Genomic DNA, 57,671 nt, shown 5'->3' on the forward strand with positions numbered 1-57,671 from the left:
TCCGTTTCCTAACCTTTCATTTTTCATCCATAACAAGCCCATTATACAAAGGGTAAGGATGATCTCGTATGCGAAAATAGGGTGATATAAAAATTTAGATTCATATATTTTTACACCCCAAGGCAATGTCGTTTGTACACCTATTTTGTGGTTGAATAGAAAATAAAAAATAATACTCATACATAGTCCAATAGGTAATGCATCAAGTAAAATACGAAGCAAAAATTGTCCCTTTTTACTTTTCCAAACAATGTATATACTCGCAATTACACATCCTGCTATAATATGCTGCATACTTCCTACAGCTAATAGTGCCTGCAATGGCGACCTAAAAGCCCATACTGGATTTAAAATTGCCGGTGCAAATTTCCATACAAATACGATGATAAGAAATGCATTTGTTACTGCATCCATCATTTTTTCATATGGTACACTTTCGTTCTTCATCTTTCGTTTCATCAACATAAATCCAAATAGACTTCCAATTATAATAGATACAGGTTGTAACCTCACGATCCACTCCATCAATACAAAATCCCCTCTTTAACTCTCAATTAATTTCTTAAATTTCTCTTCTAATTGATCTGGAGGTAATACGCCTCGTACTTGCTCTACTATAATTCCATCTTTATTAACAAAAAATGTCGTTGGTAAAGAAAATACTTTATAATCTAACCCAGCTACTCCATCCATATCTAGTAAAACCGGAAATTCAAACCCATAGCGATCCGCAAATGCACCTGCTTCTTGTACTGGGTCACTTACAGTTGCATTCACCGCAAAAATTTCAACGTCCTTTTTATATTTATCATACATACGAACTAAGTCAGGTGCCTCCATTTCACATGGACCACACCATGATGCCCAAAAATTAATAAGATATGGTTTTCCTTTTGCATCATTTAACGAATGCAGCTTCCCATCTAATCCTTTTAACGTTATGTTTGGTGCTTTAAATCCTACTTGTGGTAATACTTCTGTTTCTTGTAAATCCGCTTGCTTTGCTTTTCTTTCTTTTTCTTCTTTTTTTGTATTATAAAAATTAACTCCGGCCCAAATTAATGCCCCGGCCAGTATAATCGCAATTAGCTTCTTCACTTTTCTTCCTCCTCATTTTTAAAAACCTGTAAATCCACCGAATAGACGAATAAAGAATGCGGTAATTTTCGTCATTTGATTTGTATACAATAAAACCCCTGTTACAATCATCATTCCGCCGCCAATTTTCATCATGACATTGGCGTATGTAACAATCCATTTTACCTTCCCAATAAAGAATGCCATCACGAAAAACGGAACCGCAAACCCAAGGGTATACGCTGTAATATAAAGAAGTGCTCCTTCAGGATTCGTTGCCCCAAGCATGAGTACAGCTGAAAATATCGGTCCAACACACGGCGTCCAACCCGCTGCATATGTCATACCGACTAAAATCGAGCGAATATATCCAGTCGATTTACTTCTGTATTGTACCTTTTTCTCTGCCATAAGCCACTTAGGTTGAAACAAACCTGTCATAAACAGTCCCATCAAAACAATAAAAATCCCACCAATTTGTTGAATCAATTTTTGGTTAGATGAAAATGTTATTCCAATCCAACTTACCGATAAACCTAACGCATAAAATATAACCGAAAATCCGATCATAAAAAATACGGTATGTATAATCGCTGATTTTTGCATCATTCCACGATTTTCTTTTAAATCTTGAATAGACACACCTGTAATATAAGATAAATAAGATGGATATAGCGGTAAAGAACATGGTGATATAAATGACAATACCCCTGCCCCAGCTACAAGCCAAATTGTTAAATCTGCTGCATTCATTTTATTCCCCCTATAACACTACAATAAGTAGTGTTAATTCTTAAAAAAAGAGGCTATATGCACTCTCCGACAATAAGTACAATCGACATACAGAATAACCCTAATGTTACATATACCGAATTCGTATGTAACGGAATATTGAGCTTAACAACTTTTTCATTTAACACTTGCTCGATTCGTAAATTTATTGCTGTTTTTGCAAATGAAGCTGTCACACATCGATTTTCCATTGTCTTTATTTTAATTAATTTTAATAACGCACTACCTAATTCGAATGAAGATTTCATCTTTTGCATTGCATATTTATCTGCTACTAGCTCCTGATACACATGATAGCGCTGCAATAACCCTTTTAATATCGGGATGTACACCATTCCTTCTGCTAATAACGTAAAACAAAATAATTTTAATGGATCTCGATTAGTTTGATGATATTCTTCATGGAAAATAATCGCATCCATTTCTTCATCTGAAAATGTTTGAAGCATGCCTTCTGACATGACAACTTTCGGACGAAATAACCCAATTGTAAATGCCGCAACTTCCGCGGTCGGCAATATATATATTTGTTTTCCTTTTCGAATGAAAGGGATAAGTACTTTTTGTAATTTTTTACTATAGAAAAATTGTCGCCAAATTCTTTTGCACACTATGAGTACCGTAACTAATAGTAATCCAGCAATTATAATACGAATGAGCGATAATTCCTTCATATGTTGTTCTAATTGAAACAAGCAAAAATTTGAAAGAAAGAACGCCTTATTTTGAAACAGAAATGGATATGTAACGTAATACACTAACATACTGAAAAAGAGGGTACTAACAATGACTGCTAACAATACGATTTTACGCATTTGCCATTTCATTTTATTGATCCTCTTTTTTTAACTGATTCAATTTGTCTTCTAATTTTTTTATTAAAATCGGATCAGCCTGTTCTAACTCATCTAGCATATGATTTACAACTAAATCTCCAAACTCCCCCATCAATTCCTGTGTCATTTTCTTCGTTTGATTGGATAAGAATTCTTCTTTAGTTTGTACAGCACGATATATGCCACTTCTTTTCACAGTCTGTTTTTCTAAGTGAAATTTCTCTACTAACCTGTTCATAACTGTCATGACCGTATTAAAATTCACAGGTGATTCTTCACTTAATTTCTGCTGTACTTCTTTAATCGTAATACCCTCGCTAGACCAAACAATCTCCATAATTTTCGCCTCAAGCGGTCCAAAGAAATGATTTAACCCTTGCTCATTTAACTTATAGTTTTGAGTAAACATAGTTTGGCTCCTTTCACACTACGAATTGTAGTATAAATTAAATGAAAGGTCAAACACGAATGATATACACTAAAATTCACTACCTATAAATCAATACGCCATTCCATTCATTATAATCCTAGCTTCTCTCCAAATGTTTCAAAGAGATACTGTTCTAATATTTGTACACTAAACTTCTCATTACGCCCAAGTGCAAATAATTCCCGATCTTTCGCTACGATAGTATCTAATGGAATAACGACATTATCCACTATTTTTGTAATTTCAATGATGTTACTTTTTACATTTACCTCTGTTTTAAATTCAATGTTTTCTAATACGATATGCGAGCGTCTTCCTGATGCCAAAAAAGTAAAGTTAGGATTTTTATAAATGCCAATTTCACTCTCTAATGGGTATAAATACTGAAAAATGATATCTCTATGTCCATCTTTTATTATTTTTTCATCCTTCTCATCATCCAAGTATTCTTTCACCTTCGTTGTAAATTCAAATCGAAAATCCACTTTTTTCACGCTCCCTCTTTGTATTTTTATATTAAATAAATATACTGAAATAATTTTACCATATTGTAATACAAGTTCCTATAAAAAGTAAAAACTCATTTGTAAAACCTCTATTATTTCCGATTCCTTTTTAAAGGATAAGCACTAATTCAATATGAATTAATGCTTTGTTATATCTATTTAAACATATTGTTTCCATATTTTGAAACAATAGTATGAAGTATTATATATCGATAAAGTGAAACTTTTACCAGCCCTCACCACCTTTACTATTTCGATATACTTAAACTACATTTTCTACTTATTCATTACATAGAGAAGGAATGTAAGTCTCTTCTATCGAATTTTTATATAACAAAAATGATTAGGTGGTGCTTTACTATGAAATTAGCTGTCATTGGTGGCGGTGATTTACAAGATTCAAATCACTCGCCTATTAATGAGCGACTTATAGAATTAACAAATAAACAGTATCCAAAAGTATTATTCATTCCTACAGCTAGTCATGATGATGAAAGCTATATCAAGCTATTTTTAGACACGTTCGAAAAACAATTACACTGTGAAGTACAAATTTTACGTACTATAGCTGATACACCTTCTAAATATGAAATAGACGAAATGATTCAGTCTGCTGATTTAATTTATCTCGGTGGCGGGAACTATATTCACATGCTTACACAATGGAAAGAACTTAAACTCGATGAAAAATTACTATTGGCTCTGCAACAAGGAACACTCATTGCGGGTTATAGCGCTGGTGCTATGTGTTGGTTCACATCTAGTATCCGATCAGATTATGAAGGCTCTGGTTATATAGAGTGTAACGGTTGGGGGATTGTGAACAAAAGATTTTGTCCACATTATAATCAATTAAATAGAATGAACGCCTTCCACTCCTTTTTACAAAACCATCAAGGTAATATAGAAGGAATTGCACTAGAGGATAATTGCGCTCTATATATTACAGAAGAATCTTTTGAAATTATCGGTGAACCTGAAAAAGCGTGGGAGTTTTATATGAGTGATAACAAGCTCATAAGACAACATTTTGATATCACTTTAAAAAGCTATTTGTAAACCTACACTTACAAAAAATGTCCCTAAGTATAATAACTTAGGGACATTTGCATGATTTAACTCACTAATCGTGTAATTCGTTTCTTCTGCCATGAAAGCTTATAATATGCATACTGTAATATTAAGCTGACAATAAATGCTGCTGGGTACCCAATCCATATCCCTTCTATGCCAAGACTTGTATGGTAAGAAAGGTAATACGCTACAGGTACTTCAACAAGCCAAATTGATACAACGCCGATAACAGTTGGCCATAATACTGTACCACTTGCTCGCATTGTTGCACTAATAATTTGCGCATGCCCGAAAATTAAATAACTCCATAATGTAATCATAACTAGGCTATGAGCAATTTCAATTGTAGTTTGACTCGTTAAAAATAGTGATAGAATATCTCTTGAGAACAAGTAAATAAGAGATATTAGCACACCACCGATGACGTAGTTCATAATAATTCCGGCCTTCACAACTTTCTGCAATCTATCAAATTGATTCGCACCAATTGATTGTGCTGCAAAAATGGAAACTGTAATACCAAGGCTAACTGCTGGCATTTGTACATAACTTGCAACCTGATTCACGACGCCATATGCCGCTGTTGCATCCGAACCGTAACGATTTACAAACGCGATGACCGCAATTTCAGATAATGAAACTAATATCATATTAATACTCGCTGGAATTCCGAGTCGTAGCAATAGCTTCAATAACTCCCTATCCATGCGAAGATATTTCCTTACCGTACTATCTAATTGTAGTGGGTGATTTTTCTTCTTTAAATACACCAACATGACAATAAACGTAATAACTGTAGATATAACAGAAGCATAGGCTGCTCCATACACATCTAATTTCGGAGCTCCTAACCATCCGAAAATAAGAATCGGTAATAAGATCATATTTAGCGCTGTACTTACAATTAAAAAGTAAAATGGCGTTTTAGAATCTCCTGTACCTCTCATAAACGTTGTGTATGCAAAATATAAAAATAAGACTGGCATCGATATAAATAAAATACGCGCATAATGAACACTTATATCAATAATATTTTCTGGCGTTCCCATAAGGCGCATAATATCCATCGCAAAAATACTACCTACTATCGCCAACACAACTCCAATAATAAAGGTAAATGTCAGTGTCGTACCAACGATCGCTTTTAAACGATCTTCGTTTTTAGCACCAAACGCCTGACCAATTAAAATCGAACTACCTGAACCAATACCAATCACAAATGAAACGAGTAAGAAGAATAGCGGGAAGAATGCTGATATGGCTGCTAAATCATTCACTCCAAGCCATCTTCCTACTACTACCATACCGAATAATTGTCCAATCGATTGTAATACATTACTTAATAGTAACGGTACTAAAAACATGGACATCGACTTCCAAATCGGTTTACTCTCACTTTCTAACTTATGTGACTCCGCACCTTCTTTATTGTTATCTGTAGGTGGTTTCAAATTTCATTTCTCCTTTTATTAAAAATCTGTTTTTCAACTTATATCTCTTTGTATAGTTGTTATAATAATGTGCTTCTTTTCATTTTCTTTTCCGTATGATTATAACTTCACCCAATATTGGCTTCCATCAGCTGCTCTATCTAAAAACCCATATTCAATTAAATATCTTCTTAAAGTTACAAAATCCGGATATACACTTTCTATGACAGTATTTACTTCTTTTTCAGTGTACTTTTTATTACTATCAAACTTCGTCACTAAGTGGCGTAATATAATTAATTTACGCTTTTGCTTTTTCGGAAATTTAGAAAGCGGTCCATCCAATCCTTCTGTAAAGTGTGCTTTTAATACTTCATCATTTTCTTCTTCCGTAATATTGTAGCGATCATCTACCATCGTTGCTGTTCTATGAATGGGTACAAATTTCGTTTGTACTTTTGATTTTTCTTCTGATAGTTCCATTAACGCTAAAAACACTTTCGCTTGCTTCATTTTCTCTCGAAGTGTAAATCGATGATTTCGAATGGTCGAAGTACTTCCGCCATCCATCTCGTTTACAATCTCTTTATCATTCAGCCCCATATGGAAAAACTGAACCATTTTCTTTTGCAAATCAGTTAAACCAGTATACTTCTTATCAAGGTTTAATAAATAATCAAACATAGACGTGTGTTCATTTTGCACATGTAATTGTACAAACTTCTCTGCTTCATACAAAACTTGATTATCTTGATAAATAACCCCCTTAATAAACGCTTCTCCACAAGCTAAACAAATATACTCCTCTGCTTCCGCTTCAAACACATACCCTTTCTTCAATTCCTCAACCGACGCATCCCAAAACTTCTCTGAAATATCATTCATACTAAACACTCCTTTAAAATGTTTATCTAAAAACAGACATTTTCCAATAACGTTTACTATCGCTTCATCATCTTAACATAAAACAAACAAACACTTCAACGTTTCGTTTACCCATTTTATAAACTTTTATAAAAACATCTATTATATATTCTTTAAAAAGGAAATCAAGCAACAAAAAACGAATGTATTTAATGAATGAATTACGATAGGATGTGAAACAAAACATGACTATTTTACAAGACCCATGGTTTACTGTTAAACAAATTGCCCAAAATACATATGCGATTAGTGAATATGGACATTGGGAGAAAGTACATTCCTTCTTACTTGTAGGCGATACTACCGCACTCCTTATCGATACTGGACTAGGTATCGATAATCTGAAGCGTATAACTGACCAACTAACAAACTTACCAATTATTGTTGTCACAACACATGTCCATTGGGATCATATCGGTAGTCACGCACAATTTGAAGAAATCTATGTACATGCTTTAGAGGCGGATTGGCTCATTAATGGCATAAAAGGACTTCCTATTACTCAAATTAGGCACGACATCGCTCGTGATATTACTTTACCTACACCTAAAACATTTCAACCTGAAACATTCAAACCCTTTCAAGGAACACCAACAAAATTACTACAAGATGGAGATATGATTGATATCGGAAAAAGGAAAATTCAAATTATACATACGCCAGGTCACTCACCGGGGCATATTTGCCTATACGATTATGAAACTGCTTTTTTATTCACAGGAGATTTACTTTATGAAGGCACGATTTTTGCATTTTATCCATCAACAAACCCTGTAGATTTAGTCCAGTCTCTAAATAAAATTACAAACCTCTTTCCTATTAAACAAATTTTCGGTTCACATCATACCCTCGGCCTTTCACCTGTTATATTGAAAGAAGTGAAATATGCTATTCAATATTTAAATGATAAAGAGCTGATTAAACATGGGACTGGTATTCACATATTCCAAAACTTCAGCCTTCAATTTTAACTACAAAAAAGGTGTTTCCGTATACGAAAACACCTTTTACTCATTATATATTCTATTTACAACCTCGACTAAAGCTTTACTTACCTGTACGAATATATGCTTTCGGTTTCCATCCTCAACAAATTTATTAGCACAACTACCCATAATCATCATACAACTAATTATGACAAATGCTAACTTTCTATTTTTGCAAGTCACTTTATACCTCTCCACTATTGCAAAATTCCATTTAAATTTATCCCATCAGAAAATTTTACATGAATAATAAAACGTGTGAATATGCAATTCTGCATATTCACACGTTTTATCACGATGTTATGATTTAATTTAGTTAAAGAACACGTATACCGGGGTGACTAACTTGAAATTTAAAGCGAAAAAACATCCATTTCACGTCATTTTTATTTCATTATTTATAATCATTTTTTTCATTTCGTTATTCTTCCAAAATGAAAATTCTATTTTTTTCACTCTCATGATGCTGTTAAATGTCGTAAATCTTTCTTCCTTCTATTTTTCTCACTACCATATAACTGCTTCATCTCTTATTGTAAAACACGGTTTCATATTTCATACTGAAATTCCATTTGAAGACATTCGTCACGTTACATACTCTGGTAAAAAACTTCATTCAAAAAAATGGACTAGACAGCAATTAGAAATCCATTACAATTTATTTGACTCAGTAACTGTTTTTATCCCCCAAGAAGAAGAAAAGTTCATTTCAGTCTTAAAAGAATACTGTCCGCATATGAAAGTATTGAATATGTCTGCTAACAAATAATATGTTTTGGCACTTACAGTAATACAAATAGAAAAGATAAATATTAAAAAAGCCAAGATTCTAAACAAAGAATCTCGGCTTTTTTTATTACTCTTTCGGAGCAATCATTTTTTTCGGATCGACAATTTCATCAAATTGTTCTTCTGTTAGTAGTCCAGATTGCAGTGCTGCTTCTTTTAGCGTTAACCCATCTTTATGAGCATGCTTCGCAATTTTCGCTGCATTTTCATATCCGATATGCGGGTTTAATGCTGTAACAAGCATTAATGAACGATCCACATTCTCTTTAATTACTTCTTCATCTGCTTCAATACCAACTGCACAATTATCATTAAATGAAACAATTGCATCTGCTAATAAGTGAGCGGATTGTAAGAAGTTATATGCAATAACAGGTTTAAATACGTTTAACTCAAAATTACCTTGACTCGCAGCAAATCCGATTGTTGCGTCATTTCCCATCACTTGCGCAACAACCATCGTTAACGCTTCACTTTGCGTTGGATTTACTTTACCTGGCATAATAGAGCTTCCTGGCTCATTTGCCGGAATAATAATTTCTCCTAGACCACTACGTGGACCACTTGCCAGCCAGCGCACATCGTTAGCAATCTTCATTAAATCAGCTGCTAATGCTTTTAATGCACCATGCGTATATACAGCTTCATCATGGCTCGTTAATGCGTGGAATTTATTTGGTGCAGAAATAAATTGCTTACCTGTAAATTGGCTAATTTCCTCTGACACCATCTCACCGAATTTTGGATGAGCATTAATACCTGTTCCAACTGCAGTACCACCAATCGCAAGCTCTTTCATATATGTATTGCTCTCAGCAATCATACGCTCTGTTTTTTCAAGCATACGGTGCCATCCGCTAATTTCTTGTCCTAATGTTAACGGTGTTGCATCTTGTAAGTGTGTACGACCAATTTTTATAATATGTTCAAATGCAGTTACTTTTTCTGCTAGCGTTTCTTTTAATTTCGTAATTGCTGGTAATACGTGATTTTCTACTGCAATTACACATGCTACATGAAGTGCTGTTGGAAATGTATCATTTGAACTTTGAGACATGTTCACATCATCATTCGGATGAATATGTACGTCAGATCCCTTCTCTTTCAAAATTTGATTCCCTCGATTTGCAATTACTTCATTCACGTTCATGTTTGACTGTGTACCACTACCCGTTTGCCATACGACAAGTGGAAAATGTTCATTCCATTTCCCTGCAATCACTTCGTCAGCTGCTGCCACAATTGCTTCTGCTTTTTCTTCTGATAGCTTTCCTAATTTTTGATTACTAAGTGCTGCACTCTTCTTTAATATGGCAAATGCTTTTACAATTTCAAGCGGCATTTGCTCTGTTCCAATCGGGAAGTTTTCTTTACTACGTTGCGTTTGTGCTGCCCATAATTTATCAGCTGGAACTTTTATTTCTCCTATTGTATCTCTTTCAATTCTGTACTCCATTTTTTCATCCCCTTGAAAATAAAATACCTACATTTCTCATTTTAACAGACTTTCACACAAATGATAAGAATTCTCACTCGTATATATAAAAAAATACCTCCTGCCATCGCAGAAGGTATTTTTTTATGATGCTTGCTTTCCTTTTTCAACGTCATCTACATACCAAATGAATTTACCTGTATATCCGTAAATAACTGCTAAAATTAACGATACGAAGCTTAACCACATAAATGGAACGTATGAGAACGTTGCTACACCTAAAATACCAGCCATAAAAATACCATTATCAGACCATGGCACCATACCTGAAGTTAACGTTCCACCTACTTCTGAGTTACGTGCTAATACACGTCGGTCTATTTTTAATTTATCATAGCTATCTTCCATAATTTTCGGTGTTAAAATTAGTGATACGTACATCGCACAACCAAATATATTCGCTAAGAATGCTACGATTAATGTAGACAATGTTACATTACCTGCAGAATTTAATTTCTTCTCAAATTTAGATACGATTACTTTTAAAACTCCTAGTTTTTCAAGTAATCCACCAAATCCTAAACCGAAAATAATAACGGCTACTGAACCAAGCATACCGTTAATTCCACCACGGTTTAATAACTTGTCAACAAATTCAACACCAGATTGAATTGAGAATCCATTATACGCTGTTCCAATCGCCTCTCCAAAGTTCATTCCTTGGAAAAGAGTTGCCCAAATTGCACCAATTAAAGCTCCCATTGCAATTGTTGGCATAGACGGTTTCTTCATCGCTAATAGAGCGATAACAACGACCGCCGGAACAAGCATCCATATTTTAATATCAAATTCCTTTAATAAAGCTTCTTTTAAAAACTCTACTCGATTCAAATCTACATTATCGCCGCCATACATCCAACCAGCTACAGTAAACATAATGCTAGTAATAATATAAGCCGGAACATCTAGTACGAGCATAGCTCGAACGTGAGCAATAACATCTACTTTTGCCATAGACGCTGCAAGAACTGTACTATCAGAAAGTGGTGATAATTTATCGCCGAAATAAGCTCCTGAAAGAACTGCACCGGCAACAAGCGGAAGTGGTAAGCCAAGTCCTTCACCAATCGCCATCATAGCAATACCTGCTGTTCCGACTGTTCCCCATGATGTTCCTGTTGCGATAGAAGTTATCGAACAAATAATTAATGTTGCTAATAGGAATATGCTAGGGTGAATAAACTCTAATCCATAATAGATTAATGTTGGTACTACGCCACCAGCAATCCAAGTTCCAATTAAAGCACCTACCGCAACTAAAATCAGTATTGCTTCTAATCCGTTAGAAATCCCTTTCGTAATTGCATCTTGCAATTCTTGATAACGAAATCCTAATCTTAATCCAAGCGCAATTACTAAAAACCATGAAATAAATAGCGCTAATTGAATTGGGAGATCAAAAATCGTTTGGAAGGAAAAGACAACAGCAAGAAATAGTAATAAAAGAACTATGATTTCTAGCATCGATGGTAATCTTACACTTTTCATTTTTTTCTCTCCTTACAAGTCGATAACATGACGTGTGTCGTCTTACATGTATGTAATATACAATTAGCGAAGACAAAACAAAATTTTCATATTATTTCGATTTATTTTTCCAGTATAATATAACACCTTTTCTATTGTAAAAGTAGATGTTACTTTTCGCAATGGAAAATATAAAAAATGTTACATTTTTATATAGAACAATCCAAAAATAACTTTTTTAATATTTTCCATAACAAATTTTTTTACTATTATCCTCACCTTTTAAGGACTACCATTTTTCCCCACAAAAAAGCACACATCATTAAAATGATGCATGCTCCACTTTTATTTATACATATTTTGTATTTCTTCTTTATTTTTAAGTATTTCCACAAATTGATCGCTACAGCCTTTCGGAAATAACACTCCGAGCCCATAGGAATGCTCAAACTGAAAATGAGGGTACTTCGCCTTGACCTCATCCCAAAATTTATACACACCGAAGTTTCGATTTTTCACCTCAATATCATGAAATAACACAATACCGTTATTCGCAAGTTTCGGTAACCATGTTTTATAATCATGAGAAACTGCTTCATACGTATGATAGCCATCAATATGCAACAAATTTATCGTTCCATCTTGAAATTGATCCACGGCCTCGTCAAAAGTAGACCGAATTAAATTCCCTATTTGAGGATAACTCGTGCTCACGAATTTACTCACTATTTGAAAAACACCTTCTCCATATGGACCTGTGTGCTCATCTCCTGCCCAAGTATCTACAGCAAAACATTTTGTAGATACTCCTCCATCTTTTACCCCTTGGCAAAAACTAAAAAAAGAAGCTCCTAAATGTGTACCTAACTCAACTAATATTTCTGGTTTTTCAAATCTTACTAAATCATAAGCGAAGTTTAAATGTCCCACCCACGCAGAGTTCATTCGAATATATGGACTATATTGATCAAATTCAAATGTTGGTTTATAAGTAACCCAGCTCATCACATTTCTCCTTCTACACATATTTTTAACAAACCAAATTACTCTTATCTTTATTTTTTTATCCTCTTGATTATGATTTAATTTTATAATTTCATCTCGCTTTATTTCACCTACTCACTTGTATCCTACAACATAACTGGAACTACTAAAATTCCCACCTTCTAACACAGAAATTTCAGTTTATTTTTTATTCATTTCGTGATATATTGCATATTGTATCCAAAACAAATTTTTAGAAAAGGAGAATTAAAACTATATGGATCCAAATCGTCTAAAAGGAATCATTATGGTTGTAATTGGTGCTTGTTTATGGGGCTTGTCCGGGACAGCTGCACAACAACTTTTTCAATATGAAAATGTTTCTACTGAATGGTTAGTTACAATTCGTTTGCTTATATCAGGCTTTATCTTGCTCCTTATTTCATCATTTGGAACGAGAAAAAAAGAAATATTCGGTATATGGAAACAAAGATCTGATGCTACTAAAATGATATTGTTTGGCCTATTCGGTATGCTTGCTGTACAGTATACGTACTTCGCTTCTATTAAAGAAGGAAATGCCGCTGTCGCAACATTATTGCAATATTTAGCTCCTATATTTATTACTGTATACTTACTTTTCAAATGGAACGTTCGGCCATCAAAAATTGATTTCATTTCCATTACCCTTTCATTAGTAGGTACTTTTCTCTTACTAACAAACGGGTCTGTTCATAACTTGGCTGTTTCTACTCCGGCTATTATTTGGGGTATTTTATCTGGGGTATCTCTTGCTTTTTATAGTTTATATTCAAAGGGATTACTAGAAAGGTGGTCTTCCTCTGTTATCGTTGGATGGGGCATGATTATTGGGGGTATCGGTGTAACGATTCTACACTTTATTTCTACGAAAGAATTCATCTTATTATCGACTATGAAATATGTAAAACTAAGTACTCTACCACTCATCACATTTGTCGTCATTTTTGGGACACTTATTGCATTTTATTTATACTTAGACAGCATACGATACCTGACTCCGAAAGAAACGACATTATTCGGTTGTACAGAACCACTCGCAGCTATTATTTCTTCTGTACTTATATTACACGTACCCTTCCAATCTTTTCAGTTATTAGGGGCTTTTTGTGTCATTGTAATGGTGCTCATCTTAAGCCAAAAACCGGATGAAGGAAAACAGGAATTAAAGTTTGTTCATGAGAAAAAGGAAAATATACAATGAAAGGATTGAATTCACTATGCCTGTCCCTCAAAATTATAAAAAACAAGGAAGAGTTTCGGCAAAATCACTCGTTTTAAATCAACTACAAGATTGGATTATTGAAGGTGTACTGCAACCTGATGAAAAAATTAATGATGGGGAATTGGCCGAAGCACTAGGAGTAAGCAGAACACCTGTAAGAGAAGCACTTCAAATATTAGAGCTTTCTGGATTAGTGGAAATGGTACCTGGGCAAAAAACAAAAATTGCCCCCATTAAGTTAGACGACATTCCTATTATTTATGAAACGATGGCTAGTCTTCACTCTATTATAGGAAAGCAAGCTCTTCAAAACATTACAGACGGTGATTTGAAACTACTTTCTGAAATAAATGATGATTTTCAGCGCTCTATAGAGAAGAAAAACGCAAAACAAGCTTTAAAACTAGATATACAATTTCACAATACAATTTCTTCTATTGCTAAAAACCAATATATTGAACCATTTCTAGAAAATATGCAACTTCATGTTCTACGCCTTGAATATTTGTTTTTCCAAAATTTTGTTCCAGCAAGTCAATCTATTGAAGAACATCACTCCATCATTCAAGCACTGCAAAAGCAGGACGAAAAACAACTGGAACAAATGATGTCTCAAAACTGGCTCCGTCCAATGAAAGAAATATCAAAAATAATTTCTACGAAATAATAATAGAGCTGGTTACACACAATCGTAACCAGCTCACCTTTTGCTAATCTATATAGTTACGCCTGAATATCTGCATATTCTTCCATATCTTCGTACTCTTTTTCCAATTCCTCTAAAGACAGCTCGTATAATTGTCGGTCGCGAATTTTAAACACACCTGCTCCAATTAACTCATCAATTAAATGCCTCTTACGATTTTCAACAGCAAAACGGAGTTGACTACTCATCTTTAAAAAAACTCCTTTCTACGATCATTGAAAATGATAATCTTTATCAATTACCACTTTTGATTATAAAAGATGACTCTTTATAAGTAAAGTAATTTCATGAAATATTTACCTTGCAAAGTATTTGTGGCCACATTATATATATGTATGCCGTGCGAAAAATGTTATGACACTTTTTCTTATCCTTTTTCTTTCATACTTTGCAAGTTGTCTCACTATGATTAAATTCACCATCTATTTCTACTTGAATGGTGACATGTTCTACATGAAACTTCTCCTTTAATACATCCGTAGCCTCTTTTAATACATTTTGCGTTTCATCACCTTTAATAATCAAATGGCAAGTTAATACTTGAAAATCAGATGTGACAGACCATATGTGCAAATCATGAACTTCTTTTACAACCGTAATATTTAATAATGTACTTTTTACCTCTTCAACATTTATGTGCTGCGGTGCACCTTCCATTAATATATGGACCGTATCACGTGTTACACGCCATCCGCTAATAATGACTAAAATAGACACAAGAATACTAGCAATCGCATCAGCAACAGTCCATCCGAAAAATTTAATACATAGCGCTGCAATAATCGCTCCGACTGATCCTAATAGATCGCCTAATACGTGTAGGAAAGCACTTCTTAAATTCAAGTTGCCCTTCACATCTCCGCCTCTCATTAATATCCAAGCTGATAAAATATTAATAAGCAGACCAAGTACAGCAATAATGAGCATCCCATTACTAGCAATCTCAACTGGTTCTTTAAAACGGCGAATTGCTTCAATAAAAATGTATAATGAAATGACAATAAGAACGACACCGTTACATAATGCCGCTAACATTTCGACTCGCTTATACCCGTATGTTTTCGCAGTTGTTGCTGTTTTTTCTCCGAGCTTGAACGCAAGTAAACTTAACGCTAAAGATACTGCATCACTTAACATATGCCCCGCGTCAGATAGTAGTGCTAAACTATTTGTTACAAATCCCCCAATTACTTCAGCAATCATAAAACTTGTCGTTAATACGAAAGCAATTAGTAGCGCTTTTTTATTGTTAGAATGACCGTGATCATGTGAATGTCCCATACCAATACTCCTTTAAGTGCAATATCTGTATGTTAGTATGAAACAAATTCCCCCTCTTTATCCCCCATGAACTGCCCATAAACGTCCGCTTCCTCTACCTACACACTTCGCTATTTTTCAAACAAGTCCTTTTTCTCAACAAAAAATAAGACTACTTCTTTTTCAGCTTCATATTGTTTACTAATGAAAGAATTTTTAAGGAGGTTACGAAAATGAAACGTTTATTTCTCTGTATGGAGCGAGAACTTGTTGTAGTGAAAGAACAATATGGTCACTTTGAGAAAGCGTATCACTTACAAAATATGCAACCTACCTGTATCACTGTTGATCCATTTCAAAAGAATCGTGTATACTGCGGAACATTTGGACGAGGTTTATGGTTAAGCGACGATGGCGGGGATTCGTGGAAACCGATTGGAGATTCATATCGTTACTTTGATTTCCCTAAAGAAGATGGGATTTTACACTCTTCGATTACTTCCATTACGATAAGCCCTAATGAACAAGTTAACGGATATGGCGTCGTTTATGTAGGAACAGAACCTAGTGCTTTATTCCGTTCAGAAAATGGTGGTGAAACGTGGACTGAACTTAAAAATATGAAATCATTATTATCTTCTTATACGTGGGCTTTTCCGCCTAGACCTTTTACCCATCATGTACGCTGGATTACAGTTGATCCAAACAATCCAAATACAATCCATGTTTCAATTGAAGCTGGTGCTGTTATTCAAAGTAATGATAGAGGGCATACTTGGATTGATAAAAAATTCGGTGCTCCTATCGATGCGCATCAATTACTTATGCACCCTGACGCTCCAAATCGCCTTTATGCATCATGTGGTGACGGATTTATGGGCGGACCTGATCGCGCATACCTTGAAAGTTATAACAGCGGAAACAGCTGGATCTCATGCAGTGAAGGACTTGAACACCATTATTTATACAGCATGGCTATCGATCCGACTGATTGTGATACAATTCTCGTTTCTGCCGCACCGAGTGCTGACCTCGCTCATCATCGTATTCCTTATGAATCTTATATTTATCGTAAAACGAAAGATACTCCTTTCCAGCAAGTGCAACAAGGACTACCATCTGCAATTGGTACAGTCATTTCAATGTTTGCAACAAATCCAGCAGAACCACATACGTTTTACACTTTAAATAACAATGGCGTCTTTCAATCCAATGATAGCGGCGAATCGTGGGAACAACTAAACATTCCGTGGAAAGATGAATATAAAACGCAGCATCCGCATGCGTTACTCGTAACTAGTTTTTAACGAAAAAGAGAATGCCTAATGTTTTTAGGCATTCTCTCTTTTATTTCTTTAAATCAATTACAATATCATCTAGAACAATATCTTTACTCTTCGCTTCTTTTTTCGGCACTTCAATTTTCTTCTCTTTTCCATTCACATACTCCACTCCACCATGATTTTCAGGTGTATGAACTCGCAAGTGTACGCGAGGTGTAACGATAAGCTTTGTTGCATTTTCGTTTAATTTTTGGAATGTAGCACTCCAACTACTTTTATGTGGCTCTGCTACTTTACTGCTTCCACCATTTCCTTCACCAGCATAATGATTTCCTAAATCATCTTTTATTTCTAACTCAACATCCGCACTATCCCATATACTTCTTAATGCCTTAGATTCTTCCTGATTGAAAAAAACGATAAATGACATCGGGGTTACTTCCATTTTGTCTATGTTTACTTTTATTAATTCATTTTCAGAAACCCTATTAACCTTTACTTCCTTACTATCCATTGCTTTTAAACTAAGCGCGAAATTCCAGTTCCCCTTTATTGCATTACCTTCATAATCCAACTCAATAGCCTCTATATCCCACCAAACATTTGCAACATCTAACCTTTCACTACCATGACCACTCATCGTAGTCATACCTACATATTTTCCATCTCCAACTTTTGTAACGTTCGAACTACCTCCCCCACCATCAAAGCCCCTGACCTGTGGAATTCCAAATAGGAACGGTTTCTCTCCTAAATCTTTTTCGCTTTCAATAGAATATGTGATTGTAATTGTTCTACCATCAAACACAGCATCATTAATTGTAACCTTAACCCCATTACTCTCCCTCGTCATATTCAATTCAGTCGAAAACTCTTTATAATTTTCATATAACCCTGTTCTACCATTATCTAAAAATCGGAATATGTCCCCTACTATTGGTAGTCCTCCAGCGTATGTAGGAAATCCGATGCCAAGCATGGCAACTGATACGCCGACTAAAATAGATGCTGCAGCGACACCTTTTTTCCAACTTTTCATCTTTTTCTTCGTACGTATCGATTGTTTTACATTACGTTTCACTTTTTCTTTTTCAATTTCAGAAGTCTCAATTTCCTCAAGTTCTTTTTCATCTATATCAATATCATTTAATAGTTCATAAATGTCTTTCATATTGCACTACCTCCAAAACTAATATTCGTAGCATTTTGTTGTAGTTTCTTTTTTCCCCGGTACACACGATTATCTATTGCCGCCCTGGTTAATCCTAATTTCTCTCCGATTTCCTCTGTCTTCATACCGAGGAGATATTTCATAATGAACACCTTTTGATCTAGCGGTTCTAATTGATTAATGAGCTTCAATAATTCTTCTCTATCTTCCATAACAATTAATTCGTCTTCCGCTGACTTTTCCGTACTGATATGAAGCTCATCCGAAATAATTTCTACTTTTTTAGTCGCTTTCCGGTAATAATCAATTGCTTTAAACTTCGCAATTGCCGCAATCCATTTTTTAAAGTCACTCGGCTTTCCATGAAACTTATTTGCGTTATTCCATATGGAAAGAAATATATCGTTTACACATTCCTCTATTAATCCATCATTTTGAACAGAAAGAAGAACTTTGTGCGTGATTCCTTTTATGAGTGGTAAGTATGTATCGACAACGAATTCTAGTGCATCTTCTTTTTGCCGTTGTAATCTTTTTATAAAATTTTTCTCATTTGATTTCATGTAGCGATTCCCCTTATTTTTTTGTAAAAGCTTTTACACCCTATATAACGTCTTACAAAATATTTTCTCTCATCTTTTTTTATTTTTTGTATGTTATGGAATACTTTCCCTAAGCCATTGTCTCACATAACTATGTATTACAAGAAAATTTTCTCAAGTCTGCCCTTTAATTCATGTAGTACACTATTTATGTAGTGACTTTTTAACTTGATGTACATTTTATTTCATTAATCTACTATTTTAAATTAGGAGATGAGATGTGTATGTGTGGAATTACAGGTTGGGTAGATTGGAAGGAAGACCTTTCAAATGAACATATTATTTTAGAAAAGATGGCAAATAGTATTCAGCATCGTGGTCCTGATGCTGAAGGATTTTGGTTTTCACCTCGTGCAGCCTTTGCACACCGGCGGTTAATTGTTATTGATCCAGAAGGCGGGACACAGCCAAAGACATTTCGCGCTGGTGATTATACGTATGCTCTTACTTATAATGGAGAAATTTATAATTTCCGCGAGCTTAGAGAGCAACTTCAAAAATGTGGTCATGCATTTGAAACGCATTCGGATACAGAGGTGTTACTACATGCTTATTTAGAATGGAAAGAAGACTGCGTACAACATTTAAATGGTATTTTTGCCTTTGCAATATGGGATGATCAAAAGCAACAATTATTTTTAGCACGTGATCATTTAGGCGTAAAGCCACTCTTTTATACAGAAAGAAATGGCAGTATTATTTTCGGATCTGAAATTAAAGCATTATTAGCGCATCCATCTGTCCCTGCTGAAATTGATGCGGATGGCATAAATGAAATATTTGGATTAGGCTTATTTCGAACTCCAGGATGTGGCGTCTTTAAACATATTCAAGAAGTGCGTGCTGGACATTCTATAACGTTTACACGTGATAAAAAAGTAGTTAAGAAATATTGGAATTTAGAAAGTAAAGTTCATACAGACTGTACTGAAGATACATCATCACATATTTTATCTATTTTACAAGATACAGTAAAAAGACAATTAATTGCCGATGTTCCTCTCGTTTGTATGTTATCAGGAGGATTAGATTCTAGCGGTATTACTGCACTAGCGGGTAAAGAGTTTGCAGCGGAAAATAAAACACTTCATACGTATTCCGTTGACTTTGTAAATAGCGCAAAAGATTTCGAGCTGACATTTGCTCGCACTGGTTTAGACGCTCCTTGGGTAAAACGTGTTTCCGAACATGTAGGGACATCTCATCATGACATTATTGTGAATGCTGAAGAATTAGCAAATCACTTATTCGTCCCTCTCCGTGCAAAAGATTTACCGAGTGCTGGCGAAATGGAAACTTCACTATATTTACTATTTTGCGAAATGAAAAAAGATGCAACTGTAGCTTTATCCGGCGAATCTGCTGATGAAGTATTCGGTGGGTACCCTTGGTTTCATCAAGAGGATTTACTATTTATCGATAAATTTCCTTGGCTAACAAATTGGAAAAACACTTCCCCTCTTCTACTAAATGAAGTAAATAACCAATGCAACTTAGAAAACTATATTGATACACGCTTCCAAGAAGCGATTCTTGAAGTACCTACTCTTGAAGGGGAAAGTAAAAAAGCCGCGAAACAACGCCAAATGTTTTATTTATTTTTAACGAGATTTCTCCCGTTCTTACTTGATCGTAAAGATCGTATGAGTATGGCTGTAGGCTTTGAAGTACGCGTACCGTTTTGCGATTATAGATTAGTTGAATATTTATGGAACGTTCCTTTCAATATAAAAAGCATTGATAATATTGAAAAAGGCATTTTACGTAGAGCACTGCAACCTGCTTTACCTGACGATGTACGCAATAGAAGAAAAAGTGCTTATCCAACTTCACAAGATCCACATTATTTACAAACAATCCGTCATTTATCACTCGACTTGTGCAGTAATAAAAACAATCCTATTTTCTCACTTATTAATCATTCCACATTACTTGCCATTGCCGATGAAAGCAATAAAGAAATTAACAATTTTGAAGCAAGAAGTGCTATGGAATATATGCTTCAAGTAAATGAATGGTTAAAAACGTATCACATCCATATTGCTTAACAAAAAGGAGTTCAAGGATAAAAACCTTGAACTCCTTTTATATTAATTAGCGCATTTTTTATTTTCAGTATCAATGGACCATCCAATAATTGTGGCACAATCTCTACCTTTCCACTGCAGTACATTTGTTAATACTGGTTCAATCTGCAGGCTATTTCCGTCGTGCAATATTTCTACTAAAGATTGATCATCATCAAACCTTCGTTTATCACATTCTAAAATACCGTCCGTTGCCATTACAATGTGATTCATTCCTTTTTCTAATCCTCTTACACCTGACGTAAAGCAAGGTGTATTTGCTGCGAAAATATTTTTTCTACCAATATATTCGTAATTCTTCCGTTTATTTAATCGACCTTTACCATTCTTCGTTTTCTCAGAATGGAATAAATATGCGAAGCAATCACCAACTGATAGCCAATATAAAAATTCGCCTTTTCGTAAACAAATTAAACATGCAAGTTCCTCATCATCTTGATCACATTTTTCAATAAACAATTCATCTGTAAATAACGCTAATAAGTACATATGTGTATGATGAAAAGCTAAATGTATCGGGTAGGAAAATAACTCTTTTAATTTCTCTTTTCTTTCTGAAATTGCTTCTATTATGTAATCTATATTTTTTGTTTTGTGGTGTGTATCAAAAATCATAACAAATTCAAATTGTAATTCAGGATCCCACCAAGCAAGTACCGCATCTCCTCGTTCATGTGCATCACTTTCTTGATTTCCCCCATATACGCCGACTGAAAGAGGACCACATTTTTCAACATGTATTTCATCTACATACATCTGTTCATGACTCATCCATTTGAATGTATTCACAGCTATCATCCTCTCTCTTGCTAAATGTATACCTTTACACATAGATTACCTTATATTTCAATAAAAATAAACTTTTTCAACATTTTTTATCCAAATAAAAGGATTTCATTTCTACATTCACGAATATATCTTACTATACGATATAAAAATAGGGGGATTTATCATTATGAAAGACATCAATCAACATTGGGAAAGTATTTATTATCACTTACGATATGAATATGAAGACAACCTTTCCCACCAAGCCATTCGTATTTTACAAATCGTTTCTCGTGAGAAAGATATAACAATTGGAAAAGTCGCTACTGAGCTTAGTCTCTCTCATAACACAGCATCTGAACACGTAAAGCGCCTTATTCAAAAAGGATTTATCATGAAAGAAAGAAACAAACAAGATGAAAGAGTTGTGAACCTTACTTTAACGAAAGAAGGCATTGGAGTATTAGAAAAGCATACTTTACTAGATAAAGAAAAGATAAAAATATTAGAATCTCAGTTATCAAAAGAAGAACAACAATTAATTGAAAAAGCCTTTTCATTATTAGCGAAGGAGGCAAAATATGCATTTCCTCGTTAAAGTAATCGTTTCCGCACTTATTATTGGCGTTATTACTGAAATCGCTAAACATTATAGTACGATAGGCGGCTTTATTGCTGCTCTACCTCTTGTAAGTTTACTAAGCCTATTTTGGATTTCTGTCGAAGGCGGGAACAAACAAGAATTAAGTCAATTTGCTATAGGCGTATTATATGGATTTCCTGCATCCGCACTACTATTATTTATCGTCTATATTGGGTTGAAAAATTCGTTTTCACTTAGTGCATCTGTCCTACTCGGAATCGGGGGTTGGTGTATCGTTTTTGCTTGTCAAAAATTATTTCAATCTTAGTTAGGAGGGTTTACTATTTATAAATTTGTAGAGGTATTGGGGCAAACAATAGAAGTATATATAAAAGGAAGTAGTAAACAAACGGTAGTTATTCAAACTGGAATGGGTTGCTCATTTTATGATTGGCTCCCTATTATAGAAAAACTTTCACAACATTTTAAAGTCATTTCATACCATCGCCCAGGTTACGGAAAAAGTGAACTAGTAAATTATTCGCGTACTACAAGACAAGCGACAAACGAACTTCATATGTTACTATATGAACTTGCTATTCACGAACCTATCATTTTAATCGGTCATTCCTATGGAGGCTTATGTGCAAAACATTTTGCGATGTTACATGAAGATAAGCTGCAAGCACTTATTTTAGTTGATTCTACTTCTATGAACTTACACCGATTAGATGAACTTTATTTACCAATTTCTGATCAAACGGATTCGGATGATATGTGGCTTCAAAAATATAACACATACTCCAAAATGGATGTAGACATGCTTAATAATGAACTAAAACCTATACTCGTTGATCAACCAAGACAGTACATTGAATTTTCTACCTCCCCTCTATTATATAAAGCGACAGCTTCTGAACTATGTGCGTGGAAAAATTGTGCTCGCTTAATAAAAGAGTTATATAAAACATTAGAAACACCTTTAATCGTTATTGGTAGAGACCCTCAATATTCTATTACTCAGTTGACTGAGGATGGCATGCCAAAAGAGGAAGCGACACAACTAGAAACAATGTGGCAAGAACTGATTCATGAACAATTACAACTCTCAATAAATAGTCAATATATACTTGCCGAACATGCTGGTCACGGAATTGAAAATACTCGACCAGATATTATTATTGAAGCAATTCACTCCTTGCAAATAAAAAAAGGAAGCAACTAACGCTGCTTCCTTACTTATCTATTCATAATCTTCTTCATCATCGATTTCTTCATAATACGAATTCCCATTACTTACATATATAGGGCCATTCGCAACGTCAATACGTAATACCCATGCCCATGGCACAGCTAAACGCTTATGTATTGCTCGCCAAAAGCTCATTGATTTTCTTTCGTACTCCTGGAACTCCTGAAGTAACTCTTTGTAGGAGGAACCGTCTAACTGAATATTTGCTTCTAACAAACGAGAATGGGCATAGTACTGCAGCTCTAGTTCAGCAGCAATTTCCATTTCTTCTTCCGTTGCCATACCAATAATTGCTCCATCTGCTGGTACAATTTCAAATACGTTCTGAACTTCAATAAGCCCTTCTTTCTCTTTCTCAAACATGTAAACAGCCTCCTTTAACACATATTTTTTATGTTACAAAGTCATACTTCTACAATAACTTCTCCCTTTCCTCTTTTTTTGATAAACTTTTACAAATTATTTATCTGATAATCTGTAGACTGTATTCTTTCAGCAGAACTGAAACAATTATTATCAAAAGTTAATTTATACACGTCAGGCATATGAAGGGTTTTCCAAAACTGAAAATCATATTTCGAATCAAAATAATTCAGTAGTAATACCATAATATTTCCATGAGTACCTATTACAATATTCTTACCTTTATATTTTTTTAATATACTTTGCATACATATTACCGCACGACTTTGTGCTACATCATTTGATTCTCCACCTTCGTATGCAAAAGTCCAGTCTTCCCATACCTTCTGAAGAGCATCATTAAAATCCTGTACTGGTTCTTTACTTAATAGCCTTTCCCGTAAATCTTCTTCCATTTGTATTGATAAATTATATGTATTCGCAATTCCTTGCACAGTTTGCATTGCCCTTTTGTACGGACTAGAAATCACAACATCAATATGTTTATCTTTTAATAAGCGTGTTACATGCTGCGTATCTAACAAACCTTTTTCAGATAAAGGCCTTTCCCGTTCTTCTTTTGTATATGTAGAGTGGGCATGGCGAACGAAATAGATTGTGGTCATTTATTTATCTCCCTTTTCCGTTTTTATCCAAATTCAATACATTACCATCAAATCCCTTTACCTTTATAATAAGTACTGTCAAATTTAAATGTTGATTTTCATATTAATAAAAGGGAAACACCTCATATGGTATTTCCCTCAATTAAAATAGACTACATTCAATTAAATACTTTACCAATTTTATTTCTATCGTATTCTAATATCCAATCATTATATGTATTATAAATATCCCTAATTGTATTAGGAGAGGTAGCTAATACATCACAACCTCTATCATCATAAACGTGAAATATAGTATTCTTGTTAACATTTATAAAATACACCCTATGAAAAATACTCGGTTTTCTTCCCATATCTTGATTACAAATTGCTTTTAGCATAGGAATGTATTTCAAGTCAGAAACTTTACACTTCAAAGTATATCTATGTGTTTTATATACCCCGTCTTCATCGTTTTCTGGAAAAACATAAGGGATTGTATTTTTCTGTAACTTAAACAAATCGGACTTCTCTTTTACATACTTAGAAAAGATATTCAATTTGTGTTTGAAAATTTCACCGTCTGCATAGTCATTTACATCCACTACGATATAAATATCATCTTCTGTTGCATGTAAAGACTGAAATAAAGTAATCGCTCTATTATAAACGCCTTCTAAATATGGGCAGTTTTCATAAATGTTATTGTAATCATAGTTCACACCTAATCTAAAACGAATACCAATATCCCAATTATAAAATAGAGGTGGTCTAAGTTCTAAATTTGGAAACGTTTCAAGCATATACTCATTCAACCCCATCTCAACACCTACCTTTAATAGCATCTTGTTTACATAATAAAATTATTCTATTATAATTCCCTTCTAAACTCTTCATCCACTATAGCATCTTGAATAAAATAATCTATATTATTTCTCAGCTTTTGGTATGCAATTTGATTTTCTATATCGTTAAACATAATTACAACTTCTACCTTATTCCCCTTCTTATCTGTAGTATACAAACTTTTTGTCAATACGAATGCGGTAGAGCCACCTTTTTGACCAGCAAATTCTAACTTACTATTATTAACTGTTCCTTTGAAAATATTCTCAATTTCTTCTTGCATTGATTTTGGAAAATAATTTCTACTATTTATCATTTTCATTATACTCATATAATCTTTAGCGTTTGCACTCACTAATCGATCTGACCAAATTCGCTGAAATTCCATATCTACCTTTAATGGAATATCCCGTTTTTTCCATTCTTCTTCATCTTTCATCCATTCATGAATTTGTAATACATGTTTATTATACTCATCCTTTGACATGTTACGTATCATTTCTAATGATTGATTTTCTGGCTCATGAAGCTCTTTTTCTACATACCCTCTCATATATAGTGCAGCAGTATACGAAGAGAATTTGTCATGACTAGTAAGCTCTAATTCTTTTATACTTTCATTTACCCTTTCTATTCCAAGCTTATCTAACAAATATGTTGTATTTGCATTAGAACTATAATGAATCATCCCTTTAGCGACTTCTTCTAAAGCGATTTGTCCATTTTTCACTAATTCTCTCGCTTTGGCATCTTCTAACCAGTTAGGATGCGCTCCACCATCAGTGTTTTTAACGTAATATTTTTCTAGCTCGTGCAATGAAATTTGTTCATCTCGACTTATTTTTCCTTCTGACACTTGCTTAGCAAATTCAACTGCTATTACGATTTTCGCCGTACTCGCTAATGGTAATTTTTTATTTGCATTTATAGAAGTTAATACTTCTCCATTTCTTTTAATAAATAATGAACATGTTTCATCGTCTTTATGTTCTTTTATGTACTTTAATACGTAATCAGGATCTTCTTTTGACAAATAGTACTTCATAATGACAAAGAAAGCTATAACGGCTACTATAATGACTCCTGCAACAATTCCTATAATCTTTAATATGTTCACAATATGTCCCCTCTCATACATTCCCTTCTATATAATCATTATAACGAATCGAATTACAAATTTATACAAAATAGAGTAACTCTTCCTAAAAAAGAAAGAGCTACTCTATTTCACATGATGTTATGTGTCCATTTAACGTAACAACTATATTTGAGTCATCACTTTCTTTAACGCTATTTAATCGATTTGAGTTAGGAGGACCAATTACAACTGACTCCTTAATTGGCGAAAGGTCCTTTCCTAATTTTTCTGCACTTACACCGTATGCAGCTTGAAATACTTCTGGCGGAGTTAATCTAAGTATGTCTGATCCTTCTGCTGTTTCAAACTGATCGTTATTGAAGAACAAATGTAATTGTACTTCTTCTGTTATCGCTGTAATCCAATGCCACCATCCCATTGGAATAAAGACAGTTTGCCCCGCTTTCACATGATAATTTTGCAATTGATTCGTTTCCGGATTTAAAATGGATGTAACTGCTTCTCCTGATACTACAACATCTAATTCCCACGCATTCGGATGCCAATGTGGTTCCCTCATATGCCCTTTCGTCATAAATAAATCAACAAACGCCCCTCCTATCATCGCTGGTAACTGTGTTGACGTAACTTCATATGCAACGTTTTTATCATCCCTTTTAAAAAAGACATTTTTTCTCGAATCAAAGAAAAGGTTTGGGGTTCCTGAACTTTTCTTTAAATTTTTATTATCTGGAACATAACCTGAACTACTCATTTTATCCCTCTTTTCCACTCCGAACATTTCTACTTTCACACTGTATCGTATGGAAAAAATGTATGAATGTGCCTATCATTCACATAACAAAAAAACATGCCTTCATGATGAGAGCATGTTTTGTGATATTTTTCACATTGTTTAGTTAAAAAATAAACGTTTACTTACCATGATGTAACATTAAATCACTAAGTTCTTCTTCAATGTGATTTAATTTCGCAACGCCTTCTTTCCATTTATGAATATAACGCGATACCCCGACAATAAATAAAACAATAATTGTAGAAAGAATAATACCATATACGATTGTTACAGTACTCATAGTTACACTTCCTTATAATTAGTAATGTTGTTAGTAGTTATATTTTTATTATAAACCTTTTTCATTTAAAATACTTCGATTTCAACTTTTTGTAACAAAATTGATTTTTCTAATATTTCGTTCATAAAAATGGCATATTTTTCACAAATTATACAAAACTTCACCATATGTACTATTACCATATGAGTTATATTGTTAAATAGGATAAAGTGAAATTTTAGTCAGTACGGGGTATCTATCCCACACTGATTATTAGCCCGCACCAACCAGGCTTTTACGGACCGTTACTGTGGGATAAAGGGGATGAAATACTATGACGACTTGGTTTATTGTTATGTTAGTTGTATTTGGGGCATTTAAAATTATCGTTTCTAGCCTTCCTAACTCTGTTATTGAATCCATTATTAGCAAGTACGAAACACATCCACAACTTGAAGAAGAGAATTCGACTGTTACAATCAATGGAAATAACTTAGAAGGCGAACAAAAATCCAAAATTATTCATGATTTTAACGAAGGTTTATTTTTAGATCGCTATTATGCACCACCTCACAATGAGGGCACGCCTTTAATTATCAATGCAAAACGTGGTAAAAAAGATTTTACATTTTATATTTATAGTCATGAAGAGCATGTTGATGTTGTAAAGCAACATAAAAAGAAGGTAGTTGCTTATAGTTTACGTTCTAAAAACCTTCAAAATAATGATATGTTCGTGTCAGCTGATTTAGCTTAATACTCATATATTAGAAAAAGGAATCCATGGAATATGGATTCCTTTTTACTATTCACTGAAAAATAAGCTCTGTCTTCAAACTATCTTTCGGTAACAACCATCCTTTTTGTTCTAAACTCTTCATTAATAATTCTCTTTGTTTTGTTGCAATACTTTCCTCATTTGTTTTAAACGATACTTCTATTACGAAATCATCTTCTATTTTCCCTGTATTACTTAGTGGCCAAACTTCAATATTCGTTTTTATATTTTCAAACTCCCCTGTATACCGTTTCATCAATACAGGACCGTAAATACGAGCATTTTTGAGCATTTCTTCTCCCCAATTCGTATACAACCATTTGTTCATTTTCCCTGGCAATTTTTCTATTAACATGTTTTGAGCAGCTCGTTCGTTTGGTAAATCAAGTACTCCATATCCTTTAGCACTGTAGCTTTTCTTATTTGAAATACTTAACGTTTTCTTCTCAAATCCCCAATCTATTTCTGCCTCATAGTTATCAGTTTTACTATCAAATCCATCCTTTTTAGCCACTTCTAGTGCATCTTGAATTACACCATTTTGAATCGGATATCTTTTTTTATATGTTAGCTCAAAATCTTTACTAAATTCTTTCTTTCGAATTCTCGCAAACCAACTTTCATTACTTAAATTTTTATTTGCCGTATCTAAAAATTGCACTTGTATTCTTTCATAATTTGTACCAGCCTTGAAATATTCTAGTACCTCTTGATTTATCTCTTTGTTATAACCTAATACTTGTTCTGGTTTTAATAATAATTTCGCTTCAAAACTAGGTGTCATCGGACTGGCAGCAAACCCTTCCTTAACGTTATACAGGAAACAACAAAAGAAAATGCTTACGAATACAAATACTTTTTTCATATACCTATCTCCTTTACATTTTAAATGACTTCTATACGCTCCATAGTAAGTGAATACACATTTTCATACCCTGCTATGCTAAGCTTTTCCTGTAATCGATCCGTATCCTCTTTCAAAGCGTGTACTAACACCGTATGTTCTGGTAATAATGTATTTAACATCTCTTTCACATCTCTTATACTTTGGTGAACTTTATATGGAACTCGCTTCACCCTACATTCTTTACCTACACGTTCTTTCAAAACTTTATCTGCAAAACTCCCTTTCGCAATATGTCCAGTAAATATAATGGCATTTCGTTCTTCATATCGCAGTTGTTCATAATATAACTGCGCTCGTTTCGTTTGCATATTCGCATCACTCATTATAACTATTCCATAACTATTTTGTGTACCAAAGTCATGATCCATAACGATTATGTTTCTTTTTAAACTCTCCATAAGCCCTTCAAGTTCTTCATTATTTTTGATCCAATCTTTATATACGAACATCTCTTGGAATCCATCCAAAATTTCTTGATCTACTATAATGGGAAGTTCTTTATATTTTTCATATAAATACAATACGATATCTTGCGCCCTACCAAGCGGTGGCAATGGCAATAATGCTATTCCTTTCTTTTGCGCAACTCGTTCAATTTCTGTACACAGTTCGTTTATTCGTTCGTGTTGCGAAACATCATCAGTATGATAAGCGGCATCTACGATTGCGACTTTTATATCGCCGCGCAACTTCTCAGGTAAATTAGCTCGTAGTATGTTAGACTCTGCTGAATAATCGCCAGAATAAAATACATATGTATGACTCATGTCCACTAAAAACCAAACAGCCCCCAATACATGCCCACTATACCCCCATTGAAACCGTAATGTAGGTGTAATCTGTATCCATTCATTCGGATTGCAAATCTCATCAATATATACATAATTTAAATCTTTAACATTTTGGTCGTTATAAGGTACATTCCATCCTTGCGAAAGATTGTAGCTTCTCCATTTTTTAAAATAAGCTGGAAGTTGCTCCTTCGTATAACGAGTCGTCCAAATTTTTTTCTTATATCCATACTTCGCTAATAAAGGTAAGCCCATCGTATGATCTTCATGAATATGTGATAAAAATACTGCATCTAAAAACGGTACAACTTCCCTATCTATTTTTGGATAACTATCCTCATATGATCGATTAATACCACAATCAAATACTATTTTTGTCTCTTTATTTTTTACGAAGTAGCAGGAACGACCGTATTCTCCCGCTCCTCCCCATACTTCTATCCTCATCATGCTACCCCTTTTCGTTTTTGCTCCATATGTTGCAGAAGTAATAAACATATTGTTGTAAGTCCAACTGAAACGACAGCCATTGCCATGCCAATAGATACTTCTCCTTGTTCAAATTGAGCAAAAATAAATGTTGCTGACGTTTCTACTGATGGAGGTAGTACGAGAAGCGATGCTACTAACTCTCTTATCGAGATTGTAAATGTCATCGCCCACCCAGCAAGAATGCCCGGGATAATAAGGGGTAATATTATCTTTCTAAAAATATAAATATAATTTCCAAAAAAAATACTTCCAGCCTGTACTAGAGAATCATCAATTTGCACGAGCGATGCTTTTACATACTGCACCGTATAAGGTAAAAAAAGAACGACGTATGTTACGATAACCATGACCGGCGTATTGTAAATTGACATGGGCATATAGGGTGAATTCCAAAATAAAATAAGCCCTACAACCATCACGATTCCTGGTACCATATTCGGTAACATACCGCACATATCAAGCCATTTTTCAGAGGAGTTTTTCCCCTTTCGAATCATAAGCGCCAAAAACACTCCAATAGTAGCAGCAATAATCGCTGTTATAAGTGAAAAAAGAAAACTGTTCCATAAAGCTTCTAATCCTGGAGATCCAATTGTAAATAATGCTTCATAATGGCTCGTTGTAAAGTTATTTACATGTAAGCCGCCGCCTCTTAATTTCGATAATGAAGCAATCAGTATAGAAAAATACGGGATTCCAATTGATACGATTAATAAACCAATTACATAGCCCCATGCTACAATGCGTGTAAATATAGACAAAGTATACCTTTTAGACTTCACACCTTTTCCACTAACCATTGCATATGAATACTTTCGATTCAATACATTTTGCATATACCAAATGAGCATACACGCACTAAGTAATAAAGAAGATAATGCTGTTGCACTACTAAAATCAATCGGCCAACTCGAAATAAATTTATGAATCTCTGATGTTAACACATGAAATCCTATTCTTCGTCCGAATGTAGCTGGTGTTCCAAATTCAGCAATCGTCTTTACGAAAATGAGTAAAGCACCCATTACATAACTTGATACTAATAACGGCAATATTATTTTTCGTAAACGATAGAAAAAGCTCCCACCATGAACTGCTGCCGCTTCTTCTTTACTACTTCCAATTTGAAGTAACGTGTTTTTCAACATAAAGTAAAGAAATGGGAATAAATGCAGACTCATAATTAAAACCATACCTCCTAAACTAAAAAACGAAGATGAAATCGTCTTTAGCATCGGGAAAAACTGTTCGAAATAGCCGTTCGGTTGCATGAACAAAATCCAGCCCATCGATCCGATATATGGCGGTGTCATAAATGGAATCATAAAAATAATATCTAATTTACTATACTTTCCAACATCTGTTTTGCTCATAATAAACGCCAATGGAAATGCAAATACGGTTGCTCCTATTACTACGAGTACACCTAGAAGCATCGAGTTTAGAAAAATACCGGCTAATCCACCACTCTGCATCACTTCAAAAGGCTTTAAAAAATTCCAACTACTATTTTCATATACGCTAGAAAATAAAATGAGGAAAAGCGGAATGACGATTAACATCGCCACAAGTAATAACGCTATCGTCATTCCAACTTGTCTTACTGATACGAATCGATTTACCATGTAATCACCATCTTATTGAAATACTTTCTTAAATTGTTTTCCTATTTCATCTTGTTCTTTCTCAACTGTTTTCCAATCAATATTTAATACTGGAATCTCTTCTACATTTGGTCTATTTTCAGCTTTTATATCTGTTCTGCCTGGTAATAAATACGCTTTAGAAACTTGTTTTTGCACATCATCTGATATTAAATAATCAATAAACTCTTTTGCACCCTCTACATTTTTACTATCCTTCATAATACCTGCTGCACGTGGGCTAATAACTGTTCCGCTTTTTGGATAGACAATATCAACCGGTTCGCCCTTTGCTTTTGCACTGTACGTCATATAATCAACACCCGCAATGACCACATCTTTTGCACCGGTTACAACTGGATCTAACGCTTCTTGATTTGCCCCCGCAACTGTAACTTCATTTTTCTTAAGCTGTTCAAATAAATTCCATCCATCTTTTCCATTCTTTTTCACATATCCTGTCACAAAGTCTAATGCTGAACCTGATAGTGCTGGATCCGGAAGATTCGCTTTTCCTTTCCATTCCCCTTTTGTTATATCGCTCCAATCTTCAGGCGCTGTCTTCACATTTTTTGTGTTATACACAATTCCTAATGCTGAAGCACTATATCCAAAATAATGTCCTTTATCATCTGACCATTCAGAACGAAGCTTATCAGCTTGTTTCGCTTCTTTATAAGCTAACGTTTGCCCATCCTTTTTTAATCCTTCCATCGCTGGTAAAGATGCAAGTACGACTACGTCAACGACTGGATTTTTCTTTTCAGCTTCCATTCTCGCTAAAATCTTACCTGTTGTTCCTTGAAACATTTCTACTTTTATACCTGTTTTCTTTTCAAAGTCCCTTTGTATTTTTTCTGCTAATCCTTTTGGCCCCGCACTATATACAACAATTTTCTTTTCATTCGCATTTTTATTTTTGGCATCTGCACTACCTGTCTTTGAACTACACCCTGTTACTACAGCAGAAAATAATAACGTACATACAAATAAAGATTTAAGCGAACTGAATTTCTTCATACGATTCTCCCCCTATATGATGAATACATTTTTTTGGTACATATAACGATACCGGTTTCCCGATGCTTAGCTTACTATTGTGATAAGCTGTCCATACACCGAGTGTCCCCATATTTACTTTCACTTCATAACGTTCTCCTACATATGTAACGTGCTGAATTTCACCTGTATACATTTCGCACACTTCATTTTTCGTCCAGCTCACATGCTCTGGACGAACCATTTGTTTACCCTCTACAAGCCAATTTGCCTTACCAACAAATTTTGCAACAAATTCATGAGATGGCTTCACATAGATGTCTTCTGGTGTTCCTTTTTGTAATACTTCTCCTTGTTTCATGACAATAATTTGATCTGACATTGACATTGCTTCTGTTTGATCGTGCGTGACATACAAGGCCGTTAAACCGATCGAATGAACGATATCCATAAGCTCTAATCGCATTTCTTCTCGCAAAATTGCATCGAGTGCACTCAGCGGTTCATCAAACAAAATAAAATGCGGTTTTGTTACAATCGCTCTAGCAAATGCGACGCGTTGCTGCTGTCCGCCAGAGAGTTCATGCGGATATCTTTTCTCCATCCCTTGCAGGCGAACTCGCTTTATTGCATCTTCTACTTTTTCCCGTAATTGATTCGTTTGCTTTGTAGCCCTTAAACCAAATGCAACATTTTCAAATACAGTCATATGTGGCCATAAAGCAAAATCTTGAAATACCATACCGATATTACGTTCATGGGGAGATGTTTTTATTTTTTTCGCACCAGAATACATGCACTTATCTCCAAAATATATTTCACCTTTATCTGGCTCTTCAAGTCCTGCGATCATTCTAAGTAAAGTCGTTTTTCCGCATCCCGAAGGTCCTAAAAGTGTAGTGAATTCACCTTGTTTCATGACAATTTGTAACGGTTTTAACGCCTGTGTTTTTCCAAACTTCTTTTCTAATCCATAAATTTTAATATCCATCGTTTCACCTCTTTCCCCTCACTCTTAACCTGCTTTCATTCTATCTGGAAGATTTATACTGAATGTTAATGTACTGTAAAGATTAAATTAAAAAACTTCTAATAAACTATTTATTTCTATAGATTTTTTCTATAGTTAAAATAAAAAAGGAGGCAACTCATAATGAATCTCTTAAAATTAGAAATTGTAGTGCTTATTAAGAAATATAAAAAACTTACGATAGTTGCAGAAAAACTTGGTGTTAAACAACCTACTATTACATTCCATATAAAAAGCTTAGAAGAGGAACTCGGTGTGCCTTTATTTGAATTACGTTCTGGAAGATATTTCTTAACAGAGGCTGGTGAGGCACTGCATCATTATGCTTGTAAAATAGATGCACTTATGAAAGAAGCTAGGCGGGTCACGCAAGAGTTTAAAGATTTTCATAAAGGTGCTATAACAATTGGCGCTAGTTATGTACCAGCGACTTATCTTTTACCAGAAATTATTCACCAATTTCAATGCGAATTCCCAAATATAAAAATAACAATTATGGTAAAAACAGCTCCTGAAATTCGAGTAATGCTACAAAATCATGAAATTGATCTCGGGGTAATTTCTGCGGCACCTTTTGATGAATCACTTTTAAAAGAAACAAAAATAATACCTGATACACTTGTTCTTGCTTTCTCCAAAGAACATCATTTTTCAAAAAAAGAAAATGTATCATTACAAGATATCGAAAAAGAACGTATACTATTGCACCGTAACCCATCTACAACGAGAGATTTACTTACGCAATGGATGTTAGAACATAACATTACGTTCCAATCTGAAATTGAATTAGATTCATTAGAAACGATGAAACAAATTTTAAAATATGGTAATGGAGTTGCTTTTATTTCTAAACTCGCTATTGAACAAGAGGTACACCGAAATGAACTATGCTACATACCCATCCCTGGATTTGAATTTCAACGTAACATTTATACGATTCATCATGAGGACAGGTGGAATTCTAAAATTATTTCTTTTTTACTACATAGCATCACTTCTTATGCAACAAAAAATTAAAAGGCTGTCGTTATACACGACAGCCTTTTAAACTATTACTCTATTTATTTTTCTTTGCTTCAATTTTTTCTTGTGCCTCTTCAGCCTTATCTAATGCTTCTGACACTTTCTTCTCTTTTTCTTTTACATCATCTATACTGTCGACAGCTTTAATGAGTTTATCGATTCCTTCTTCTTCTACTTTTCTCCGTTTTGCCACTCTTTCATTTACTTTCTTTTCCACATCTTTTGCTTTTTGAAGCATATCCTCTGCATTTGATGTTACAGCTTTTTCAAGTGCATCGTCTTTTTTCTTTTGTAGCACTTCATTTGCAATATCTTTCGTTTCTAAATACTTACCATCTTTTAATGCTGTCGCACCACGATCCAATAACTGAGCGACTTCTTTATATGCTTTCGCTTCATTTCCTGTTTTCTCTTTTTCCGCTTTTTCAAACCACATAATTGCATCACTATATTTTTCATTTTTCAATGATTGCATACCTGTTTCAATATACGTGTCATAATTACTGCATCCAGCCATTACGACTAATAGAAAAAGCATAACAAAACTTAATTTTTTCATGATGTTTTCTCCTTTTCTTTGCCTGCTCACTATACTGTAACATACATGAAAAAGAGTTTCAAAAACTAAAATACTAATTTGGTCATTTTTATAATGATAAGTCAAATTTTTATTATTTTCTTATTTTTAAGCCGATACATCTACTTGTTTTTTCGCCATATGTTGCTTTACTCCAACTAATACAACTAACAATAAACCTCCGCCTATCGTCATCATAACAATGCTAGTTGGCAACATATCTAATAATAATCCATATACAATCATACCGAGTGGTGCGATTGCAGTAGCAATTGTTTCAAGTAGGCCAAACACACGCCCTAAGTAGCTCGGATCTGTCGTTTTTTGCATATGTACTTGCATCGGTATATTTACAATCATAATTGCTATACCCGTTAACATCATAAAAGCAATATAGTAAATAAAACTTGCCCCTTTTGAAATGGTAACTACCAATGGGAAGACTGTACATAAACTTAAACCCGTAAACAAAAACAGCCCAGTATAAATAGAACGAAACGGATTATTCACTTCTTTACGCACCGATAAAGCAATCGCACCCATTAGCATCCCGACTGCTAACATTCCCTCTACAGTACCGAGTTGCTTTGAAGATAGATGCAATGTATGGACGATAATATATGGAAGTGCTACGGTTAGCCCACACGCAAAAAAGTTTACCCACAATGCTATTTTCATTAAACCATATATTTCATGCTGTCGTTTTACATATGAAAATCCTTCTTTTATACTCGTCAAGAAACGCTCTTTACTCTCAGCCACTTCTTTTTTGTATAAATCAAATACAATAAATAATTGCACAATCACTGCTAAAAAGAACGTAATACTATTTAACAAAAAGAACGACTTAATGGAAAAGAAACCAAATACAACTCCGCCAATAATCGGCCCTAATATATTTGATAAAGAAGCCGCCGTTTGATTTAAAGCACTCGCTTTCTGAATACGCCCCTCATCTACTAAATTAGGAATAGACGAAGTTAATGCAACAGAATAAAAACTTGCACAAATTGATAACAATGCTGCTGAAACATAAATAAAAAGAAGGGATGGTCCAAATATAGTAGCAAGAATAAACATAATAAGCATCGTTAAACTACTTAATAAATCAGTGCCAATGACAAGCCATTTTCGATTCACACGATCAGCTACAGCACCTGCAATCGGACCACAGATCATCCTTGGTAGTGATCCGCAAACGAGCGTAATAGCAAACCCCATCCCTGAACCAGTTGTCTTTAATACGTATAACCCCATTGCGAATGTATAAATACCTGCCCCTAATAAAGACGTCATCTTTCCAATCATCATCAAAATAATATTTCTCGTTGCAACTTTCATTCTTGAATCATTTTCTCCTATACTTATATCTCCCATAATGACTTTCTCCCCTTAAAAGTTAAATTGTGTTAAACTTATTATATAATCAACTTTCCAATTTTTACAACAAAAAGTTAAATACAATTTAACTTTTTAATGATAAAGGAGCAATAATATGGCAACTCTCGGCGAAAAAATTAAAGCATTACGAAAAAAAAAAAAACTTACACAAACAGAGCTGGCAGGTTCGGAACTGACAAAAAGTATGCTTAGTCAAATTGAAAATGGAAAAGCTACACCTTCCATGAAAACATTACAATATATTGCTGAAAAACTTGAATGTGAAACGAGCTTTTTATTAGAGGAAGACGATGATGAAATTGTAGAACTCATTACAAAAATGGAGCAACTAATAAAGGAAAATAAATGTGATGAAGTATATGGGACTTTACTACCTATCGTTCAAAAAGAGTTACCTTCCACTCTAAATACAGCTCGTTTATATAAACAGTTCCTAACAGGAGCAGCTATTATGAACGATTATAATATTGAATCTTACGTTGAAACCGCTGTTTCTATATTTGAAAAATATACTTTATATCGAGAAAGCACTGAAACGAAACTACTGTTTTACTATATGCTCTACAAACGGAAAAAATATAAAGAATGTTTACAGTTGATTACCAAAATTCGCAATGAATATAAAACGAAGAATTTAGAAATGGATCTTATTACACATATACAATTATATTTAAAAGAAGCAATTATTTTACTCGCATATGGTAATTATGAGAAATGTGAAAAAGTCATTTTAGATGCACTTGCATTTTCAAAAAAACATCAAGTGTATTATAAAACAGATGAATTTTATCGTATTTTATCTTATCAAAAAATCATTACAACTGATAAAGAACGATATTTATATTACATAAAAAAATCTGAGCAATTTGCCATTTTTACAGAAGATACTTTATCAGCTGCAAATATACATATATTAAAAGCTTATTACTATAACACTGTTACGAATGACTATACAATCGCATTGGAACATCTAGAACAATTCCGAGAAAAACTAAAAGATGTACCAATTTTTCAAGACGATGGACTGCATTATCTTGAAAAAGGAAAATCTTTGTATGGCTTAAAACGTTATAAGGACGCTTTGGAAACATTAAAACATGCTACCATACCAGATTATATGAGTCATCCACTTGATCAATCGTGGTTATTAACAGCTGGATCTTATCGTGCTCTTTGCTATATAGAACTTCAAGATAAAAAATCTGCCTTGAAAGAAGCAAAAGAAGCAGTTCAAGCGATAGATGGCTATCCTGATTCCATCTTCTCTTCATTTATTAAAGAAACATTACAAATAATACAAAAACTTTAAAAATGTCTCGAAATGGTATATTATTCCTCCTTTTTTGCAAAGATAATAATGATGGGAGGAATATAAATGAATATACAACGCGCAAAAGAGCTTTCCGAGTCCTCTGAAGAAGCCAATGTCAGTTTTCAAGGCATGCCTGTTATGATTCAACACGTCGATGAAAGCAACGAAACCGCCCGCATATATGAAGTAACAAATCCAAAACGCGAATTAACTGTTCCAGTTAATAGCTTAGAGGAAATATAAAAAATGCCACTTCGATTTTGAAGTGGCATTTTTCTTCCTTTAGATTACTTATTATAAATTTCTTCTATCTTCTATTTTACAGGAGCTGAAAAAATAAGAATTTTCTACTTCTTTTCTTTTTATGACCTGCTAAAATACAAACTATGGATTAATTATTCACACTATACATTAAGGGGGAAAAATAATGGCATCTAATTTAGAAAAAAACAAGTCTTATTATGCAGTTATATTTACTTCTAATTTATCAAATGATACGACAGATTATAGTAGCGTTGCCGACAAAATGGAGGAACTTGCAAAGCAGCAACCTGGATTTTTAGGTGTGGAAAGTGCACGAGATCATTCAGGACTCGGAATTACAATTTCTTATTGGGAATCACTTGAGGCAATTGAAAATTGGAAACAAAACGCCTTACATAAAGAAGCGAAAAAAAGAGGCCGCGAGCAATGGTATGAAAACTTCCACCTGCGCATCTGCCTTGTTGAGAAAGACTTTAAGTTTCATAGAGGTACATTGTAACGATGAAGACAAAATTAGCTCTCGTTGCTGTTCATGAAATATATGGTGTAAACGACCATATGCATCACGTTACCCAACACTTTACTTCATCTCATATAGATGTATTCTGTCCTAATCTTCTACAATCGCAACATGCATTTCATTATAGTGATGAAGAAAAAGCATATCATTTTTTTATGAATCATATTGGATTTGAGGATGGAAAAAAGCAAATTGAAGAATTCATTACTTGTCTTTCTAATAGTTACACACATATTGGACTGATTGGCTTTAGTGTTGGTGCTACCATCTCATGGCTATGCAGTAACAATCCGAAAATAGATTTTATTATCGGATGTTACGGTTCCCGTATACGTGACTATATTCGTATGAAACCAACATGTGCTACCCTACTTATTTTCCCTGAAAAAGAAGCTAGTTTTTCAGTATCCTCTTTAATTCAAACATTGCAACAACAAAACATTCCTTTACTAGAAATACAACAACTACACGGTGAACATGGATTTCTAAATCCGTACACTGAAAAATATAGCGAGAACTCTACAAAACAGGCATACAATGTAATAGATTCATTTCTTGTAAGAACAATCTTATAAAGGAGATTCAAATGACGCTTACATTACTCTTACTTAGTTTCATATTCATCGCCTTTATATTTGCGCTAACTAGCATTTTTATAACTATAAAAAAAGGGGAGCTTTTCAAACGCCCCCACTTACAATCTATTATCGTTTGCATTTTATTTTTTACAAATTGGATCTTATATGTAACAACTTTTTATGGTTTACTTCCCGAGAAAGTTAGCGAGTTCATATTCCTGCCCATTTGGTTTTTTCTTTGTATTTTAGGATGTATCGTTTTCTGGCGCGAATGGAGAAACAATCGTGTGTTCTCAATATGTATTGGTTTTCTTTCCTTTATTAGTTTTTTATTTGGGTTATTGTTGTTAGTTCTTTCGGGGATGTAATTGTTGTAAAGAGGATAACATACCTCTTTACAACAATTTTTTTCGTTCCATGATGAAAGGGATTGTTAAATATAATGCATACGCAATAACCATCCAAATGGTAAATGATATGATTTGCTGTGAGGAGAATTGTGAGAATAGATTAGAAGAATTATATAAGATGTAAGTATCTAAAATTAAACCGATTGCTGTACCGCATATACCTAACTTAATAACTGCATATTTCGTAGTATCTATTTTTTTGTATAACCACATTACAAAGTATAAGGCTATAGCTGTTCCTAATTCAAGAAACGTCAATTGTAGAAAAAATCTACTTGAAGTGTATTCTAATAAAACGGAAGAACCGAAAATAATGAAGAATGCTGAGGCAAAAAACCATATACCAATCGAAAATAAAATAGTGAGCCAAAATCTATTATTCACTGACATTACCTCCCTTTTGTAGCACTGTAAACTTTTCCAAGAGCATATATAAATCACCATATACTTTGTCTGTAGAAAAAGATGGATTGAATAATGCTTGCAATGCCAACCCGTCAATTAATGCATTACATAAAACACTCAATGTTTCAGTTGAAATTTGAGATGTCATTGTATCTCCTATTTTTTTATTTAACACTCCTTTTAATTTTTGATTTTCATAATGTAACAATCCACCAATTTTATCTTTCATCGCATCATTTTGTAATCCACTAGCTACTAATTGAAAGAACAAATGATGATACACTGAATCTTTCACACATCTACTTTCCGCAGACTGTAAAGCCTTCTCTAACTGTACATCCTTTCCTATTTGTCCCCATGACGCTTTACAAAACGATTCAGTTACTTCAAGTAATAATTGATCCTTCGTTTTAAAATGATAATATACGGTACCTTGTGTAACTTGAGCACTTTCTGCAACTGCTTTTAATGTCAACTTTTCCATCCCGTTCTCTGCAATAATTGCTTTTGCTGCTTCTAGTAACTTCTCTTTATTAACAACATTCGGTTTTGCCACTTCTACAATCTCCTTTTAAGTTAGTTGGATAACTAACTTAAATTATACAGAAAAATCAGATAAAATAAAAGAAAGAAAAGCCAACATTCAACTTTTCTTCCTTCTATGTTTACCTTTAGTTTTCACTGTCACTGATTCACAAGGTGTATAATATATTTGAGGTGTCGCCTTATCAACAAACATCATAAACGTGACGAAGCCGATAATAAATAAAATAAACAACGTTAACAAAATTGCTCCTATCGTTAAAAGTATCATAACACCACCCCTATATCTTTCATGTTATTACACCTTTCGCTATTATATGAGCGTAATCCTTTTTAGAAAAAGAAACGTAACAAAATTATCACAATCACTCCCGTTAATACTGTACCTAATAAACTACGAGTATATATCGCAACAAGAAATGTTGGGATTGCTGCGATAAGATAATCCCACTGCATCGTCTCATGCATAAATAGTACTTGTGCTAAAAGTGATGCTAATATCGCAATTGGTATGTAATTTAACCATTTTAAACCCCAGTCTGGAATTTGTAGTTTGCTAAATACGAGTAGAGGTAAAATACGTGGCACGAGTGTCACAGCTCCAGCTGCTAGTAAAAGTAATAGTACGTCTAATCTCATTTCCATTTTTCAATCACAACTCCAATCGTCGCAGCTAGTAATGTGGCGATAATAACCGCTATACTATCTGGCATAAATAAGTGTGAAACGTATGCGATTATAATCGCTACAATTGCAACAGTAAGATGAATTGCTAGTTTCGGTTTACTACTGATGAGCTGAAGTACAAATAATCCGATAAACATCGCTGGTAATGCATAATCCATCCCGTACCTATGCGGATCTGGTATCCATTCACCAAACAGCCCGCCAATAATAGTAGCAAGAATCCAATTTAAATATGCTGTGACATTTAACCCCATCATCCACCTGTCACCTACATATCCTTTTTGCGCTGCATGCTGCACTGCAACGCCGAAAGTTTCATCTGTAATTTGCGAACCGATGATTAAGTTTTTAAATAGAGGAATTTTCGTAAAATACGGCGCAAGCGCTGCACTCATTAATAAATGGCGTAAATTAACAAAAAATACAGTGAAGATAATTGCTGAAGCAGGAGCACCGGCTGCATACATACCGGCTAATATAAATTGGGCAGAACCTGCATAAATTAAAGTGGACATAAACGCAATTTCAATGATGGAAAAACCTGCTGTTTTTGCAATTACACCAGCTGCTATGCCGATGCTCAAATAACCAAATACAGTTGGTAAACAATCTTTTACGCCTTGCTGAAATGTATCATCGCTCTGCAAAGCTACATGTGCCTGAGCTTTACTCATCCGTATCATCCTCCATTCCTTCCATAGTCCGTTTTCCTGTTACGACATGAACTAAATCTATATTTTCACGCCATAACGTATCTAACTTATCAGCTCCAAATTCCTTCGTGATTTCTTCAACCATAATATCGTGCCGCACATACTCTGTAGCAACGAGAACTAAAGCTGGGTCATACGTTGTAACGGCCCATGACGTGCTATCATTTGAGAAGTTCGCAATTAATACTTCCTCTCCATCACGAGCAATAACAGTTAAATGACCACCCATTCTCTTTTCAACAACGTGGGGCGTCATATAATTATGGTGAAACGTCGCGCCTATTTTTGTATTGGGAGCGCCAAATAAGATTGAAAATATATGTACACCTTCCTCTTCCTTTTGACGAATATATGGCTCAATTTCATGCACTTGATCTTCCCATACAGAAATCCATAACTCTTCCTTTGCTCTACTAATTATATTGCATATTTCTTTTAATACACGATCATTTGAACGAATATGCGAAATTACATCTATTTGTCGCTCTTGCTCTAAACAATTTAATTTCTCGTCTAAAAATTCAAAGGACTTCTCAAAATCTTTTCGCATTCGATTCATTAATTCGGTAGCTGGTACTGGTACATATTTCACAGGTTCTGACGGAACGATATGCACCGCTCCTTTATCCATTAATTTACCGAGCACTTCATAAATCATCGAACGAGGTACCCCTGTTTGTTTACTCACTTCATACCCAGTTACTGGGGAATGTTTTAGTAGGCCAATATACGCTTTACATTCGTACTGGGAAAAACCTAACTTTTGTAATTCCTTTATAATTTCATCCATCGATAACCCCTCACAATCTATATAACTTTCACTTCAAAACGCTGCATGGATATTAGTAGTTATTACTATACCTACTAATATAAAAAAACAGACTCATAAAGTCAATTGATAATTCTGAAATTTAAACTAAAAATAAAAAGCCTTCTTATGAAAGGCTTTTTCTACATACTATTCTACTTATTTTAACTGCAAAGCATTTGATAAGTTCTCCCCCAGATGTTCACGTAAAGTAGAACTCTTATACTCTTCTCTAAATACACCGGCCTTCACGAATAAAGGAATAACTTCACTAAAGAATAGATCTAGTGACTTTGGCGGTCCTCCTGGAATAGCAATAAATCCATCTAACGCTCCTGCCTCAAATCTATCCATAATTTGTTTCGCAACGTCTTGCGCTGTACCAACCGCAACCCAATGAGCCGATCCAACAACTTCTGGTCGTTCTAGTATTTGTTCAAGTGTTGGTTCATTTTTAATAATGTAGTTCCGTAATAATTCAGCGTGTGTTTTACTGCGAACAGTTTGATCCCGACTTGGCAGCATCTCTTCCGTAATCTTACTTTCTAGTGGAATTCCTCTAGCATCTAGTCCGAGAACCATTTCAAGTAACGCATATCTCTTTTCTTTTGTGAGATGTTGATGAGCTTGCCTATGCATTTCTAATGCTTCTTCATATGTATCACCTATAAAGAAATATAATCCAGGTAATACGCGTATATCCTCTTGCTTTCGGCCATGCTGTTCGGCTCTTCTTCTTAAATCTTGACGCAGTTCCATTCCTGACTCTACATCTGGCGTTGCAGCAAAAATTGCATCCGCAACAGAAGCAGCAAAATTCCGGCCTGACTCTGAAGCACCTGCTTGAAATAATGGCATTTCCCCTGAAATATGCTGCGGAATATTAAGTGGACCTTTCACTTCAAAATACTCACCACAATGCTCGATTGGCTGTACAATATCTCTAATTACGTCAGCGTTATCTACCTTCAAAACTTCATAAGGGTGGCTCCTCCAAAGTTTTCTTACTAACGCTGTACATTCTGCTGCTTTTGCGTATCGTTCCTCAGATGGTGGCATTCCTTCCTCACCAAAGTTTTCAGCACCGTCAATGGATGTAACAATATTCCACCCTACTCGGCCGTTACTAATCCAGTGTAAAGATTGTAATTGCCTCGCTAATATATATGGTGGATAAAACGAAGTTGAAGCAGTCGTAACGACTCCAATTTTTTCTGTTGCATAAGCAATAGCAGTAAATAGTAACGTCGGATCTAAAATGACATTTCCCTTATTACGAGCAATTAAATCTGGGTGCGCCACTAAATAATCTGCTTTAAAAACAAAATCTAACTTCGATTTTTCTGCTCGTTTCGCTAACTCTACTTGCTCTTCAATTCCCGAATTAAACTCACTTTCTTGCTCTTTCTTTCTAGAAATTAAACATAAACCAATGCACAGTTGTTTTTTTGTAGACATACACACCATCCCCTTGTTTTTAATTTACCTAGTTAAGCAATGTTGCTGTCATTATGAAATTCCATTCTTATGAAAAAACATAAAATGATATTGATAATCATTATCATTTTATGATGTAACTGTAATAAAAGCAATAATAAAAAAAGACTTCCGCTATGGGAAATCTCTTATCTCAATATTTCATTCGCTTCTTTTTCATAAATTTTATCAAATGAAGTCATAACACGTTGTGACGCTGAAATCATTTTTTGATCCGTCATAAGATCAGCCATCTCTTTCGTCATATCTACATTTGAATTTTCTAGCATATGATTTTTTACTGTCCCTGCTCCGTTCGGTAAATCAGCAATGTTTCCTTCTGCTAGTGTAAAGCTTTTGTTCTCTCTCTGTACGAGACGATTATTCGCTTCTGCACCTACTGTTTTTGTTTGCAGGCGGGCAATATTATTTTGTGTTACTGCATCATATAACGTACCGTCTGCTTGTACAGCTACTTTTGCTCCTTCTGGAATACGAATACGTTCATTATTCTCTCCCATTACGAAAGCGCCTGAAGTTGTTTGCAGGTAACGATCACTATTTAATGTAAAACCACCGTCTCTCGTTAAAAACGTTTCATTATTTTTAGATGTAACGAAAAACGAAGCTGTGCCAGCAGTTCCATCATCTAAAAAGAAATCTGTATCACTATTTGTCATTTGTATATTTCCTTGTACTAAGTTCACATGCGTTGCGGCTGGTACTACAGCGTAATCAGTCGAACCGATATTTGTCACAGCCCCATCTCCGCGGCGATATGTGTCTTGTACATCAAACACTTTAGAAGTCATATTTTCTGCTTTAAATCCTGTCGTTTGAGCATTTGCAACGTTATTCGAATGAACATTAATACGCTGCATGTAATTCATCATACCCATAGAACCTATATAAAGACCGTTCATAATCGTTTGAATAAGGCAGTTGCCTTATCCTTCACCTCTCTTCTATGATGTTTGCAACATTTGTTTCGCTAAATGTTCAGCTGTAGCGATATGTATATGTTGCTTCACGTCTTGTCCGTCTGTCATTAATACGATTGGAGCTGATGATACTGCTGGAATTTTTAATAATTCACCACTACTTGCTGTTTCATCAAATTTCGTAAATACGATACCATCAATATGAATATCTTTAAAATTCGTAATGATTTCAATCATATCTTTACTTTTCATCGAAGCTGATAACGTTAAGCAAATATAATCTGGCTCTACTTGTCCCATCGTTTCAATCATTTCTTCTACTGTTTCTGACGCACGATAATTTTTTCCGGCGGTATCAATTAAAATATAATCGACGCGCGCTTCTTCTTTAAAATACGTAAGCGCTCTTGTCATTGCAGCTTCATCACGTACAGCGATTACTTCAAATCCCATTGTTTTTACGTAATCTTGCAGTTGCTGTACTGTTCCAATGCGCGAATGATCTGTCGTAATAAAACCGACCGTTTTTTTCTTACCGTGAAACTGCCATGCCATTTTCGCAAGTGTCGTCGTTTTTCCAACTCCAGTTGGACCGATTAATGCAATTGTTTGCACTTCTTTTTCAAAAACGTTTTCCGTGTTGAAATGGGATCTCATATCTTCCAATATGTATCCGATCACTTCTTCTTCTGTAATCATCGTTGCATTCTCAAACTTCACTTTTAACTTTTCAGCATATGCATGAATGAAGTATTGTTCTACATCGTTTTGCTCTAGCATGCGAATTACTTTTTGAATAATAAACGGTACAGATTCTTGGTTTTCTTTTTTTACAACCACTTCTTCTTTCTTGACCGGAACAACTTTTTTCACAGCTTTTTGCTTTTTCGTTACTTTCGTTTCTTCCGTCTGTTTCACAACGACGATACCTTTTTCAAACAACTTTAATAGTTTCTCTTTCTTTCTCGTCCATTCTTCACTATTTCCTGTTTGCATCGCCGCGTATGACATAGAAGTCGTCACGTTTTCTAAATTGTGCAGTACCGATTGAATTCCATTCGCCTTCACAATTTGTTCTGGAGGATCATTTACAACATCCATTAATTGTTCATGAAATTGAGCTGTTCCTTCATTCACTTCTTCCTGTTTATCCTCCGGAAAAGCAACTAACATTTCATAATTCTTTTTCCAAAAAAACGGGATATTCCGTTTTACACTTTCATCGACAACGTAATAATAATCTGTACCATATTGGTCAAATAACTTTCGATACAATTCATTTTTCGAAGCTGCTTTTATTCGCATTAACGCTTCTTTCTTTTCTGTACTTTCCATTACTTCACCCCCTACTATTCAATATAGGCAATTTGATCTACAACAATTTCCGGTGCTAATTCGCTAATACAAAGTACTTGCGCTTCTACTTGATAACGCTCAAGAAGTCTTACAATCGCAAATCTGAAATCTTTTCTACGCGTTAATAATACTGGTTCTCTTCCCATTAAACGAGCTTGTTTAAAGACACGCTGTATTTGTTCAACAACACGTGTTTCTAAATCTAAATCCCAGTTTAATAAGTAACCTTGGTATGAATTATTTACAACATCCGCATCTAACTCGATTGAATCTGAGAAGAGCGCCGCATAAATTTTACCGTCAGGATTTTTTGCATTTTCACAAATAACTTTTGAAATACATTCACGGACGAATGACGTTACACCGTCAACGTGGTTTTGATAAATTTCTTTTCCGTCAATAATACCTTCGATAATGGTTGGTAAATCACGAATAGAAATTCCTTCTTTTAGAAGTTGTTTAATAACATTTTGAACGAGTGATAAGTCGATTTCTTTTTTCTTAATCTCTTCTAATAAAACACCGTTATCATTTTCAAGCGAGTTAATTAAGTCTTTTACATGTTGACGCTGAATTAACTCATGAAGATTACGTCTAACGACAACATCTAAATGCGTAATTAATATGCTAAGCGGCTCTAATACTTGATAGCCTTTCATTTGTGCATCTTGTACCATATGCTCTAAAATCCAATATCCATCTTCACCGAAAATTGGATCTTTCGCTGGTTCTGCATCTAAATCGGCCATTACATTCGGTGTTTTCAGTGCTAATAAGTAACCTGATTTTAAAACACCTTCTGCTGCCTTCGCCCCTTTAATACGAATAATGTAACGTCCGCGTGGTCTAAAACTCGTATTATCTTTAAAGTTAATGCCAGGAACGTTAATACCAAGGTCAGTAATAATCGACTTCCTCATAAGAACAACTTTATCACGAGCTGTTTCCCCGTTAATCTTCTGCTTTACAAGTGCTGCTAAATCTAAACCGAGTTCTACTATAATTGGATATTTATCTGTAAATACTCCGAATGAATCTTCCACTTGTTGCAGTTGCTCATCTTCGCCTTGAATCATTTCTAATTCTTTTTGAAGCTCGTCTTCTTTTTCTTTCTTTATTCGGTTTTTATTGCGAATTCCTAAGAAAATAATTGTTCCACCAACGAGTGCAAATGGTAGAAATGGTAGCGGAGTAAAAATACCCATTGCTATAAATAAACCACCAAGCGCATATACAACGACTTCATGTGCTAATAATTCTTTAAAGATACCTTCTGTTACTGTATCCGCTGAACCATCAAATACACGTGTTACGATAATACCTGTTGAAATCGCAAGCATTAACGAACCGATTTGGTTTACGATTCCGTCTCCGACAGTTAACTGTGTATAGTGAATAGCTGCGTCAGCAAAGCTCATACCCTGCTGCATCATGCCGACAATTAAACCGAAAATAATGTTTACGAATAAAATGACAATCCCGAAAATAACGTCCCCTTTAATGAACTTCCCGGCACCATCCATCGCTCCGTAAAACTCTGTTTCCATATTTAACTTTTTTCGTTTTGCCTGTGCATCTTTTTCAGTAATAATACGCTGGTTTAAATCAGCATCGATCGACATTTGTTTCCCCGGTAAAGAATCAAGTGTAAAACGAGCTGCAACTTCAGCTGTACGAGACGCACCGTTTGCAACGATAAACTGGAATATGATTAATACTATGAAAATAACGATACCAATTAATAAGTTCCCGCCAATTACGAACTGACCGAACTCTTCAATAACATGCCCCGCATTTCCGTCTGTCAAAATCGCTCGCGTCGTCGATACGTTAATCGATACGCGGAAAATCCCGATTAATAACAACATCGTTGGAAATGACTTTAATTCATCCCACTCGTTAATACTTGTTGCTCGCATATAAATAAGCACTGACATACTTAGTAAAAAAACGATAACGATATCAAGTATAAATGGTGGAAGTGGAATTAAGAGCGCCACTACGAATGACGCTGCTAAAAAGATAGAAAAATAGGTTCTTGCAGAATCTATCTTAAACACAAGAGATCTCCTCCAACCGCGCTATTATACTTCAAGCTCATTCGTTTGAATTAAATAGCGCATAACTTCAATTACAGCTACGTATAAATCTTCTGGAATCGTCTCATCTTCCTCGACTTGATAATATAAAGAACGAGCAAGCGGACGGTTTTCCACCATTGGTATTTCTTGTTCTCGGGCAAGCGTTCGTATGTATAATGCGAGCTCATCTTCCCCTTTTGCAACGACAATTGGCGCCGCATCAACCTGTTTATTGTACCGAAGTACGACCGAAATATGAGTCGGGTTGTTTACAATAAACGTTGCACCATCCATCTTTTTTGCAATTGTCCCTTGCAAGATCGCATGCATAAAGTTTTTTCGTTTCCCCTTTACTTGTGGGTCCCCTTCATTATCTTTATGCTCTCTTTTTACTTCTTCTTTTTTCATCTTAATATCTTGTTCGTACTCCCATTTTTGATAAATAAAATCAATAATAGAAAGAACGATTAATATAATTAAAATAGCTAAAAAGATAAATTTAATTTGCCTAATAATTTCAGTAAGTGACGCAGTCCAGTTGAATCCAATCATACTAACGATTTTCTCTAAATTCTTTTTAAAGAGAACGTAAGCGACGTAACCGATTAATCCCATATAAAACAGTGATTTCAAAATATCTACTAAACTTTTACGACTAAACAATCTTGTAAAATAGTTTTTCGGGTTAATACGTGACGCTTTCGGCTTAATGACTTTAGAAGAAAATAAGAAACCGACTTGAATCATATAATTAAATAAATGAAAAGCATATACGAGTATTAATATTGGAGCTGATACTTTTAATAATAAAATACCCATTAAATAAAAATACTCGGTCGAATCTGTATTTTTTCCAATTTGATCAAGCAGCACCGCTACAGAATTTGCAATCTCATAACCGAGCCAATCCCCGAAAAAGTAAACGACAACTGCTAATACGAGAATAGAAAATAAATTATTTAAATCTTTACTCCGGGCAATATTCCCTTCTTCACGCGATTTCTTACGCTTCTGCGGGGTGGCCTTTTCTGTTTTATTATCCTTTGCCATGCGCGTCCCCCTACTTCGTTAAGAAAAAGTTAAATAGTTTCGTATATTCCTCAAGCAATACATCTGTCATATTTTTAAACACATAACCGAGCATCGGTACACTCATCGCAATAAACAAAATACCACACGTAATTTTAATGACGAATGCATTCATAAAAATATTTAATTGCGGAGCATTTTTTGCGATTAAAATAAGAACAAAGTTAATGATAAATAAACTTCCCATAAGCGGAAGAGCAATTTCAACCGCTGATGTAATCGCAAATAATAACGTTGCGAGTAGACTATCTAGAAAACTAGTCGTCAGCAATTTTGAAATCGCCTCTGTATATTGAAACGACTTTAAAATCGTGGCAACGAAATAATTAATGCCGCCAAGTGAAATAAAAATAATGAGGAAAAATATATCAAAAATGGTTGATAGTAAAGTAGACTGTGAGCCTGCATTTACATCAAACAAACTCGCCTGTGATAAACCGATATCAAAGTCTAAAATATGCCCTGCCATTTTTGGAATATTCCACAGCATTTCTACAATTTTTGAAAGCGATAATCCAATTACAATTTGTGTACCTGCATAAGCTGCCACGTCCCAAGTTGTCTTTATGTGAGAGACATCCACTTGATCGGCCACTGTAATGGAAAGAGCAAGTCCAACTGTAACCTTCGCCATTGCTGGAATGGATCGACCTGAGAAAAACGGTAAAAAATATAAAAATGAAGTAATGCGGCAAAACGCAAAAAACGTCGCCGCCCATAATTCCATATTCATTTCAGTTCACCTATCTTAGTACGAACGCAATAGCGATGGAATTTTATCAAATAAATCTAAAATAAGCGTCGTTAACTCTTGAAACATCCACGGACCTAAAATGATAATAACGAGTACAATACTCGCCATTTTCGGTAAAAACGTCAGCGTTTGCTCTTGAATTTGCATCATCGCCATAATGACAGCGATGATAATAACGACAATCATACTTACGCCGGCAACCGGCATTAAAATCATAACCCCTTTATAAAAAAAGGTTTGAAAAATATCTATAATTGGTGACGTATTCATTTATATGACTCCTATCACATAGCATCAAACGCTTCAGGCGACCGTTTTAAACATAATGTCGACGATTTTTGTATATCCACCTAAATATACGAAAACGAGTATTTTAAACGGTAAACTTAAAATCATCGGCGGTACCATCATCATCCCGAGGTACATTAAAAGTGTACTAATAATCAAATCTATAAATACAAACGCTAAATAAATGAACATCCCCGTTAATAATCCCTTTTGAATTTGCGTTAACGTAAAGGATGGTACGAGCGTAAATAAGGAAAGATCTTTCAAATCTTTCGGCAACTCTTCTCCGCGCACTTTCAGCATCATTTTTAAATCATGCTTATACGTATGCTTTGACATATACTCTTTCATAATCGGAGCTGTCGTCTCCGCAGCTTGACTTACTGTTATTTTCTCTTTCGTCATCGGATCCCACACATCGCTCTTTAGCTGCCCAAGTACAGGCTGCATCGTAAAGAGTGATAAAAATAAGGCAAGTCCAACAAGTACTTGGTTCGGTGGTAAATTCATCACCCCAAGTCCTTGACGTGTAATCCCAAGAACGATCATAAAATAAGTAAAATGTGTAAATAATAGAACGATAGAAGAAGATAATGATAAAAGGGTAACGAGCGCAAATAATTGTACACTTGAATTACTCGTAAACTCTTTTCCATTTTCGAAATTAATAAAACCGTTCGGGGCCGCATACGCTGGATTTACAAAAATAATTGAAAAAACGATAGAAAATACGAAAATAACGGCTAATAATGATAACTGTTTCTTTATTCTCATGATGGATCCTCTACTTTTTTCGTTTCACTCTTCACCGCGTCTTCTAGCGCTTGTTGAAACTGATTTCCTGTTCCTGTTAATTGCACAGATTGCACACCGTTATTACTAATAACAGTGAACACTTGCTTGCCGTCCACTTCAAATAAAAAGGCGCTCGTTTGATGATTTAAATACACACCGTCTTTCACTTGAATATGGCCATTTTCACCTTGCTTAAAAAACTGCTGCTTGCGCGTCTTTTTCGTCATATAATATGCACCGTAGCCGAGCGCACCAAACAGTAAAACGACTTGAAATAAGGTCGTCATATACGACATATGACTCCTCCTCTACTCTTTATCTTGCATTTGACTTTGCGCTTTCATAAGCGCAGCTTGCTTCTTGTCAGCTTCAATTTCAGAAATGATAATACCGAACTTTTCGTCCATTACGATCGCTTCCCCAATGCCGACTTTCATATTACTTAAATACACATCTACTTTATGTCCTAAGTTTTTCTCTACTTCCAGAACATCGCCCACTTTTAACTGTTTCACATCACCGAGCGTAATAGATGACTTCCCAAGCTTTACACCAAGTTCAATCGAAATATCTGAAACAGTATCAATATGTGCTTTACTTGTTTCATTTCGCTTTCCTGCAAAATCTTCTAATCCCATTAATGATACAGGAGATACTTCATGCTTCATATGGATCCTCCTACTCTACAAAACTTTTAAATAAGAGCGCCTTACGCGTTCCATCTTTTCCAATAAAACAATTAAATTTATGCTTTCCATCTACATAACCGAGTAATTCATCCGAAACTTTCGTATGAAGCGGAATAATATCGCCTTCTTCAATTTGTTCAATCTCACCCATTGTCATCTTTTGCTTGCCAATTGCAACGTGAACAGGTTTATACACTTGATTTACCTTCACTTCCACTTCAGACGTATACTTCTTACGTTTATCCGAAGAATGTTCGACAATATTTTCAGACGTTAACTTATCCATAATTTCTTCAACAGATAAGAACGGAATACCGATACGCACCGTCGTATTCCAAAAATCTGTTTTCATATTTACGTTCAGTAATGAAATGATATCACTCGCTGTCGTAATCTTTAATGCATTCGGATCTGTCTCCGTCGTTACAAATTTCGGTTCAATCGCCACAACACTTTCAAATGATTGCTCTAAATTTTTACAAAGGAGCATAAAAATATTATCCAGTGTTAAAAACTCAAATGCGGTAAGTGGTCTGCGCATCGTAAAGTTACGCTTACTATCTCCACCAAGCCAACATTCATGAATATAAATAACGAACGCTAAATCAATCTCAATAACAATTTCTCCAAGCTCCGGGAGGCCAAGATCAATAACGCAATATAAATAGTAATCTTTCGGCATTTTCTCCACATACTCACTCGTAAACGGAACTTGCTCAACCGTTGAAGGCTCAAGCTCAATTGGAATACGCATACGCGCTGCCAACGTCTGTGACGTCTGTTTACCAAACGTAGAAGCAATTGCTTGCAAACTACGTAAATGCTCAACACCGAACTTCTCCGGTCTATTAAAATCATACTCTTGAAATTTCTCTTGCTTCCCTGCTTCTTGTGCGAAAGCTGGCATTTCCTCGCCTTCATTTACCGCCTTCAGCAGGGCATCAATTTGCTCTTGGCTTAATTTTTCGCCACTCATGACAATCCCCTTCCCTACCTTTTCAATTCAACGATTTCAACGTACATCTTCCCGTTTTTCGTCAAAATCTTTCCGGTTCCAATCTCTTCATTCTCAAGCATAAGACGCACCGTATTTTTCGTTGAATTTTCAAGACGATACAATGTACCTTTCGTAATATGAAGCAAATCTTCAATTTTCTTTTTCGTATTTCCGATTTCAAAATAAATTGTTAACGGAATATCATCTTGTAATTTCAAATCTAGCCAACTCCCATATCATGTTCACGAAAATTTCACGTTCTCTCTATATATGAAACTTCTTATTTTGAAACGTCGATATTTAATATTTTTTTAATATATCCTTGCGTTTCTTTAAATGGCGGTACGCCTCCGTACTTTCTCACATTACCAGGGCCAGCATTATAAGAAGCAAGTGCCAATACTAAGTCGCCGTTATTTTTCTTCAAATAACCGCTTAACTCTTTCACACCGCCCTCAATACTTTCAGCTGGTGAAAATGGATTTTTTATACCCATCTCTTTCACATTCGCTGGCATAAGCTGCATAAGACCCATCGCACCTGCATGTGACACCGTTCTCGGATTAAAATCAGATTCTACTTCAATCATTTTTTGAATTAACGTTTTCGGAATTTCGTATGTACGACTTACACGATCAATAATATCCTCATACTTCCCCTCATTGGAAGAACGTATTTTTTGAATATTATACTTCTTCGTTAATTCCCACGTATCAGCAGCCTCATTTTTCGTTTCTGGGAAACGTCGTTCAAACTCTTTTTGTGCGACTTGCACTTCATCTACGTTCTTCGTTTCAGCTTTTTCTTCAGGCTTACTCGCTTCCTCTACTTTATTAATAGATTGTTCCGGTTTATTTACGACCGTTTCTATTTTCGTAGATTGTACCGGCTGACTCATATCCTCTACACTTGTCGGCTGCGCAGTACCCTTCGTCTCCTTCGCAGGTTCACTCTGCAACTTCTCTTGAAAACGACTACTAACGAATGCTTGTGGACTACTTAACTTTTGCTGAATTTGTCCTTTCTTATATGCAAGCACTTCTTTTACTATATTTCCAACTAACATAATATCACCTTTTCGGTAAACAAAGATAATCTAATATTAGAGTTTTTTTTTAAAGTTTGCAATAATCCTTTTAATAATATTTTAATAAAAAAATGAATATATTGTTAAACTGTTATTTTTTTATATTTATTAATTCGAATTTTTAGTTGACACCCGCTATGACAGGGATTACAATAAATCTCGAAATTGATTTTTTCGCATATTACCGTTTTTCAATTTGCAGAAAAGTCAATATAAAAAAATGGGGGTTCTTAATTATGAGAATTAATACAAACATTAACAGTTTACGCACGCAAGAATACATGCGTCAAAACCAATCAAAAATGAGCAATTCTATGGACCGTTTATCAAGCGGTAAACGTATCAACAACGCTTCTGACGATGCAGCAGGTCTTGCAATCGCAACTCGTATGCGTGCACGTGAAAGTGGTCTAAACGTAGCAGCTAACAACACACAAGACGGTATGTCATTAATCCGTACAGCTGACTCAGCAATGAACTCAGTATCTAACATCTTACTTCGTATGCGTGACATCGCTAACCAATCAGCCAACGGTACGAACACTGATTCAAACAAATCTGCACTACAAAAAGAATTTGTTGAATTACAAAAACAAATTACTTATATTGCAGACAATACTCAATTTAACGATAAGAACTTATTAAAAGAAGATAGCGCAGTTAAGATTCAAACACTTGATTCAAGTAGTGCTGCTCAACAAATTGGTATTGATTTAAAAGGTGTTACTCTAGACAAATTAGGAATTGATAAAATTTCTATTGGTGGTGCTGCTACTACTGCAATTGAACAAACAGACATTGACGCTGTTACTAATGGAATTGGTGCCTTAACAAAAGATTCTACAGTAGCTACTGATATTAAGGCTATTAAGGATAGTTTTGATAAAATCAAAGCAGGCATGGATGCTAAAGATGTTACAGCAATTGAAACTGCTCTTAATGGATTCAAAGATGGTGAAGCAACACCAGCAGCTGCAGGTGTTGACGCTATTCAAGCTGCTTTAGCAGGTGCTAAACTTCCTACAGCAACAGCTGCAGCTGACAAAGTAGATGCTTTAGCAGCTGTCGAAGCAATTGATAAAGCTCTAACAACAGTTGCTGACAACCGCGCAACTCTAGGTGCTACATTAAACCGCTTAGACTTTAACGTAAACAACCTTAAGAGCCAATCTTCTTCTATGGCTTCAGCTGCTTCTCAAATCGAAGACGCTGACATGGCGAAAGAAATGTCTGAAATGACTAAGTTCAAAATCTTGAACGAAGCTGGAATCAGCATGCTTTCTCAAGCAAACCAAACTCCACAAATGGTTTCTAAATTATTACAATAAGCCATTTGAGTTAGTTTCCTGAATAAACCTCTCCGCTTGCGGAGAGGTTTATTTTTTCTATATAGATGAATTATTTGTAAGATCTTTCTTTTTTAGGTAGGAGAGAGCATCCGCGTTGCCTAGCAATGATTATTAACCTATCTCTATCCCCTCTCTCGTTAAAACACAACTAGAAGATAAGCATAAGTCCTTTTTTCTTTTCATAGCTGTTTATCGGCTTTAAAACTATATATATGAATTTATAAAATGAGGAGTGTATATTATGCGTATTGGTACGAATGTCTTGAGTATGAATGCTAGGCAATCACTATATGAGAAAGAAAAACGTATGAATATTGCAATGGAGCATTTGGCTACTGGTAAGAAGTTAAACCATGCTTCTGATAATCCTGCGAATATTGCAATTGTGACTCGTATGCATGCGAGAGCCAGCGGTATGCGTGTGGCGATTCGTAATAATGAGGATGCAATATCGATGCTTCGCACGGCAGAGGCTGCCCTTCAAACTGTGACGAATATTTTACAGCGTATGCGTGATTTAGCTATTCAGTCTGCGAACGATACAAATTCAAATAAAAACCGTGATTCGTTACATAAAGAGTTTCAATCTTTAACAGAGCAAATTGGCTATATAGGTGAGACGACTGAGTTTAATGATTTATCCGTGTTCGACGGCCAAAACCGTCCTGTTACATTAGATGATATTGGTCATACAGTAAATATAACGAAACACATCCCCCCTTCCCCTACACAACATGACATCAACATTTCAACAGAACAAGAAGCAAGAGCGGCAATTCGTAAAATTGAAGAGGCTTTACAAAATATATCCCTTTATCGTGCTGATCTTGGGGCTATGATCAATCGTTTACAGTTTAATATTGAAAATTTAAATAGCCAAAGTATGGCCCTAACAGATGCTGCATCTCGGATTGAAGATGCGGATATGGCGCAGGAAATGAGCGGTTTTTTAAAGTTTAAATTGTTAACTGAAGTTGCCCTTAGTATGGTTTCACAAGCAAATCAAATACCGCAAATGTTTTCCAAGCTACTACAATCTTAAAAATCATCTTCCTTCTTTGAAACGATTCCATACAAAACAAAAGGGAAATACATATAAACTATGTATCTCCCTT

68 protein-coding genes (1 of these 68 running past the window's edge) are annotated in these 57,671 nt (G+C 34.8%); 19 read left to right on the plus strand and 49 right to left on the minus strand.

What is annotated here, in order from left to right:
- The 6 genes from MKO96_RS05940 to MKO96_RS05965 form a co-directional block, all read right to left on the minus strand.
- Positions 1–525 carry the 5' portion of a prolipoprotein diacylglyceryl transferase family protein gene (locus MKO96_RS05940; protein WP_240586994.1) on the minus strand. 156 nt of this gene lie to the left of the window's left edge, so 525 of the gene's 681 nt are visible here — the first part of the coding sequence; the start codon lies at positions 523–525; the stop codon falls past the left edge of the window.
- 18 nt (positions 526–543) lie between these two features.
- Positions 544–1,098, minus strand: a complete 555-nt coding sequence (locus tag MKO96_RS05945; protein WP_087980108.1) for a TlpA family protein disulfide reductase — start codon at positions 1,096–1,098, stop codon at positions 544–546.
- Positions 1,099–1,116: 18 nt separating this feature from the next.
- Complete coding sequence (gene ccdA, locus MKO96_RS05950; protein ID WP_098115536.1) at positions 1,117–1,830, minus strand: cytochrome c-type biogenesis protein CcdA; 714 nt, start codon at positions 1,828–1,830, stop codon at positions 1,117–1,119.
- 53 nt (positions 1,831–1,883) lie between these two features.
- Positions 1,884–2,696 carry a M56 family metallopeptidase gene (locus MKO96_RS05955; RefSeq protein ID WP_240586995.1) on the minus strand — a complete coding sequence of 271 codons (813 nt, stop codon included), beginning with the start codon at positions 2,694–2,696 and terminating at the stop codon, positions 1,884–1,886.
- A gap of 1 nt (position 2,697) precedes the next feature.
- Entirely contained in the window at positions 2,698–3,114 is a 417-nt protein-coding gene (locus MKO96_RS05960) for a BlaI/MecI/CopY family transcriptional regulator (RefSeq protein WP_240586996.1), read from the minus strand.
- A 110-nt stretch (positions 3,115–3,224) separates the two neighbouring features.
- The gene (locus MKO96_RS05965) at positions 3,225–3,620 is read right to left on the minus strand and encodes a DUF3942 family protein (protein ID WP_016088463.1); all 396 of its coding nucleotides are present in this window, start codon (positions 3,618–3,620) and stop codon (positions 3,225–3,227) included.
- 381 nt (positions 3,621–4,001) lie between these two features.
- On the opposite strand from MKO96_RS05965, the gene MKO96_RS05970 reads away from it, so the two are divergent.
- Positions 4,002–4,700, plus strand: a complete 699-nt coding sequence (locus MKO96_RS05970) for a peptidase E (RefSeq protein ID WP_087980104.1) — start codon at positions 4,002–4,004, stop codon at positions 4,698–4,700.
- Between the two features lie 56 nt (positions 4,701–4,756).
- Here the strand turns inward: MKO96_RS05970 and MKO96_RS05975 are convergent, their stop codons facing one another.
- Both MKO96_RS05975 and MKO96_RS05980 read right to left on the minus strand, forming a co-directional pair.
- Positions 4,757–6,166 carry an MATE family efflux transporter gene (locus tag MKO96_RS05975; RefSeq protein ID WP_064470812.1) on the minus strand — a complete coding sequence of 470 codons (1,410 nt, stop codon included), beginning with the start codon at positions 6,164–6,166 and terminating at the stop codon, positions 4,757–4,759.
- A gap of 99 nt (positions 6,167–6,265) precedes the next feature.
- Complete coding sequence (locus MKO96_RS05980; protein ID WP_240586997.1) at positions 6,266–7,030, minus strand: DUF2087 domain-containing protein; 765 nt, start codon at positions 7,028–7,030, stop codon at positions 6,266–6,268.
- 224 nt (positions 7,031–7,254) lie between these two features.
- Here MKO96_RS05980 and MKO96_RS05985 point away from each other — a divergent pair, with 224 nt between their 5' ends.
- Positions 7,255–8,040 (plus strand): MBL fold metallo-hydrolase, encoded by a 786-nt coding sequence (locus tag MKO96_RS05985; RefSeq protein WP_240586998.1) that lies wholly within the window; start codon positions 7,255–7,257, stop codon positions 8,038–8,040.
- A 361-nt stretch (positions 8,041–8,401) separates the two neighbouring features.
- The gene (locus tag MKO96_RS05990; RefSeq protein WP_240586999.1) at positions 8,402–8,824 is read left to right on the plus strand and encodes a PH domain-containing protein; all 423 of its coding nucleotides are present in this window, start codon (positions 8,402–8,404) and stop codon (positions 8,822–8,824) included.
- Positions 8,825–8,911: 87 nt separating this feature from the next.
- Here the strand turns inward: MKO96_RS05990 and fumC are convergent, their stop codons facing one another.
- The 3 genes from fumC to MKO96_RS06005 all read right to left on the minus strand — a co-directional run bounded on the left by fumC (position 8,912) and on the right by MKO96_RS06005 (position 12,811).
- Positions 8,912–10,300: a class II fumarate hydratase gene (fumC, locus tag MKO96_RS05995; RefSeq protein WP_240587000.1), complete on the minus strand. Its 1,389-nt coding sequence runs from the start codon at positions 10,298–10,300 to the stop codon at positions 8,912–8,914.
- A 123-nt stretch (positions 10,301–10,423) separates the two neighbouring features.
- A complete protein-coding gene (gene nhaC, locus MKO96_RS06000; protein WP_087980097.1) occupies positions 10,424–11,827 on the minus strand; it encodes a Na+/H+ antiporter NhaC in 1,404 nt (467 codons plus the stop codon).
- 324 nt (positions 11,828–12,151) lie between these two features.
- Entirely contained in the window at positions 12,152–12,811 is a 660-nt protein-coding gene (locus tag MKO96_RS06005; protein ID WP_048561219.1) for a class I SAM-dependent methyltransferase, read from the minus strand.
- A 256-nt stretch (positions 12,812–13,067) separates the two neighbouring features.
- Here MKO96_RS06005 and MKO96_RS06010 point away from each other — a divergent pair, with 256 nt between their 5' ends.
- Together MKO96_RS06010 and MKO96_RS06015 are read left to right on the plus strand one after the other, a co-directional pair.
- Positions 13,068–14,033, plus strand: coding sequence for a DMT family transporter (locus tag MKO96_RS06010; protein WP_240587001.1), 966 nt, complete (start codon positions 13,068–13,070; stop codon positions 14,031–14,033).
- A 16-nt stretch (positions 14,034–14,049) separates the two neighbouring features.
- Positions 14,050–14,721 carry a GntR family transcriptional regulator gene (locus MKO96_RS06015; RefSeq protein WP_240587002.1) on the plus strand — a complete coding sequence of 224 codons (672 nt, stop codon included), beginning with the start codon at positions 14,050–14,052 and terminating at the stop codon, positions 14,719–14,721.
- 56 nt (positions 14,722–14,777) lie between these two features.
- Here the strand turns inward: MKO96_RS06015 and fbpA are convergent, their stop codons facing one another.
- Entirely contained in the window at positions 14,778–14,948 is a 171-nt protein-coding gene (gene fbpA / locus MKO96_RS06020; RefSeq protein WP_000098304.1) for a Fur-regulated basic protein FbpA, read from the minus strand.
- 193 nt (positions 14,949–15,141) lie between these two features.
- Positions 15,142–16,041 carry a cation diffusion facilitator family transporter gene (locus MKO96_RS06025; RefSeq protein ID WP_087980094.1) on the minus strand — a complete coding sequence of 300 codons (900 nt, stop codon included), beginning with the start codon at positions 16,039–16,041 and terminating at the stop codon, positions 15,142–15,144.
- A 212-nt stretch (positions 16,042–16,253) separates the two neighbouring features.
- Between MKO96_RS06025 and MKO96_RS06030 the strand changes: the two genes are divergently transcribed.
- The gene (locus MKO96_RS06030) at positions 16,254–17,327 is read left to right on the plus strand and encodes a WD40/YVTN/BNR-like repeat-containing protein (RefSeq protein ID WP_240587003.1); all 1,074 of its coding nucleotides are present in this window, start codon (positions 16,254–16,256) and stop codon (positions 17,325–17,327) included.
- 40 nt (positions 17,328–17,367) lie between these two features.
- Here MKO96_RS06030 and MKO96_RS06035 read toward each other — a convergent pair whose 3' ends face one another.
- Both MKO96_RS06035 and MKO96_RS06040 read right to left on the minus strand, forming a co-directional pair.
- Entirely contained in the window at positions 17,368–18,474 is a 1,107-nt protein-coding gene (locus MKO96_RS06035; RefSeq protein WP_240587004.1) for a DUF4179 domain-containing protein, read from the minus strand.
- Positions 18,471–19,037, minus strand: a complete 567-nt coding sequence (locus MKO96_RS06040) for a sigma-70 family RNA polymerase sigma factor (RefSeq protein WP_240587005.1) — start codon at positions 19,035–19,037, stop codon at positions 18,471–18,473. Before MKO96_RS06040 ends, MKO96_RS06035 begins: the two co-directional genes overlap by 4 nt.
- Before the next feature lie 263 nt (positions 19,038–19,300).
- On the opposite strand from MKO96_RS06040, the gene asnB reads away from it, so the two are divergent.
- Positions 19,301–21,124: an asparagine synthase (glutamine-hydrolyzing) gene (asnB, locus tag MKO96_RS06045; RefSeq protein ID WP_240587006.1), complete on the plus strand. Its 1,824-nt coding sequence runs from the start codon at positions 19,301–19,303 to the stop codon at positions 21,122–21,124.
- Positions 21,125–21,166: 42 nt separating this feature from the next.
- Here asnB and MKO96_RS06050 read toward each other — a convergent pair whose 3' ends face one another.
- Positions 21,167–21,994 carry a PP2C family serine/threonine-protein phosphatase gene (locus MKO96_RS06050; RefSeq protein WP_240587007.1) on the minus strand — a complete coding sequence of 276 codons (828 nt, stop codon included), beginning with the start codon at positions 21,992–21,994 and terminating at the stop codon, positions 21,167–21,169.
- A 124-nt stretch (positions 21,995–22,118) separates the two neighbouring features.
- Here MKO96_RS06050 and MKO96_RS06055 point away from each other — a divergent pair, with 124 nt between their 5' ends.
- Genes MKO96_RS06055 through MKO96_RS06065 form a run of 3 tightly spaced genes read left to right on the plus strand, consistent with a single transcriptional unit; the run spans position 22,119 to position 23,739 of the window.
- Positions 22,119–22,529: a MarR family winged helix-turn-helix transcriptional regulator gene (locus MKO96_RS06055; protein ID WP_240587008.1), complete on the plus strand. Its 411-nt coding sequence runs from the start codon at positions 22,119–22,121 to the stop codon at positions 22,527–22,529.
- Positions 22,513–22,842 (plus strand): DUF3147 family protein, encoded by a 330-nt coding sequence (locus tag MKO96_RS06060; protein WP_240587009.1) that lies wholly within the window; start codon positions 22,513–22,515, stop codon positions 22,840–22,842. Before MKO96_RS06055 ends, MKO96_RS06060 begins: the two co-directional genes overlap by 17 nt.
- A gap of 36 nt (positions 22,843–22,878) precedes the next feature.
- Positions 22,879–23,739: an alpha/beta hydrolase gene (locus MKO96_RS06065; RefSeq protein ID WP_240587010.1), complete on the plus strand. Its 861-nt coding sequence runs from the start codon at positions 22,879–22,881 to the stop codon at positions 23,737–23,739.
- 18 nt (positions 23,740–23,757) lie between these two features.
- On the opposite strand, the gene MKO96_RS06070 is transcribed toward MKO96_RS06065, so the two are convergent.
- The 7 genes from MKO96_RS06070 to MKO96_RS06100 all read right to left on the minus strand — a co-directional run bounded on the left by MKO96_RS06070 (position 23,758) and on the right by MKO96_RS06100 (position 27,976).
- Positions 23,758–24,129: a hypothetical protein gene (locus MKO96_RS06070; protein WP_046959012.1), complete on the minus strand. Its 372-nt coding sequence runs from the start codon at positions 24,127–24,129 to the stop codon at positions 23,758–23,760.
- An 89-nt stretch (positions 24,130–24,218) separates the two neighbouring features.
- Positions 24,219–24,794, minus strand: a complete 576-nt coding sequence (locus MKO96_RS06075) for a histidine phosphatase family protein (protein ID WP_240587011.1) — start codon at positions 24,792–24,794, stop codon at positions 24,219–24,221.
- A gap of 158 nt (positions 24,795–24,952) precedes the next feature.
- Complete coding sequence (locus MKO96_RS06080; protein ID WP_240587012.1) at positions 24,953–25,594, minus strand: DUF3885 domain-containing protein; 642 nt, start codon at positions 25,592–25,594, stop codon at positions 24,953–24,955.
- Positions 25,595–25,644: 50 nt separating this feature from the next.
- A complete protein-coding gene (locus MKO96_RS06085; RefSeq protein ID WP_240587013.1) occupies positions 25,645–26,736 on the minus strand; it encodes a serine hydrolase in 1,092 nt (363 codons plus the stop codon).
- A gap of 100 nt (positions 26,737–26,836) precedes the next feature.
- Positions 26,837–27,472, minus strand: coding sequence for a cupin domain-containing protein (locus MKO96_RS06090; RefSeq protein ID WP_088048474.1), 636 nt, complete (start codon positions 27,470–27,472; stop codon positions 26,837–26,839).
- A gap of 160 nt (positions 27,473–27,632) precedes the next feature.
- Positions 27,633–27,794: a hypothetical protein gene (locus MKO96_RS06095; RefSeq protein ID WP_000109008.1), complete on the minus strand. Its 162-nt coding sequence runs from the start codon at positions 27,792–27,794 to the stop codon at positions 27,633–27,635.
- A gap of 65 nt (positions 27,795–27,859) precedes the next feature.
- On the minus strand, positions 27,860–27,976 hold the full coding sequence (locus MKO96_RS06100) for a hypothetical protein (RefSeq protein ID WP_002018064.1): 117 nt from the start codon (positions 27,974–27,976) through the stop codon (positions 27,860–27,862).
- A 131-nt stretch (positions 27,977–28,107) separates the two neighbouring features.
- Between MKO96_RS06100 and MKO96_RS06105 the strand changes: the two genes are divergently transcribed.
- Positions 28,108–28,530, plus strand: coding sequence for a YfmQ family protein (locus tag MKO96_RS06105; RefSeq protein ID WP_075310251.1), 423 nt, complete (start codon positions 28,108–28,110; stop codon positions 28,528–28,530).
- Positions 28,531–28,582: 52 nt separating this feature from the next.
- Here the strand turns inward: MKO96_RS06105 and MKO96_RS06110 are convergent, their stop codons facing one another.
- Genes MKO96_RS06110 through MKO96_RS06130 form a run of 5 tightly spaced genes read right to left on the minus strand, consistent with a single transcriptional unit; the run spans position 28,583 to position 34,374 of the window.
- Complete coding sequence (locus tag MKO96_RS06110; protein ID WP_240587014.1) at positions 28,583–29,416, minus strand: hypothetical protein; 834 nt, start codon at positions 29,414–29,416, stop codon at positions 28,583–28,585.
- 20 nt (positions 29,417–29,436) lie between these two features.
- Positions 29,437–30,699 (minus strand): MBL fold metallo-hydrolase, encoded by a 1,263-nt coding sequence (locus tag MKO96_RS06115; RefSeq protein WP_240587015.1) that lies wholly within the window; start codon positions 30,697–30,699, stop codon positions 29,437–29,439.
- Positions 30,696–32,366, minus strand: coding sequence for an ABC transporter permease (locus MKO96_RS06120; protein ID WP_240587016.1), 1,671 nt, complete (start codon positions 32,364–32,366; stop codon positions 30,696–30,698). The genes MKO96_RS06115 and MKO96_RS06120 overlap by 4 nt, the downstream gene beginning before the upstream one ends.
- A 12-nt stretch (positions 32,367–32,378) precedes the next feature.
- A complete protein-coding gene (locus MKO96_RS06125; protein WP_240587017.1) occupies positions 32,379–33,404 on the minus strand; it encodes an ABC transporter substrate-binding protein in 1,026 nt (341 codons plus the stop codon).
- Entirely contained in the window at positions 33,382–34,374 is a 993-nt protein-coding gene (locus tag MKO96_RS06130; RefSeq protein WP_240587018.1) for an ABC transporter ATP-binding protein, read from the minus strand. The genes MKO96_RS06125 and MKO96_RS06130 overlap by 23 nt, the downstream gene beginning before the upstream one ends.
- Positions 34,375–34,536: 162 nt before the next feature.
- Between MKO96_RS06130 and MKO96_RS06135 the strand changes: the two genes are divergently transcribed.
- Positions 34,537–35,430 (plus strand): LysR family transcriptional regulator, encoded by an 894-nt coding sequence (locus MKO96_RS06135; protein WP_087980077.1) that lies wholly within the window; start codon positions 34,537–34,539, stop codon positions 35,428–35,430.
- A 40-nt stretch (positions 35,431–35,470) separates the two neighbouring features.
- Here MKO96_RS06135 and MKO96_RS06140 read toward each other — a convergent pair whose 3' ends face one another.
- Positions 35,471–35,995: a COG3014 family protein gene (locus tag MKO96_RS06140; protein ID WP_000736447.1), complete on the minus strand. Its 525-nt coding sequence runs from the start codon at positions 35,993–35,995 to the stop codon at positions 35,471–35,473.
- Between the two features lie 126 nt (positions 35,996–36,121).
- Positions 36,122–37,390, minus strand: coding sequence for an MFS transporter (locus MKO96_RS06145; RefSeq protein WP_240587019.1), 1,269 nt, complete (start codon positions 37,388–37,390; stop codon positions 36,122–36,124).
- A gap of 118 nt (positions 37,391–37,508) precedes the next feature.
- On the opposite strand from MKO96_RS06145, the gene MKO96_RS06150 reads away from it, so the two are divergent.
- The 5 genes from MKO96_RS06150 (at position 37,509) to MKO96_RS06170 (ending at position 40,456) form a co-directional block, all read left to right on the plus strand.
- A complete protein-coding gene (locus MKO96_RS06150) occupies positions 37,509–38,723 on the plus strand; it encodes a helix-turn-helix domain-containing protein (protein ID WP_240587020.1) in 1,215 nt (404 codons plus the stop codon).
- A 66-nt stretch (positions 38,724–38,789) separates the two neighbouring features.
- A complete protein-coding gene (locus MKO96_RS06155; RefSeq protein WP_001025736.1) occupies positions 38,790–38,969 on the plus strand; it encodes an H-type small acid-soluble spore protein in 180 nt (59 codons plus the stop codon).
- 184 nt (positions 38,970–39,153) lie between these two features.
- Positions 39,154–39,489 carry an antibiotic biosynthesis monooxygenase family protein gene (locus tag MKO96_RS06160; RefSeq protein ID WP_087980073.1) on the plus strand — a complete coding sequence of 112 codons (336 nt, stop codon included), beginning with the start codon at positions 39,154–39,156 and terminating at the stop codon, positions 39,487–39,489.
- 2 nt (positions 39,490–39,491) lie between these two features.
- Complete coding sequence (locus MKO96_RS06165) at positions 39,492–40,085, plus strand: dienelactone hydrolase family protein (protein ID WP_240587021.1); 594 nt, start codon at positions 39,492–39,494, stop codon at positions 40,083–40,085.
- A gap of 11 nt (positions 40,086–40,096) precedes the next feature.
- Entirely contained in the window at positions 40,097–40,456 is a 360-nt protein-coding gene (locus MKO96_RS06170; RefSeq protein WP_240587022.1) for a hypothetical protein, read from the plus strand.
- A 27-nt stretch (positions 40,457–40,483) separates the two neighbouring features.
- On the opposite strand, the gene MKO96_RS06175 is transcribed toward MKO96_RS06170, so the two are convergent.
- From MKO96_RS06175 to MKO96_RS06265, 19 genes are all read right to left on the minus strand, one after another.
- Positions 40,484–40,882: a DUF5367 family protein gene (locus MKO96_RS06175; protein ID WP_240587023.1), complete on the minus strand. Its 399-nt coding sequence runs from the start codon at positions 40,880–40,882 to the stop codon at positions 40,484–40,486.
- Positions 40,875–41,459, minus strand: coding sequence for a TetR/AcrR family transcriptional regulator (locus tag MKO96_RS06180; protein WP_240587024.1), 585 nt, complete (start codon positions 41,457–41,459; stop codon positions 40,875–40,877). The genes MKO96_RS06175 and MKO96_RS06180 overlap by 8 nt, the downstream gene beginning before the upstream one ends.
- Positions 41,460–41,546: 87 nt before the next feature.
- Complete coding sequence (locus MKO96_RS06185) at positions 41,547–41,717, minus strand: DUF3951 domain-containing protein (protein ID WP_048561248.1); 171 nt, start codon at positions 41,715–41,717, stop codon at positions 41,547–41,549.
- A 62-nt stretch (positions 41,718–41,779) separates the two neighbouring features.
- Positions 41,780–42,091: an AzlD domain-containing protein gene (locus tag MKO96_RS06190; RefSeq protein ID WP_000425949.1), complete on the minus strand. Its 312-nt coding sequence runs from the start codon at positions 42,089–42,091 to the stop codon at positions 41,780–41,782.
- Positions 42,082–42,807 (minus strand): AzlC family ABC transporter permease, encoded by a 726-nt coding sequence (locus tag MKO96_RS06195; RefSeq protein WP_240587025.1) that lies wholly within the window; start codon positions 42,805–42,807, stop codon positions 42,082–42,084. The genes MKO96_RS06190 and MKO96_RS06195 overlap by 10 nt, the downstream gene beginning before the upstream one ends.
- Positions 42,800–43,636: a TrmB family transcriptional regulator gene (locus MKO96_RS06200; RefSeq protein ID WP_048561250.1), complete on the minus strand. Its 837-nt coding sequence runs from the start codon at positions 43,634–43,636 to the stop codon at positions 42,800–42,802. Before MKO96_RS06200 ends, MKO96_RS06195 begins: the two co-directional genes overlap by 8 nt.
- A gap of 177 nt (positions 43,637–43,813) precedes the next feature.
- The gene (locus MKO96_RS06205) at positions 43,814–45,112 is read right to left on the minus strand and encodes an NtaA/DmoA family FMN-dependent monooxygenase (protein ID WP_240587026.1); all 1,299 of its coding nucleotides are present in this window, start codon (positions 45,110–45,112) and stop codon (positions 43,814–43,816) included.
- A gap of 167 nt (positions 45,113–45,279) precedes the next feature.
- Positions 45,280–46,053 carry a flagellar basal-body rod protein FlgG gene (locus tag MKO96_RS06210; RefSeq protein WP_080349757.1) on the minus strand — a complete coding sequence of 258 codons (774 nt, stop codon included), beginning with the start codon at positions 46,051–46,053 and terminating at the stop codon, positions 45,280–45,282.
- 42 nt (positions 46,054–46,095) lie between these two features.
- Positions 46,096–47,406: a flagellar biosynthesis GTPase FlhF gene (gene flhF, locus MKO96_RS06215; RefSeq protein ID WP_240587027.1), complete on the minus strand. Its 1,311-nt coding sequence runs from the start codon at positions 47,404–47,406 to the stop codon at positions 46,096–46,098.
- Positions 47,407–47,420: 14 nt separating this feature from the next.
- Positions 47,421–49,487 carry a flagellar biosynthesis protein FlhA gene (gene flhA / locus MKO96_RS06220; protein WP_240587028.1) on the minus strand — a complete coding sequence of 689 codons (2,067 nt, stop codon included), beginning with the start codon at positions 49,485–49,487 and terminating at the stop codon, positions 47,421–47,423.
- A 24-nt stretch (positions 49,488–49,511) separates the two neighbouring features.
- Positions 49,512–50,558 carry a flagellar type III secretion system protein FlhB gene (gene flhB / locus MKO96_RS06225; RefSeq protein ID WP_240587029.1) on the minus strand — a complete coding sequence of 349 codons (1,047 nt, stop codon included), beginning with the start codon at positions 50,556–50,558 and terminating at the stop codon, positions 49,512–49,514.
- 10 nt (positions 50,559–50,568) lie between these two features.
- Complete coding sequence (locus MKO96_RS06230) at positions 50,569–51,330, minus strand: flagellar biosynthetic protein FliR (protein ID WP_001055715.1); 762 nt, start codon at positions 51,328–51,330, stop codon at positions 50,569–50,571.
- Positions 51,331–51,345: 15 nt separating this feature from the next.
- Positions 51,346–51,621 carry a flagellar biosynthetic protein FliQ gene (locus tag MKO96_RS06235; RefSeq protein WP_001098085.1) on the minus strand — a complete coding sequence of 92 codons (276 nt, stop codon included), beginning with the start codon at positions 51,619–51,621 and terminating at the stop codon, positions 51,346–51,348.
- Between the two features lie 33 nt (positions 51,622–51,654).
- Complete coding sequence (locus MKO96_RS06240; RefSeq protein WP_001220582.1) at positions 51,655–52,413, minus strand: flagellar type III secretion system pore protein FliP; 759 nt, start codon at positions 52,411–52,413, stop codon at positions 51,655–51,657.
- On the minus strand, positions 52,410–52,730 hold the full coding sequence (locus MKO96_RS06245; protein WP_000121176.1) for a hypothetical protein: 321 nt from the start codon (positions 52,728–52,730) through the stop codon (positions 52,410–52,412). The genes MKO96_RS06240 and MKO96_RS06245 overlap by 4 nt, the downstream gene beginning before the upstream one ends.
- A gap of 12 nt (positions 52,731–52,742) precedes the next feature.
- Positions 52,743–53,102: a flagellar motor switch protein FliN gene (gene fliN / locus MKO96_RS06250; protein ID WP_048561255.1), complete on the minus strand. Its 360-nt coding sequence runs from the start codon at positions 53,100–53,102 to the stop codon at positions 52,743–52,745.
- Positions 53,103–53,112: 10 nt separating this feature from the next.
- Positions 53,113–54,099, minus strand: a complete 987-nt coding sequence (gene fliM, locus MKO96_RS06255; protein ID WP_088112728.1) for a flagellar motor switch protein FliM — start codon at positions 54,097–54,099, stop codon at positions 53,113–53,115.
- 14 nt (positions 54,100–54,113) lie between these two features.
- Complete coding sequence (locus tag MKO96_RS06260) at positions 54,114–54,338, minus strand: flagellar motor switch protein FliN (RefSeq protein ID WP_000775712.1); 225 nt, start codon at positions 54,336–54,338, stop codon at positions 54,114–54,116.
- A 62-nt stretch (positions 54,339–54,400) separates the two neighbouring features.
- On the minus strand, positions 54,401–55,186 hold the full coding sequence (locus MKO96_RS06265; RefSeq protein ID WP_240587030.1) for a lytic transglycosylase domain-containing protein: 786 nt from the start codon (positions 55,184–55,186) through the stop codon (positions 54,401–54,403).
- 257 nt (positions 55,187–55,443) lie between these two features.
- On the opposite strand from MKO96_RS06265, the gene MKO96_RS06270 reads away from it, so the two are divergent.
- Together MKO96_RS06270 and MKO96_RS06275 are read left to right on the plus strand one after the other, a co-directional pair.
- Entirely contained in the window at positions 55,444–56,535 is a 1,092-nt protein-coding gene (locus tag MKO96_RS06270; RefSeq protein ID WP_088121775.1) for a flagellin N-terminal helical domain-containing protein, read from the plus strand.
- Between the two features lie 262 nt (positions 56,536–56,797).
- A complete protein-coding gene (locus MKO96_RS06275; RefSeq protein ID WP_240587031.1) occupies positions 56,798–57,598 on the plus strand; it encodes a flagellin N-terminal helical domain-containing protein in 801 nt (266 codons plus the stop codon).
- The last annotated feature ends 73 nt before the right edge of the window (positions 57,599–57,671 follow it).

Source organism: Bacillus sp. ES1-5, from assembly GCF_022487605.1.
GTDB lineage: Bacteria > Bacillota > Bacilli > Bacillales > Bacillaceae_G > Bacillus_A > Bacillus_A wiedmannii.

Coding starts and splice junctions, on each gene's coding strand:
- ccdA (WP_098115536.1), bottom strand. CDS start 1,830: ATGAATGCAGCAGATTTAACAATTTGGCTTGTAGCTGGGGCAGGGGTA.
- MKO96_RS05955 (WP_240586995.1), bottom strand. CDS start 2,696: ATGAAATGGCAAATGCGTAAAATCGTATTGTTAGCAGTCATTGTTAGT.
- MKO96_RS05960 (WP_240586996.1), bottom strand. CDS start 3,114: ATGTTTACTCAAAACTATAAGTTAAATGAGCAAGGGTTAAATCATTTC.
- MKO96_RS05970 (WP_087980104.1), top strand. CDS start 4,002: ATGAAATTAGCTGTCATTGGTGGCGGTGATTTACAAGATTCAAATCAC.
- MKO96_RS05980 (WP_240586997.1), bottom strand. CDS start 7,030: ATGAATGATATTTCAGAGAAGTTTTGGGATGCGTCGGTTGAGGAATTG.
- MKO96_RS05985 (WP_240586998.1), top strand. CDS start 7,255: ATGACTATTTTACAAGACCCATGGTTTACTGTTAAACAAATTGCCCAA.
- fumC (WP_240587000.1), bottom strand. CDS start 10,300: ATGGAGTACAGAATTGAAAGAGATACAATAGGAGAAATAAAAGTTCCA.
- nhaC (WP_087980097.1), bottom strand. CDS start 11,827: ATGAAAAGTGTAAGATTACCATCGATGCTAGAAATCATAGTTCTTTTA.
- MKO96_RS06005 (WP_048561219.1), bottom strand. CDS start 12,811: ATGAGCTGGGTTACTTATAAACCAACATTTGAATTTGATCAATATAGT.
- MKO96_RS06010 (WP_240587001.1), top strand. CDS start 13,068: ATGGATCCAAATCGTCTAAAAGGAATCATTATGGTTGTAATTGGTGCT.
- MKO96_RS06015 (WP_240587002.1), top strand. CDS start 14,050: ATGCCTGTCCCTCAAAATTATAAAAAACAAGGAAGAGTTTCGGCAAAA.
- fbpA (WP_000098304.1), bottom strand. CDS start 14,948: ATGAGTAGTCAACTCCGTTTTGCTGTTGAAAATCGTAAGAGGCATTTA.
- MKO96_RS06025 (WP_087980094.1), bottom strand. CDS start 16,041: ATGGGACATTCACATGATCACGGTCATTCTAACAATAAAAAAGCGCTA.
- MKO96_RS06030 (WP_240587003.1), top strand. CDS start 16,254: ATGAAACGTTTATTTCTCTGTATGGAGCGAGAACTTGTTGTAGTGAAA.
- MKO96_RS06035 (WP_240587004.1), bottom strand. CDS start 18,474: ATGAAAGACATTTATGAACTATTAAATGATATTGATATAGATGAAAAA.
- MKO96_RS06040 (WP_240587005.1), bottom strand. CDS start 19,037: ATGAAATCAAATGAGAAAAATTTTATAAAAAGATTACAACGGCAAAAA.
- asnB (WP_240587006.1), top strand. CDS start 19,301: ATGTGTGGAATTACAGGTTGGGTAGATTGGAAGGAAGACCTTTCAAAT.
- MKO96_RS06050 (WP_240587007.1), bottom strand. CDS start 21,994: ATGTGTAAAGGTATACATTTAGCAAGAGAGAGGATGATAGCTGTGAAT.
- MKO96_RS06055 (WP_240587008.1), top strand. CDS start 22,119: ATGAAAGACATCAATCAACATTGGGAAAGTATTTATTATCACTTACGA.
- MKO96_RS06060 (WP_240587009.1), top strand. CDS start 22,513: ATGCATTTCCTCGTTAAAGTAATCGTTTCCGCACTTATTATTGGCGTT.
- MKO96_RS06070 (WP_046959012.1), bottom strand. CDS start 24,129: ATGTTTGAGAAAGAGAAAGAAGGGCTTATTGAAGTTCAGAACGTATTT.
- MKO96_RS06075 (WP_240587011.1), bottom strand. CDS start 24,794: ATGACCACAATCTATTTCGTTCGCCATGCCCACTCTACATATACAAAA.
- MKO96_RS06080 (WP_240587012.1), bottom strand. CDS start 25,594: ATGGGGTTGAATGAGTATATGCTTGAAACGTTTCCAAATTTAGAACTT.
- MKO96_RS06090 (WP_088048474.1), bottom strand. CDS start 27,472: ATGAGTAGTTCAGGTTATGTTCCAGATAATAAAAATTTAAAGAAAAGT.
- MKO96_RS06095 (WP_000109008.1), bottom strand. CDS start 27,794: ATGAGTACTGTAACAATCGTATATGGTATTATTCTTTCTACAATTATT.
- MKO96_RS06100 (WP_002018064.1), bottom strand. CDS start 27,976: ATGGTAATAGTACATATGGTGAAGTTTTGTATAATTTGTGAAAAATAT.
- MKO96_RS06105 (WP_075310251.1), top strand. CDS start 28,108: ATGACGACTTGGTTTATTGTTATGTTAGTTGTATTTGGGGCATTTAAA.
- MKO96_RS06110 (WP_240587014.1), bottom strand. CDS start 29,416: ATGAAAAAAGTATTTGTATTCGTAAGCATTTTCTTTTGTTGTTTCCTG.
- MKO96_RS06115 (WP_240587015.1), bottom strand. CDS start 30,699: ATGATGAGGATAGAAGTATGGGGAGGAGCGGGAGAATACGGTCGTTCC.
- MKO96_RS06120 (WP_240587016.1), bottom strand. CDS start 32,366: ATGGTAAATCGATTCGTATCAGTAAGACAAGTTGGAATGACGATAGCG.
- MKO96_RS06125 (WP_240587017.1), bottom strand. CDS start 33,404: ATGAAGAAATTCAGTTCGCTTAAATCTTTATTTGTATGTACGTTATTA.
- MKO96_RS06130 (WP_240587018.1), bottom strand. CDS start 34,374: ATGGATATTAAAATTTATGGATTAGAAAAGAAGTTTGGAAAAACACAG.
- MKO96_RS06135 (WP_087980077.1), top strand. CDS start 34,537: ATGAATCTCTTAAAATTAGAAATTGTAGTGCTTATTAAGAAATATAAA.
- MKO96_RS06140 (WP_000736447.1), bottom strand. CDS start 35,995: ATGAAAAAATTAAGTTTTGTTATGCTTTTTCTATTAGTCGTAATGGCT.
- MKO96_RS06145 (WP_240587019.1), bottom strand. CDS start 37,390: ATGGGAGATATAAGTATAGGAGAAAATGATTCAAGAATGAAAGTTGCA.
- MKO96_RS06150 (WP_240587020.1), top strand. CDS start 37,509: ATGGCAACTCTCGGCGAAAAAATTAAAGCATTACGAAAAAAAAAAAAA.
- MKO96_RS06155 (WP_001025736.1), top strand. CDS start 38,790: ATGAATATACAACGCGCAAAAGAGCTTTCCGAGTCCTCTGAAGAAGCC.
- MKO96_RS06160 (WP_087980073.1), top strand. CDS start 39,154: ATGGCATCTAATTTAGAAAAAAACAAGTCTTATTATGCAGTTATATTT.
- MKO96_RS06165 (WP_240587021.1), top strand. CDS start 39,492: ATGAAGACAAAATTAGCTCTCGTTGCTGTTCATGAAATATATGGTGTA.
- MKO96_RS06170 (WP_240587022.1), top strand. CDS start 40,097: ATGACGCTTACATTACTCTTACTTAGTTTCATATTCATCGCCTTTATA.
- MKO96_RS06185 (WP_048561248.1), bottom strand. CDS start 41,717: ATGATACTTTTAACGATAGGAGCAATTTTGTTAACGTTGTTTATTTTA.
- MKO96_RS06190 (WP_000425949.1), bottom strand. CDS start 42,091: ATGGAAATGAGATTAGACGTACTATTACTTTTACTAGCAGCTGGAGCT.
- MKO96_RS06195 (WP_240587025.1), bottom strand. CDS start 42,807: ATGAGTAAAGCTCAGGCACATGTAGCTTTGCAGAGCGATGATACATTT.
- MKO96_RS06200 (WP_048561250.1), bottom strand. CDS start 43,636: ATGGATGAAATTATAAAGGAATTACAAAAGTTAGGTTTTTCCCAGTAC.
- MKO96_RS06205 (WP_240587026.1), bottom strand. CDS start 45,112: ATGTCTACAAAAAAACAACTGTGCATTGGTTTATGTTTAATTTCTAGA.
- MKO96_RS06210 (WP_080349757.1), bottom strand. CDS start 46,053: ATGAACGGTCTTTATATAGGTTCTATGGGTATGATGAATTACATGCAG.
- flhF (WP_240587027.1), bottom strand. CDS start 47,406: ATGGAAAGTACAGAAAAGAAAGAAGCGTTAATGCGAATAAAAGCAGCT.
- flhB (WP_240587029.1), bottom strand. CDS start 50,558: ATGGCAAAGGATAATAAAACAGAAAAGGCCACCCCGCAGAAGCGTAAG.
- MKO96_RS06230 (WP_001055715.1), bottom strand. CDS start 51,330: ATGAATATGGAATTATGGGCGGCGACGTTTTTTGCGTTTTGCCGCATT.
- MKO96_RS06235 (WP_001098085.1), bottom strand. CDS start 51,621: ATGAATACGTCACCAATTATAGATATTTTTCAAACCTTTTTTTATAAA.
- MKO96_RS06240 (WP_001220582.1), bottom strand. CDS start 52,413: ATGAGAATAAAGAAACAGTTATCATTATTAGCCGTTATTTTCGTATTT.
- MKO96_RS06245 (WP_000121176.1), bottom strand. CDS start 52,730: ATGTCGTATATGACGACCTTATTTCAAGTCGTTTTACTGTTTGGTGCG.
- fliN (WP_048561255.1), bottom strand. CDS start 53,102: ATGAAGCATGAAGTATCTCCTGTATCATTAATGGGATTAGAAGATTTT.
- fliM (WP_088112728.1), bottom strand. CDS start 54,099: ATGAGTGGCGAAAAATTAAGCCAAGAGCAAATTGATGCCCTGCTGAAG.
- MKO96_RS06265 (WP_240587030.1), bottom strand. CDS start 55,186: ATGTTAGTTGGAAATATAGTAAAAGAAGTGCTTGCATATAAGAAAGGA.
- MKO96_RS06270 (WP_088121775.1), top strand. CDS start 55,444: ATGAGAATTAATACAAACATTAACAGTTTACGCACGCAAGAATACATG.
- MKO96_RS06275 (WP_240587031.1), top strand. CDS start 56,798: ATGCGTATTGGTACGAATGTCTTGAGTATGAATGCTAGGCAATCACTA.